Below are 57025 nucleotides of genomic sequence, written 5' to 3'. Positions count from 1 at the left end.
GTCCGCACGCTGTTGGTTGCCACCGCATGCGTCCGGTCGGCCGTCCGCAGGGCCTTCGCCGGGGAGATCGGCGGAATGGTGCGGCGCAGTGTCCCGCCCCAGCGCCTTTTCGAGGCGATCCATCTGGTGCACGAGGGTGAGCGAGCCTTCGACGCCGAGCTCGCTGTCGCGGCCGTGGCCAACGGAGACTGCCCGCTGACCCCCCGGCAGCTTTCCGTGCTCGAGCACCTCGACGGGGGTGACACGGTGGAGGAGATCGCCGCACGGCTGTCGCTGTCCGAAGGGACGGTGCGCAACTACATTTCATCCATCGTGGTGAAACTGGATGCACGCAACCGCATTGACGCGTTGCGCATCGCCCGGAATCTGGAATGGATCTGATCCGAAGAGGGTCGGAGCCCGAACGCCCTTGCGGCACAAACACAAACACCGAACGCCGATGTCCGCACGACAGCACTGGCACTGCAACGCATCGCACAAGGACGGCTCGAATGCCCAACTCCACTCATCCCGGCGGCGGTCGGCTGCCCCGTCAGGTGGCCGACGCCCATGTCGACGCCCTCGTCGAACTCGACCCGATCGCCGGTACCTTCCTCGGCGTCGCCGAGAGTTCCGGCCGGCTCCCCGACTTCTCGCCGGAGGGCCAGGAAGCGGTGACCCAGCTGGCCCGTACGACCCTGCGGCAGCTCGCGGCCGCAGAGGCCGTTCCCGGTGCGGACGACATCGCCGAGCGTCGCTGCGCCCGGCTGCTGCGTGAGCGGCTCACCGCCGAACTCGCCGTGCACGAGGCGGGCGAGGGACTGCGTACGGTCAGCAACCTCGACTCACCACTGCACCAGGTCCGCGACGTCCTCACGCTCACGCCCACGGACACGGACGAGGACTGGGCGGCGATCGCGCGACGGCTACGCGCCGTCCCGGACGCCCTGGCGGGCTACCGTGCGTCTCTGAACGCCGGCCTCGCGCGCGGGCTGCCCGCGGGGCCACGGCAGGTATCGGCCGTCATCGGACAGCTGACCGAGTGGATCGGTACGGAACGGAGCTGGTTCGCGGAATTCACCGAGCCCGGCCCCGAGCGGCTGCGCAACGAACTCACCACGGCCGCCACCGCGGCCACCGGCGGCCTGGCGGAACTGCGCGACTGGTTCCGTGACACCTACGCCCCGGCCGTGGAAAGCGCACCCGATGTCGTCGGCCGAGAGCGCTACGTCCGTCTCGCCCGTCACCACAACGGCGCCCATCTCGACCTGGACGAGGCCTACGCGTACGGCTGGAGCGAGTTCCACCGGCTGCTCGCCGAGATGCGCGCCGAGGCCGAAAGGGTCTTGCCGGGCGCCGGTACCCCCTGGGAGGCGCTGGCTTGGTGCGACCGGCACGGCGAGGCCGTCGAGGGGGTCGAGGAGACCCGGCAGTGGCTTCAGTCGCTGATGGACGAAACGATCGACACGCTGGACGGCACCCACTTCGAACTGGCCGCGCGGGTACGCCGGGTCGAGTCGTGCATAGCCCCGCGAGGCAGTGCCGCAGCCCCCTACTACACCGAGCCGTCGCTGGACTTCTCCCGGCCCGGACGCACCTGGCTGCCGACGATGGGGGAGACCCGCTTCCCGGTCTACGACCTCGTCACCACCTGGTACCACGAGGGCGTACCCGGTCATCATCTCCAGCTGGCCCAGTGGGCGCACGTCGCCGGAGACCTCTCCCGCTACCAGACCACCGTGGGCCTGGTCAATGCGAACGCCGAGGGCTGGGCGCTGTACGCCGAGCGCCTGATGGACGAGCTCGGCTTCCTGTCCAACGCCGAGCGGCGGCTGGGCTATCTGGACGCGCAGATGATGCGGGCCATTCGCGTGATCGTCGACATCGGGATGCACCTGGAGCTGGAGATCCCGAAGGACTCCCCCTTCCACCCGGGCGAGCGCTGGACGCCCGGGCTGGCTCAGGACTTCCTCGCCCGCCACACCAGCCGCCCGGCCGACTACGTCGAGAGCGAGGTCGTCCGCTATCTGGGCATGGCGGGTCAGGCCATCGGCTACAAGCTCGGCGAGCGTGTCTGGCTCATGGGCCGCGAGGCGGCCCGAGCCCGACACGGAGCGGACTTCGACCTCAAGGCCTGGCACATGGCCGCGCTGTCGCAGGGCTCCCTGGGCTTGGATGACCTGCTGAGCGAGATTTCAGCGCTCTGAGGGCTGAGCGTGCACGTTGCACTGGCCGGCCGCTCAGAGCCGGACGATGACGAGGGCGGTGTCGTCGGTGGCGCCCATAGCGGGGAGCAGGTCGAGGAGAAGCGCGTCGGCGAGCGGCTCGGGGTCGGTTCCGCGGTGGTGGGTGAGGGCGTCGGCGAGGCGGGCGAGGCCGATGTCGATGTCCTCGCGGCGGCGTTCGATCAGGCCGTCGGTGTAGAGGACGAGGGTGTCGCCTTCGGCGAAGGCGGTGGTGGCCTGGGGACGGGGGACGTGGTCGGGGCGGGCGCCGAGCGGGGGATCGGTGGCCTGGTCGAGGAATTCGACGGTGCCGTCGCTGCGGAGCAGGGCGGGCGGGGGATGGCCGGCGCTGCTGTACGTGATGGTGTGGGTGTCCCAGTCGATGCAGGTCTCGACGGCGGTGGTGTTCTCGGCGCCTTCGACGGAGCGCGCGTAGAGACCGAGGACTTCCAGGGCTTGGGCCGGACCGTCGGCGACACGGGAAGCGGCGCTGAGGGCGCTGCGGAGCAGGCCCATGACGCAGGCGGCGTGGAGGCCGTGGCCTACGACATCGCCCACGGCGACCCCGATACGGTCACCGGGCAGGTCGACGAGGTCGTACCAGTCGCCGCAGACGTTGAGCGTTCCCGTGGCGGGCTGGTAGCGCACGGCGGCTCGGTGGTGGCCGAAGGGGCCGGGGGCGGGCAGCATCGCGTCCTGCAGGGCGAGGGCGATCTCGCGCTCGCGGGCGTGGGCCTCGCGGAGCCGTTCGTTGAGCTCCTGCAGCTCCCGGGCCCGGGTGTACAGCTCGGCCTCCAGCACCCCGGTGCCGCTGCCCCGCCCGCCGCGGGCCGTGATGAGCTCGGTGACCTCCTCGACGCGGTGAACCAGCACCATGACCCGGCCGTCCGGTCCGAGCACCGGAGCGTTGACCGGGCTCCAGTACCGTTCCTCCCACTCACCCGGCCGCTCCACGGACTCCACGTCGTAGCGCTGGAGGGCCATCGCGTCCCGCTCGCCGGTGGTGAGCACCCGCTCGAGTGAGGCGCGCAGGTTCCGCGCGCCGTTGGCGGCGGGGTCGCCGGGGTTGTCGGGGAAGACGTCGAACAGGTAACGGCCCACCAGCTGCTCGCGCGTCCGGCCCGACATCCGCAGGAACTCCTCGTTCACGTCTGCGTACACCAGTTCGGGAGTCAGCAGCGCGACCATGCCGGGCAGTGCCTGGAACACCGCCGCGTAGTCGATTCCCGCCTCCGCCATGGTCGGCCCGCCTCAGCGCTCGATGCCGTCTGTGATGCCCACGATAGAAGCCGGGTGAGGAGAGGGCGGGAATCCGTTGGGCAGGACGTGGGCGGCCCGCCTGAGCGCCGGGCTCGCCTCTCGCCCGTGGTGCCCGGCAGCGTCGGCCCTTCACGTGCGGCCCGGTGCCGGCACCGGCTCGGACGAAGCCGCTGCCGCGCGGCGGGGGAGCAGCAGCGGGGTCGCCAGGAGGAGTACGCCGGCCAGGCCGATGGCCGTACGCGGGCCGAGCAGGGCGCCCAGCACGCCCCACACGGCCGTCAGGAGCGCGGTCGTGGCCTTGGTCGTCACCGCCCAGGCGGCCAGCGTGCGGGTGACCCGGTCGGTCGCGGTGCGCTCGAGGCGGTATGTGGCGTAGACGGGGTTGAAGACCCCGCAGCAGAAGATGAGCCCGAGTTCGACACCCATCACCAGCAGCAGTCCGCCGGTGCCCGGCCCCAGGAAGGCCAGGCCGATGGGCCAGAGCGCGCGCAGGGTCCCGGCCACGGCCAGGACCTGGTGCTGTCCGAACCGGGTGACGAGTGGCCGGGCCAGCTGTGAACCGAGCAGCCCGCCGATCGAGGGCGCAGCGAAGGCGAGGCCGTACTGCCACGGTGTGAACCCGAGCCGGCCGAGCATCAGGACGGCCAGCAGCGGCTGGGCGGCCATGACCAGGCCGTTGAACAAGGCGGTGTTGAAGAACAACGGGCGCAGCGCCGCGTCGGCGAGGACGTACCGCCAGCCGTCGAGCAGGTCCCGGGCCCGGATGCGCGCGGCCGCCGCGCGCTCGGGGTGCGGCTCGTGCCCGCCCGTCGCGCGGATGCCCAGGGCCGAGAGCAGGTAGCTGACCGCGTCCGCCACCACTGTCGCCATCGGGCCGAGGAGTCCGATCGCTGCGCCGCCCAGCGGCGGTCCGATGATCGTCGTCGTCCAGGCCGTCGACTCGAACCGGGCGTTGGCGACGAGCAGGTCCTCGGCCGGCAGCAGCGATTTCAGGTACGCGCCGGAGGCGGCGCGGAAGGTGATGTCGGCCGCCGCGACGACGACCGCCACCAGCAGAAGCTGGACGAAGGTGAGCACGCCGAGCGCGAACGCGATGGGAAGCGTCAGCAGCGCCGCGCACCGCACCAGGTCCGTCGCGATCAGCACCGGCCGCTTGCGGCGGAACTCCACCCAAGGACCGAGCGGCACCGCCACGGCCGCGCCCACCGCAGCTCCCGCGGAGGAGAGCGCTGCGACCTCGGCCGGTCCGGCGTGCAGCACCTGGACGGCGATCAGTGGGAACGCGCCGAAGGCGAGCCACGTGCCGAGCGCGCTGGTCCCGTACGCCCCCCAAAGCCACCCGAACGACCGTCCCAGCCGCTGTCCGCTCCTCATGGTCCGATGCCCCTCGCCCGCACAACCGATCCGCGACCGGAAACATCAAAGCGAGAACCGTCCCCTGGGATCAAACAACCACAGAGGCCCTCAGCCACAACCGATGGTTGTGCTCGTAGGGTACGGGCATGGACCTCGACACCGTCCGGACCTTCGTCGCCGCCGCCGACGCGGGGCAGTTCCAGGAGGCAGCCGCCGAGCTGGCGATCACCCAGCAGGCCGTCTCCAAACGCATCGCCACGCTGGAGCGCAACCTCGGCGTGCGCCTGTTCACCCGCACCCCGCGCGGCGCCGAGCTCACCATCGACGGGCAGGCATTCCTGCCCCACGCCCGCGAACTGATTCGTGTCGCCGAGCGCGCGGCCGCGTCCGTACGGACCGGGCACCGTCCACTGCGCGTCGACGTGATCGCCTCGCGCGTCGCACCGTCGGGCCTGATGCGCGGCTTCCACCGAGCGCATCCCGAGATCGACCTCGACGTGCTCATGCTGTCCGACATCCAGACGGCCGTCGCCGCCATCCGGTCCGGTGAGATCGACGCCTCCTTCCGCGCCGTCGCCGCGCCCGGCCGGCCCCTTCCCGAGGACATCGAATCCGTCCGGGTCCTCGACGAGCCGCTCCAGCTCCTCACCGGCCCCGCCCACGCGCTGGCGGGTGCCCGGTCGGTGCCCCTCGCTCAGCTCGCCGGGCACCGGATCTGGATGCCCGGCATCGTCCCCGGTACCGAGTGGGCCGCCTACTACGACGACCTCGTCGCCGAGTTCGGCCTCGCCATCGAGGCGACCGGCCCCAACTTCGGCTCCGACGCGCTCCTCGACACCGTCGCCGACACCCCGGCCCTGGCCACGTTCATGGGCGAACACACCCGCCTCGTCTGGCCCGCCGACCACGGCCTGCGCCGCATCCCGGTGACCGATCCGACACCCGTCTACCCGCACTCGCTCCTGTGGCACCGCGACAACCCCCACCCGGCGCTGGCCACCCTGCGCGCCCACCTCGCCGCCACGGCAACCGGCGACCACGCCGCGGCCGGCACCTGGGCCCCGAGGTGGGTGATGCCGCGCTGAACGGCCCAGGCCACCGTGGCCCTGCGGGGCGTGGTTGACCGCATCCTCCAGCGTCTGAAAGGCGCCCTGCCCGAGGTGGGGAGCCATCGCGTGCGCCGCGTCGCCGAGCAGTGCGATGCGGTCGACCGCGTACGAGGGGAGCGGTGTAGTCGGTACGGACCGGTCTTCGACGGGCTGGCGAACGGCGGCGAAGTGCCTCGCGGGGCCCTCGAAGGCCTGGTCGCCGCCGCCCTGCGGTGGGACCCGGCCGTCCGTGGTTCCGGAAGATCTTCGGTTCCACCGGCTGTACTGCCGGAACCGAGATCGGCCTCGTATCGTTGGCTGATGCGCGCACACCGTATCGACCGTCCAGCCGATCTCGACGTGGTCCGGGATTCCTATGACCGGGTGGCCGACAACTACGCCCACATGGTGGTGACGACCGGAATCGGCGACATCCGTCGCCATCCATGGCTCAAGGCCTCGATCGATGCCTTCGCCGACACCGTGAGCGAGCTCGGGCCCGTCCTGGACGTCGGCTGTGGACCCGGAACGGTGACCGCCTACCTCGCCGAACGCGGACTCGACGTGTCCGGGGTCGATCTCTCGCCCCGCATGATCGAAAACGCCCGCCGGCTGCATCCGCACTGCCGCTTCAGCGTTGCCTCCGCCACCGACCTCGACCTCGGAGAAGCCTCCCTCGGCGGCGTACTCGGGTGGTGGTCACTGTTCAACCTTCCGCGCGACGTACTTCCTCAGGTCCTCGCCATGTTCGCGCGCGCCCTCAGGCCAGGCGGCCACTTCATCACCGCGACACACGTCGGCGACGAAGACCTGATGCGCACCGAGGCGTACGGAGGTGTATCCGTTCGTTGGACGACGCACAAGTGGCGGCCGGAACAGCTCGTGGACCTGATAGAGCAGGCGGGGCTGAGCCCGGTCGCCGAACTCCGGCTCCCCGCAGATGAGCAGACCGGGCCGGGTGTGGTCGTGATGGCCAAGCGCCCCGCCTGAGGAGCCCTGCGAGCTGGAGCGGCTGCCGATCGAAGGACTTCGGCCAAGGGTGATCGGGCGGCGGCGCACCGTGCTGTCGGTGGCATGCCGGTGGCTGTCGGGCCGGTGTCGGCCGCGTATCGGGGACTGTCGGGCCGATGTCGGTGGGGCCCGGCACCTTTCCAGAAGTACGGCCGGATGGCCGTCCGGCCGTAGGTCTGGGAGGGGATTTCTCGTGCATGACGTAGTGATCGTGGGCGCCGGCCCGGTCGGTTTGTTCCTCGCCTGCGAGCTTGGCCTCGCGGGCTGTACGGTCCTGGTGCTCGAGCGGGAGCCGGAGCCCGGCTCCCCGTTGAAGGCGGAACCGCTGGGGATGCGCGGCCTGTCCGCCGCGTCGATCCAGGCGTTCTACCGCCGGGGCATGCTTCACCCACTGCTGACGGCTTCGGGCGTCTCCGTGGACCCCGATGAGGACGAGGCGTCGCCCCCTCGTTTCGCCGGTCACTTCGCCGGCATGGTGCTCGATCCGGCCAAAGTCGACGTCGCTGCCCTGCCGTTCCGACTTCCCAGCCCGGCACCGGACGTCCTGATGACGTATCTCGAAGCGGTCGAGGCGGTACTGGCCGAGCAGGCTGCCAAGCTGGGCGTGGACGTCAGGCGCGGCGTCACGGTATCGGCCATCGCCCAGAACGACGAGGGCGTGGTCGCGCAAGCCGGCGCGGACGCGTACGCGGCGCGCTGGCTCGTCGGCTGCGACGGCGGACGCAGTACGGTCCGCAGGCTCGCGGGCTTCGACTTCGTCGGCACCGAGCCGCAGTTCACCGGCTACACCATGCATGCGACCATCACCGAGACCGAGCAGCTGCGGCCCGGGTTCAACCTGACGCCGACGGGCATGTACATCCGAATGCCCTCCGAAGGGCACATCGGCATGATGGACTTCGACGGCGGTGCGTTCGATCGCTCGCAGCAGCCGACTCACGACCATCTCCAGGGGGTTCTGCGCCGCGTGTCCGGCACCGACGTGACGGTGGGCGACGTCCGGCTCGCCTCGAGCTTCACCGACCGGGCGATGCAGACGACGACGTACCGGCAGGGACGCGTCCTGCTCGCCGGCGACGCCGCCCACATCCACTCGCCCCTGGGCGGGCAGGGACTCAACACCGGCATCGGCGACGCCGTGAACCTGGGCTGGAAGCTCGCGGCGACCGTGCACGGGTACGCGCCGGAGGGGCTCCTCGACACGTACACCGGCGAGCGCCATCCGATCGGCGCAGCGGTCCTCGACTGGTCGCGCGCCCAGGTGGCGGCCATGCGGCCGGACGCGCATGGCCAGGCGATCCAAGGGGTGGTCCGCGACCTGATCGGGACCCGTGACGGAACGACCTACGCGTTCGAGAGGCTGTCGGGATCGTGGGTCCGCTACGACCTCGGCAGCGAGCACCCGCTGGTCGGCCGCAACGCCCCGGACCTCCGTCTCGAGGACGGCACGCGTCTCGGAGACCTGATGCAGGACGGACGGGGCGTCGCGCTCGATCTGACCGTCGACGGACGCCTGCGCGGTTCGGCGATGCGCTGGGAGAGCCGCATACGGTACGTGGCCGGTCCGGCGAGGAACGACCTCGGGCTGGGTGCCGTGCTCGTACGGCCTGACGGCACGGTCGCCTGGGCAGGGGATCGCACCCCGGACCGTGAAGCGTTCGAGCGGGCCGCCGGCCGTTGGTTCGGTGGTCCGGAAATCTTCTGAGCGCCGGAACACGAACGTTCCCATCCGCCTTCCCCCTCTTCAACCTTGGTCCAAGGAGCGCACATGACGATCACTGTCCGGCCGGGAAGCACCGTGATGTTCACCGGCGATTCGATCACCGACTGCCAACGCCTGGAGAGCGAGGACGGTCTCGGGTTCGGCTATCCGCTGCGCGTCGCGGGCGAATGGGGACTCCGGTACCCGGATCGGCCCGTGACCTGGCTGAACACCGCGAACGCGGGCAACAAGGTGATGGACCTCGAAGCCCGCTGGCAGACGGACGTACTCGACGCGCGTCCGGACGTGGTGTCGATCCTCGTCGGAGTCAACGACATGGGCTGGCACACGCTGGACCCGAAGGGGTACGTGATCCCCGCGGAGGAGTTCGAAGCGGGATACGACCGCCTGCTCGCGCCCCTCGCCGAGGCGGGAACGAAGCTGGTACTCATCGAGCCGTTCCTCCTGCCGATCCGCGGGGTCGTCGAGGCCGGTGGCGGTGGCGTGCGCATCGGCGAGAAGGAGCGGGAGGAATGGCGCACCGACCTGGACCCGAAGATCCAGGTCGTCCGCAAGCTCGCCCGCAAGTACGGCGCCCATCTGCTCGCCGCCGACGGCATGTTCGCCGAGCTCGCCGCGACGGCCGGGCCGGAGTACTGCGCCGCGGACGGCGTACACCCGACACCGGCCGGCCACGCAGCGCTCGCGGCGGCCTGGCTGCGTCTGGTCGCGTGACCGTCGGGCCGTACTCGTCGCCCCAGAAGCACCGGGCGTGCGCCGTCAGGGTGGTGTGCATGAGGCGAACGCCACGCGAGGTGCCTGTTTCGGGTGCCCGGCATCAAGGCCTGATCCGGGGGACCGGATCGCGGCGAGTACGGCCGAGTCGCCTCGCCCCGGCGGGCGGACCGTGAGGGTTCCCTCCGGGGCGCGGATGATGTGGGCGCCGAAGGTCTGACCTGGCGGCCCCGGTGTGCCCATGTGCTCACGGCAATACGCCGATCTCAGTGCCCCTCCGTCGACTCGGCGATGCGCTTGATGTGCGCCAGGCGCGTCTCCCAGTCGGCGGCGAGCGCGGCCATCCACCGGGCAGGCCTATCGGGGAATCGAACGCGAAGGGCTCGTGGAGGGCCGCCGCGGCCTGGGCTGGGCCGGGCCGTCCGTCCGGCCATCGACGAGTCCGCCAGGATCCCGATCCGGCCTTCCGCGGGTCGGAGGGCGGTGCTGCACGGCGGTCGAGCGCCGCCCGCCGGGCCGGGTGCCCGCGGCGGATCCATACTGGTGAACGTGAGGCGTTCTCGAACGGCGTGCGTCTGCGCTGCCGCTCTGGTCGCCGCGGTCCTGCCGCTCGGCGTGGGGACCGCTCCGGCCGCAGCCGGCGCCGCACCCGCGCGGAAGTGTGTGAGCTCCCCGGCCCCCCAGGCGGCCTCGGGGCAGGCGGCCAGCGTCCTCGACATCGCCCGCGCGGCGCAACGGGAGTTCGGGCTCAACTCGGTCGTCCTCCGTGTCACCACGGGGCAGCGGAACATCGTCACCGGGGCGCTCGGCACATCGATGACCGGAGTTCCGGCCGACCCCGCCATGCACTTCCGTACCGGCTCGGTCGGCATCGTCTACATGGCCACCGCACTGCTCGCCCTCGTCGACGAGGGCCAGGTCGGCCTCGACGACCCCCTCTCGAAGTGGCTGCCCGACGTCCCCCACGCCGACGAGATCACCCTGCGCATGCTGGGCAGTTCCACCTCCGGCATTCACGACTACGTCACCGACCCCGTGTTCCTCAAGGAGATCGAGGCCAAGCCCTTCCGCCAGTGGACCCCGGCGGACACCCTGGCCATCACCAGCAGGCACCCGCTCTGGTACAAGCCGGGCACGAGCTTCAGCTACTCCCACGAAAACTTCCAGCTGCTCGGCGCCGCCCTCGAGAAGATCACCGGCCAGCCCCTCGACCAGGTGCTCCAGGAACTCGTACTGGACCCGCTCGGCCTGCACGAGACGAGGAACTCCGCGACCCCCGAGCTCCCGGCCCCGGCCCTGCACGCCTTCACCTCGGAACGCGGTACGTACGAGGAGTCGAGCTACTGGAACCCCTCGTGGACCACCGCGCCGGGCGCGGTCCTCACCGGGGACATCTGCGATCTGGCCACCTCCGCCCGCGGCATCGGCACCGGAGCCCTGCTGTCGAAGGAGGCCTTCCGGACCCAGCTGAACCCCGGCACGGTCGGCCTGGGCACCCCGACCAAGGAGTGCCCGGCCCCGTACTGCCGGAAGAACACCGAGGCCCTCCACTTCGGGTTCGGCGTCCTGGTCCTCCGCGATTGGATCGCGACGAATCCGTCCTTCTCCGGTTACGCGGCCGTCTCGGCCTACCTTCCGACGCAGGAGCTGTCCATCGCGGTCTCCGTGACCAAGGGCCCCTCGTCCCCCGAGGGTAACTCCGCCTCCACGGTGGCCGAACGGATCGCCAGGGCGCTCGCTCCAGACCACCCGCTCACCCTCGGCTGAGGCGGCCGGGGACGCCGCGAGCGGGTCCCAGGACAACCCGGAGCGCGCCCTGGCTGTAGGCGTGAAGGCCAGCCCGTGGGGCTCGCAGTTCTGTGCGGGCAGCGGGTAGCGCGTCAGCTCTCCGGCCACGGTCAGCCGGCCGATGTGCGCAGTGGCCCACTCCGTGAACCACAGGGCGCCGTCCGGGCCCGCGGTGATCGCGTGGGGCCGGCACCGCGGATCGGGCAGCGGGCAACCGGTGATCTCCCTGACGTCGTGATCCGGCCGATCCGGCCGTCGGCGTGCTGTCCCGCTTCTGGGAGGGCCGCTATGCCCGCTGCGCACCCGTTGTCGCCCGAGCGGTTTGGACCGCGGCGAGGTCCCGCCCGGAGCCGGACGCGCGGGACCTGCTGGTGGCGGCCACGGCCCCGCTCTACAAGGAGCTGCTCCTGCTGCGGGCTGCCCCCGACCCCGGCCTGCCGCGGGGGTCTTCACGCGGCCCCGGGCGGGCCTTCCGCGGCTTGGCACGGCGAAGGCCCCCGCTCCGGGACGGTCGATGTGATGCGGACCACTGTCCGGGCGCTCCGGGTCGGGCATGCGTGATCATGACCGGATGGACGCTCGTTTCCTTGGCATCGCCGAGCTGGTCGAAGTCCCCTCCGTGGCGGTCGTGGTCGACGTCATGCGCGCATTCACGGTGGCCCCCTGGGCCTTTGCCCAGGGGGCGGAAAAGATCGTTCTTGCCGAGTCGCTGGATGAAGCGCTGGCGCTCAAGACGCGCCACCCGGATTGGGTGGCGCTCAAGGACGGTCCGCCCGCGCCCGGGTTCGACACCGTCAACTCACCCGGCCTGCTGCGGTCCATCGACCTGGGCGGACGGACCGTCGTGCAGAAAACCACGGCAGGGACGGTCGGCGCCCTTGCGGTCAAGGAAGCGTCGCTGGTGCTGTGCGCCGGCTTCGTGGTGGCGGAGGCAACGGCTCGGCTCCTGCGGACACGCGGGTGCGACAGTGTCACGTTCGTCGTCACCGGCGAAGACGGGCGCGCCGACGAAGACCTGGCGTGCGCTCAGTACATCGCCCGGAGGGCCGGCGACGCCGGAGCGGATGCAGCTGAGTTCCTCCGCCGCGCCGGCGAGTCGCGCGCCGCCGCCGAGCTGACGGAGGGCGTGCGTCAAGGAGCCCATCCTGACGACGTCGCACTCTGTCTTGAGCTCGACCGGTTCCCTTTTGCCGTGGTGGCGACCTTGGAAGACTCGCTCATGGTCCTCCGTCCGTGCGCCGTGCCTTCACTGACCGGCGAGGCTTCGATCTGACAACCGGCGGGCCCGCGCACAGACTTGCAGTCCAGGGCGGTCGGCGGCCCGCGTTCCCGCTTGTTTTCAGTATGTCGTGATCGTGTCACGATCAGGTGGGCCCGTCCGTATGGGTGCGACCGGGGCGACATAAAGACGGTATTAAGGTGGCGTGCGCCTGCCAAGGTGCCCTACTCGCTCATCACTCTTTGCAACGGGATTGAATGTGAAGCTTCGTCATGTCCGAGCAATAGCCGTCTTCGGTATCGCCGTCGTCGCGCTCACGGGAGCCCGCGGCTCCCACGGCGCCAGCTGCGGTGGCGGCCACGGCTCCAGCTCCTCGCACTCCGGCAGCTCGGGCGGCTCCAGCAGCGGTACCTCCGGCACCACCGGCGGCAGCGGCACCACCGGCGGCAGCGACAGCAGCAGCGGCACCTCGTCCGGCACCACCTCCGTGACGGGCGGATCGAGCAGCGCCAACAAGGCCGAGCGGGACATCAAGATCGACAAGTGCCGCCTGGACGACTCGGGCAAGAACCTCGTCGCCCGGCTCACCGTCACCAACAGCGGCTCGCTGAGCTACACCTACAACATCACCATGAAGTTCGAAGGCGCGCCCGGGTCGAACGCCGTCCCCGCCACGGCCAGGGTCACCAGCCTGACGGTCAAGGCCGGCGGAACCCAGCAGGCCGAGGCCACGACGCCGTACACCGGCAAGGGCAACGGAAGCGAATACAAGGAGTGCGTCGTCTCCAGCGCGACCAAGACCGCCTCCTGACACACCGTTCCTCTGGCCGGGCAGGTCCCCGTCCCGGCCCGCTCCTCTGAGGGGGTTCCGACGGCAGATCTCGTGGCTACTCACGCACGGATGAGTACCTGCGCTCTGCCCGCCTCCGGAGCCGGCCGGGACGATGGGGTCATGCATCGAAGGCCACTGAGTCCCGCCCCTGTTCTGCTCCTGTTCCTCGTCTCGGTCGCCGCATGGGCCGCCTGGCTGGGCTGGGACCAGCACCGCGACGTGCACCCCGACGGTTCGGTGACGGGCCCGTACGAGGCATGGCAGGTGGTCGGGCTGGTGCTGAGCCTGGCGGCCCCGGTGGCGTGGGCGGACGTCCGGGGCCACGCGGCGAGCGCCGTCCTCGGCACCACGGCCGGTCTGACCGTCGCCTCGTACTACGACTGGTCGGACGACTCCAGCGGCCTCTTCGCCGTCGGCGTGGTCCTGGTCATGGCGAGCACCCTCGCGGCGACCTCTGCCCTCTCCGTCCTGATCACCCGCATGACGCGCGGCGGCCGAGGCAGAGCGGAATGACGGCGGACCAGCCGGCAGCCGCGGGCACGGTGGCCCGCTGCGGCGGCACTGTTCCCGCACCAAGCTGAAGAGGATCTTCCTCTCCCTGTCCGGGGACGCGGGGTCGGCCCGTTCGAGCCTGACCCGGACGCTGGCGCCGAGCCCGAGGTCGACGTCCGCCGAGGTGACTCTGCCCGCCACGGCGGGGTCCGCGATCTGAACCTGTCCCTCGCGCCGGTTCGGCGGGTTCTCTTCCTCGTCGGTGTCGATCACCGTGGCGTCGAAGGTGCTGCCCACCCGGTCCATGAGGACCGCCGCCTCCACCAGGTCCACGGACCGCCGGTCCGGCGCACTCCCCTTCGCCTTCGTCATCGTGTTCGGCAGGTCGTCCAGGGCCGCGAGGACCCAGTCCGGCGGGGCCTGGCCGTCGCAGGCAGCCACGCACAGCTCGCCGGCGTACCGGTCGACCAGGCGCCGCAGCGGGGCGGTGCAGTGCGTGTACGGGGCCGCGATCGCCGCGTGGCTGGTCTGATCGGGGATGTGGTCGTGGTCGCGGAAGGACTTGTAGTCCGATTTCGGCAGCAGGGCGCCGGCCGCCTCGTGGAGGAAGGCCGCGTGCCTCTGGTCGTGAGGATCGAGCGAGCGGATCAGCTTGGCGTACGAGAGGCGCGGCGGCCGGTGGATGCCCAGGCGCTGGGCGATGCGGCGCAGTCGTGCGACCTCCTGGGGCGGGGCCGTGTCCTGGGTCCGCAGGATGCCCGGACCGCCGTTCAGCATCATCCGGGCCGCGGCCATCCCGGTCATGAGGGAGACCTGCTCGTTCCAGCCGTCCACGGCCAACGGCGCCCGGTAGCCGAGCCGGAACGATCCGTCCTCGAACGTGACCTCCTGCTCCGAGAGGGTGAGCGAAATGCCTCCCCGCGCGGCCTCAACGGCCTCGCAGAGCGTGCCGATGTCGCGTCGCGCAGCAGGGCCACGGGTTCCTCTGCGGTGCCGGAGTCGATGGCGTGCTGGACGCCCGCGTAGTCGAGTTTGGCCCGACTGCGGACCAGGCCACGGCCCACGTGCGAGGTGGTCACCTCGCCGTGGGCGTCGAGGTCGTGCTGCCACAGCAGGGCGGGGACGGTCTGGTCCGGCAGCAGGCTGGCCGCGCCCTCGGAGAGCGCGGGCGGGTGCAGGGGCACTTTGCCGTCGGGGAAGTACAGCGTCACGATCCGCTTGTGGGCCTCGGTGTCCAGGGCGCCGTCGGCCGCGACGAAGGCCGCCACGTCGGCGATGGCGTAGTACACGCGGAAGCCGCCGCCGGACCGCCGCTCCAGGGACATCGCCTGGTCGAGGTCCTTCGACGTCGGCAGGTCGATCGTGAAGAGCGGTAGATGGGTGGCGTCCTTGTCGGGCAGATGGGGCGCGTGGGCGGCGGCCTCGGCCGCTTCGAGCACGGGTGCGGGGAAGGCCTTGGGCGCGTGCGGGTCGGTCCGCAGCTTCTGCAGGGCAGTGCGCAGAGCATCCAACTCCCCTCCCCGGACCGGCTCTGCTGGCGCAGGTCTGGCGACGCTGCTATGTGGCACGGCGTTACCTCCAGTAAGTTACCGCTAGGTAAAGCCACTGTGCTCGACATACGGGGGAGTAATGAACCGGGGACCTTCTGCTCTGCTGTCCGCCGCCATCGTGACGGGCATCGTCGTCGGGTCGGCGCCGACGGCGACGGCCGCACCCCGTGCGGTTACCCGGGGGACGACCGCGGCGCCCGACGCGTTCTACCGTCACGACGGCAGCAAGCCGCTTTCCGCGTACCGGCCGGGCGATGTTCTGAAGAAGCGCACGCTGAACTACCACGTCTTCGGCATCCCGACGCCGTTGAGGGCAATCCAGCTGCTCTACCGCACGACCGATGCCCAGGGCAGGCCCTCGGCCAACGTGACCACCGTGGTCCGCAGCCAGTACGGTGACGGCAGCAAGGCGGTGTCGTACCAGTCGTTCTACGACTCCCTCAGCCCGGAGGACGGCCCCTCCCGGGCCGTCGCCGGGAACGTCTCCCTCGGCGGCGCCATCGCCAACGCCGAATCCCTCGTCCTGGCACCGCTGTTGCTCAAAGGCTACGACGTGGTCATCCCTGACACCGAGGGCCAGAACGCCGACTTCGCGGCCGGCCCGGAGTACGGAACGAACACCCTGGACTCGATCCGCGCCGCCGTCCGGACCGAGGAGACGGGTCTGCATGCCGGTACGAAGTTCGGCTTGTTCGGCTACTCCGGCGGGGCCGTCGCCACCAACTGGACGTCGGTCCTGGCCCCCGCGTACGCGCCCGAGGTGAACGAGCAGCTGGTCGGCTTCGCCGAGGGAGGGCTGCTCGTCGCCCCTGCGCACAACCTCAGGTACGTCGACGGCGCACTGGCCTGGAACGGGGTGATCCCGATGGCCCTCATGGGAGTCTCACGCTCGTACGGCATCGACCTCACCCCTTACCTGAGTGCGAAGGGCCTCGCGGTCGTCAAGGAGCTCGAAGACGGCTCGATCCTCGCTGCGCTGGCCCGCCACCCGGGGATGACGTGGAAGGACATGGTGAAACCGGAGTACAAGGACCCGAACTCCATTCCGGCCTTCGTCGCAGCGGTCAACAAGATCAATCTGGGCCAGGCCGCCACCCCGACCGTCCCGGGGTTCATCGGGCAGGGGAACGCGGGCTGGCCCGAGGGAACGTTCAACAGGCCGCCGGGCATCGGCACGGGTGACGGCGTCATGGTCGCCGGGGACGTGCGGACGCTGGCCCGGCAGTACTGCGCCACCGGCAACAGCTCGATCAAGTACGAGCAGTACGACCTGCTCAGCCACGTCGGCGCCATGCCGTACTGGGCGCCGCGCGCGATGGCCTGGCTGGACGACCGCTTCGCGGGCAGGACCGCCCCCACCAGCTGCGGCAGGATCCCTGCGGGCAACTCGCTCGAGCCGGAGAAGCCGACCGTCACGCCGTGACCGCTCCGGACCGCAGTGCCCGGCCCGCCGCAGGTGACGGGCCGGGCGTGGGACAGGGGCCGGACGCCGGTTCAGAGGCGCGTCGCGGTGATCAGCCATGTGGCCGAGGGGAAGAACACGCCATCCGGTGTCCCGTGCGCGCGGAGGGTCGTGAGCAGGTCGGCAAGCGCACGCTCGCGGCCGGCGTCGTCGAGGTCGGTCAGCATCCAGCCGAGCATGCCGCTGACGAAGCGGTACGCGTCATCGGCGTCGGCTCCGAAGTACATGGGCTCGCTGAGCGGTTCGAAGGCGGCTTCGCCGAACCCGGCGCCGGTGAGCAGGCTGCGCACCCGGTCGGGGTCGGACAGGGAGAACGGTCCGGGGGCGGCCGGCGGCGGCGCGGGCAGGTCCCGGCCTGCCGCCATGGCGGCGGTCAGGGCCAGGAACCATTCGTTGCGCGGCGGCGGCTGCCAGACGAGCTGCACCGTGCGGCCGCCCGGCCGTACGGCCCGGGCGATGTTGCGGAACGCGGCGACGGGGTCGGCGAAGAACATCGTCCCGGTACGGCTGACCGCGAGGTCGAACTCCTCCGCCGGGAACGGGTGGATCTGGGCGTCGGCCTGCTCGAACCCGGCGTGCGCCAGTCCTTCGGCCAGTGCCCGCCGCCGGGCCACTCGCAGCATCGCCGCCGACAGGTCCACGCCGAGCACGCGGCCCGCCGTGGCTCTGCGGGCGGCTTCGCAGGTGATCTCGCCCGTGCCGCACCCGATGTCGAGCACGTGGTGGGCCGGACCGATCGCCGCTGCTTCGAGGAAGCGTGCGCGGTAGCCGCGAATCGCTCGGTCGAACCGGTCGGCGTGCTCGGCCCAGTAGGCGCCTTCATCACCGTCCCAGGCGCGGGCCTGCTCGGCGTTCGCGGGCGCGACCTGCAGCGTCGGGGTCATCTCGACCACCCGCCTCGTACTCCCGAAGGGGCTCTGCCGGTGTCACTCCGACCGACCCCCGCTCGGCGGGGGCCGGACCGTGCCCGACCGGCTTCTTCGGCTCATCGTAGATCCTTTTTGAGCCAGGCGAGCAAGGTTGCGAACGCCGGGGACATGGAGGCGTCCGACTGCTCGAGGACCGTCACGTGGTCGTCGTCCTCCACCGTGATCGTGTAGGTCATCGCGTCCCTGGCACGGTCGGCCTGGTCCTCCACGGGCATCGCGACGGCCGCCGCCACCAGCTGGGTCATCTCCGCTGCGGCGTTCTCGGGCAGGGCCGCCGTGTCCAGCACCTTGGGCCGGCGGCGCGCTGCCGCCGCCAGCCCGCCGTACGACTCCAGGGTCACCTTCATTGCGCGCGACCGGTGGTCACCTGGCCCCCTTCAGCGTGGCGATTTCCCTGGCCAGCCCGGTCACCTTGGCGTTCAGTTCCCCGATCTGCCTGGACAGGGCCGCCAGGCCGTCCTGCCGGCCCGGGCCGCCGTTCCCGTCGACCGGCTGGCTCCGTGCCCGGGTGAGTCCTGCCGGAACCCCGCTGATCTGGATCTCCACTCCCTGCCACGCCGCCAGCACGGCCGACTGTTCGGGGCTTCCGGGGCCGAACAGTTCCCCGGCCTTCTGGAAGGTGGTGTCCGCGAAATCCTGAAAAGTGGCGTCCCTGCCGGAGGCTTTGAGTGATGCGTACCAGATGGCCCCGGCCGCCTCCCATGCGAATCCGCCGATGCCCACGGCAGCCAGGAAGAACGCCTTGTTCGGAATGCCGGAGTTGTAGTGCACTCCGCCGAAGTCCCCTCTGGGGGTGTCGGGCAGGTGGACGAACTTGCTCATACGGTCGGGCTGGGGGTCTTTTCCGAACTGCGGGTGGTTGTATGCCTGCCCCGGCGCCTTCATCGATCGCAGGGCGTCGCCGCCGGTTCCCGGGGTCCACACGTCAGCTCCGATCAGCCAGTCCGCGTCCTCGGCCGTCTGCTTCAGCGACCACTGCTTGACCAGCGACCCGAAGACGTCCGACATCGACTCGTTCAGGGCCCCGGACTGATTGTGGTACTCGAACTCCGACGTGTTCTCGGTGACCCCGTGCGTCAACTCGTGGGCGATCACGTCCAGCGATCCCGTGAGGTTGCTGAACTCCTTGCCGTCCCCGTCGCCGAAGACCATCTGACGCCCGTCCCAGAACGCGTTGTTGAATTGCACGTCGAAGTGCACGTATCCATCCAGCCGCATTCCCCGGTCATCGATCGAATTGCGCTGGAACACTTCCTTGTAGAAATCGCGCGTCAGGCCGAGTCCGTCGAAAGCCTGGTTGAGGGCCGGGTCCGCGGCCTCCGGACCGTCTTCGGACCTGGCCAGGACGGCGTTGGGGAGGGAAACGCCCTCCTCACAGTCGAAGATGGTGCGCCGGCCGTTACCGGCGGTGGCGGCCGCGCCGGCGAAGGCCGCCCGGACCGCTCGCTCGCCCCTCAGGCGTGCAGTGGTCAGCAGGGTGTCCAAAGCGGCCTGGCGTACCTCACGGTCTTCGCTCTCCAGGAGCTTGTCGAGAATGTACGGGGGAATGATGCAGTTGACTGGGCGGGTCCTGCTCATGGGACACCTCCAGGGCGAGAAGACCAACGGTTGGCAATTCATCAGTTGACGCTTGGACGTTCTCGTTCTCGGATCACTGATTTCGGGTCACTGATCGAGTTCTCGGCCACGGAAGAAGTCGAGGAAACATGAGGGGCCCGCTGATGTGACAGCAGCGGGAGAAGCGTTCGGCGCCAAGCAGCCCGCATTCCAGCGGCGGGGCCACGCTGATATCACCAGTTTCCTGCCGTCCGCAGCGACGGGCAAACGCAACGAAAGCGTGCGGAGATCCACTTCGGGCGTCCGCCGGCCGCCAGGAGTTTCGCGATGCCGGGGTCGGTGTGCCGCACCTTGCTCTGCCTCCGGGTCGGCCACGAGGCCGAGGGCGCGTGGGAGATGGCGCTGCCGTTCGCGCAGCGGGCGGCTTCGCAGTTCGCCGCGCTCATGCATGACGACGACGAGCGGATCACTCGGAGCGCCGGCGCCTGCCCCGCCCTGGTCGGCCGGCCGCGTGCGCAGCGTGCCGCCCGCTCGCCGACGGGAACGCTCCTTCCGGACCCGCGACCGGAGCCGGCCGGATGTCCGTGTTCCTCAGGTGGCGGAGCCTGCCGCCGAACCCGTCGCGAGGTCCGCGCCCCATCGTGCGATCGCGGCCGGCAGGTCGAGCGGGCCCGGGCGCTGGTCGGAGTCTTCGGCGGGCCAGTCCTCGCGGGGGACGCGCCACATCACCTCGAACTCGTTGCCGTCCGGGTCCTTGGCGTAGAAGGACTTGGAGACCAGGTGGTCGCTCGCGCCGACCAGCGCACCGCGTTCGGTGAGCTTGTGTCCCAGTTCAGCCAGCTCGCCGAGGGTGCCGACCTCCCAGGCCAGGTGGTAGAGGCCGACCCGGCCCTGCTCGGGACCGGGCGCGTCGGCGCCGATCGCGAACAGTCCGAGGTCGTGGTCGTTGAGGCTGTCGGGGGCGCTCAGGAAGGCGGCGCGACCGGCGGCCAGGTGGTCGACCTGGAATCCGAAGACGTCGGTGTAGAACGCCACGGAGCGCTCGACGTCGCGGATCCAGAGCACGGCGTGGTTCAGGCGGCGGACGGACATGTGGCAGCGCTCCCGATGGCTCGAACGGTCTGGCTCGATGTGGTCCCTCCAGCATAACGTTCAAATTCGAACTACATGCGGCCGGGCCGTCGCGTCCCGGACGGCAGGGCCGTGATCGAAAGGCCGCCCTCGGTGTCCTGTGTCATCGGACCTTGATCACGGTCATGAACTCGTGACTCGTGAGTACTGCACACCCCATCGGTGACAGGCGTGACTGTCGCCGCATCCGCCCGGCGTGACACGGTCGGTTCTGCCACCGACCGAGGGAGCAGGTGTGAACAAGGGGTACGCCGCCTTCTGCGACGCCGACCGCTGGTTCTACGACGCGCCGTACCGGCGCGCCGGTGAGAGTTATCCGGCCGCGCTCGCCCCCGTCCCGTCGGGGTGGCGCTCGCACCGCAGCGGCGACTGGCTCGCACTGCGCCCCGCCGACACCGAACTGCCCCCGCAGGGCTGGAAGATCCATGTCTCGGCCACGCTCGACAACGCCGAATCGCTGCTGACGACGGTGTACGAGTACTGCACCGCCCGACGCATCGCGTTCAAGTTCGTACCGAGCCGGTACCTGCTGCACCTGCGCAACGCCAAGTACGCCGACCGCGCGGCGAGCGGCAAGTTCATCACCGTGTACCCCGCCGACGAGCAGCAGTGCCGCCGCATCGCGGAGGAACTCGACGCCGCGCTGGCCGGGGCGGCCGGCCCGTACATCCTCAGCGATCTGCGCTGGGGCGCCGGCCCGGTCCACCTGCGCTACGGCAGTTTCACCCTGCGGCACTGCTACGACGAGCACGGCCAACTGGTCCCGGCGATCGAGACCCCCGACGGGCGCCTCGTACCGGACCCGCGCGGGCCGGTGTTCCAGCCGCCCGAGTGGCTCGAACTGCCCGGCTTCCTCGAGCCGCACCTCGCGGCACGCGCCGCGACCACCCTGACCGACCTCCCCTTCACGGTGGAGCGGGCGCTGCACTTCTCCAACGGCGGCGGCGTCTATCTGGGCAAGGACAGCCGCACCGGCGAGTCCGTCGTCCTCAAGGAGGCGCGTCCGCATGCCGGGCTCGCCGCCGACGGCGCCGACGCCGTGACCCGGCTGCACCGTGAACGGGCCGCACTGGAACGGCTGTCGGGCCTGGACTGCGTGCCCGCGGTGCGGGGCACGTTCACGGTCGGTGACCACCACTTCCTGGTACTGCAACACCTCGCCGGGAAACCCCTCAACACCTACTTCGCCCGCCGCCACCCGCTGATCGAGGCGGACCCCGACCCGGCGGAGCTCGCCTCCTACACCGAGTGGGCCCTGACGATCCACCGCCGTGTGACCGAAGCCGTCGAAGCCGTGCACGCCCGCGGCGTGGTCTTCAACGACCTCCACCTCTTCAACATCATGGTGGCGGAGGACGAGAGCGGCGAACCGTCCGTCGCGCTGCTGGACTTCGAAGCCGCCGCGCACGTCGACGAAGGACTGCGGCAGACCGTGGCCAACCCGGCCTTCGTCGCCCCCGCCGAGCGGCGCGGGTTCTCCGTCGACCGCTACGCCCTCGCCTGTCTGCGACTCGCCCTCTTCCTCCCCCTGACCAGCCTGCTCGTCCTGGACCGGGCCAAGGCCGCCCATCTGGCCGCCGTCGCCGCCGCGCAGTTCCCCGTACCGAGGCGGTTCCTCGACGAGGCCGTCGAGGAGATCCTGTCCGGCGCCCCGCAGGGTGCACCGGGCGGCCGCCTGCCCGCACCGCCCGGCCCGTACCTGCCCGTCGAGCCGGGGGACTGGCCGGCCGCCCGAACGTCGATGACCGCGGCGATACGTGCGAGCGCCACCCCGGACCGCGAGGACCGCTTCGTGCCCGGCGACATCGCCCAGTTCGCCGCCGCCGGCGGGGGCATCGGCTTCGGCCACGGGATCGCCGGAGTGCTCCACGCCCTCGCCGAGACCGGCGCCGGACCCTGGCCCGAAGCCGAGGAATGGCTGCTGCAGCGGACCGAGGAACCGGATTCCGGCACCCCGCTCGGCTTCTACGACGGCCTCGCCGGCACGGCCTGGACACTGCACCGCCTCGGACACCCGGGCCGCGCCCTCGCCCTCGCCGAGCGGTTGCTGCACCAGCCCTGGCAGAGCGCGGGCCCCGACCTGCACGGCGGACTCGCCGGTATCGGCCTGGCCCTGGACGCGCTCGGCACCGCGAGCGGCGTGAGCGAGCTGCACGCCGCGGCCCTGCGCTGCGCCGAACTGCTCGCCCGGCCCGAGCAGCGGCCCACCCGCGCCGGCCTGATGTACGGGAACACCGGCCCCGCCCTGCTCTTCCTGCGCCTGTACGAACGCACCGGCGACAAGGAACTGCTGCTCCAGTCCGCCCGGTCGCTCCACCGCGACCTCGACCGCTGCGTCACCAGCGCGTACGGCACCCTCCAGGTGAACGAGGGCTGGCGGACGATGCCCTACCTCGGCGAGGGCAGCGTCGGTATCGGCATGGTCCTCGACGACTGGCTGGAGCACGCTCCCGACGAGCGGTTCGAACAGGCCCGGCGCGAGATCGTACGGGCGGCGCAGGCGACCTTCTACGCCCAGCCCGGGCTGCTGCGCGGCGCCGCCGGGATGATCCTCCACCTGGCCCGGACCACCACGCCCGGCCCGGGCACGGGCCCCGATGACATCGCCCGCCAGATCGACGCACTGGCCCGGCACGCCGTGCCGTACCAGGGACATCTGGCCTTCCCCGGCGAGCAGATGATGCGCCTGTCCATGGACCTCGCCACGGGGACCGCCGGCGCTCTCCTCGCCCTCGGCAGCGCCGCGCCCGGCGGGCGCGCGCACCTGCCGTTCCTCCCGCCGCTGCGACGCACCGCGGCGGCCCCAGAGCCGGCCCCGCCCGGGGCCGTGACCCATCGCACCACTCGACAGAAGAGGAATCTGACATGACGCTTCTCGACCTGCAGTCGATGGAGACCCCCAAGGAAGAGGTCACCGAGGGTGCGCTGTACACCGGTGGTGGCGGCAGCCGTGCCAGCCTGCTGCTCTGCGGCGACAGCAGCCTGAGCATCACGACCTGTAACTGACACAGGTCACCTCGGGGGCCCGGGCGGTTCGCCGCCCGGGCCCGCACCACGTACCACGCGACTGGAGGCATCCGCCGATGAGCCCCCCCGACGCGGAGGCCGGCAAGGAGGCCGGAACGGCGCAGGCGGCGGCCGTGACACGCGCCGCCGACCGGGCTCTCGTGGCAGCGGCCCGGCACAGCGCCGGGCGCACCGCCGCCGTCCTCGGATGCACGCTGGGCGCCGCCGTCGCGGCGCTCGCCGAACCCGCCGTCCTCGGCCACACCCTGGACCTGCTGCTGCGCCGGGCCCCGGCGGGCCCCGCCTGGACACTGCTGTGCGCCGCGGTCATCGCCGCCGAAGTGGCGCTGGACGCGGCCGCCGCCCGGCTGACCGGCGAGGTCGACGGCCGCTCCACCGCCCGCCTGCGCAGGCTCGCGCTCGCCCGGCTGCTGCGGTCGGCCCCGCACCACGCCGCCCGCCACGCACCCGGCGAAACCGCCGCGCTGCTGACCGCACACGCCACCGAGGCCGGGAAGGTCCCGGCCGCCGTCGCGCACGCCGTGGCCGCACTGCTGCCGCCGCTCGGCGCGGTGACCGCGCTCTTCCTCATCGACGTGTGGACGGCACTCGCCTTCCTCCTCGGCGTTCCGTTCCTGCTGCTCCTGCTGCGGGCCTTCGCCCGCGACACCCACACCAGCATCGCCCGCTACCAGCAGGTCCAGCTCGAGACCGCCGGCCGGCTGACCGAGGCGCTGGCCGGGGCCCGTACGATCGCCGCCGCCGGCACCGCGGAGCGCGAACGCGCCCGGATCCTCGCCCGGTTGCCCGAGCTGGGCACCGAGGGCAGGCGGATGTGGCAGGTGTACGGCGGCACCACGGCCCGGTCCGCGGCCCTCATGCCGATGCTCCTGTACGCGGTCCTGGCCGTCGGCGGCATCCGCCTGTCGGCCGGGGCCATCGGGGTCGGCGAACTCCTCGCCGCCGTAAGGTACGCAGGCCTCGCGGCCGGCATCGGCGCCGTGACCGGCGGTCTCGCGGCCGTGGTCCGCGGCCGGTCCGCAGCCCGGCGGACCGCCGCCCTCCTGACCCTGCCCGTACTCGGCCACGGCCGGGCGCAACTGCCGGCGGGCGGCCCCGGCACCCTGGAACTGCAGGGCGTCCGCGTCGTGCGCGGCGGTGCGACGGTCCTGCACGACATCAGCCTGGTCATCCCCGGAGGCACCACGGTGGCCGTGGTGGGCCGCTCCGGCGCGGGCAAGACACTGTTCGCCGCCGTGGCCGGCCGGCTCACCGACCCCGACGCGGGCCGCGTTCTGCTGGACGGGGTGCCCCTGCGGGAGGTGACCGCCGAAGCACTGCGCCGCGAAGTCGGGTACGCCTTCGACCGGCCCGTGCTGCTCGGGGACACGGTCGGCGAGGCGATCGCCTTCGGCGCGGGTCCGGACCCCGGCCCGGAAGCGGTGCGTGCCGCGGCTCGTGCCGCGGGAGCCGACCTGTTCGTACGGCGCCTGCCCGACGCATACGGCACGCGCCTCGCCCACGCCCCGATGTCCGGCGGGGAGGTCCAACGCCTCGGGCTGGCAAGGGCGTTCTACCATGCGGGGCGGCTCCTGGTACTGGACGACGCCACCTCCAGCCTCGACACCGTCACGGCCCGCGAGGTCGAGCGGGCCCTCGCCCGGGAGATCCGGCCCGGCACGCGGATCGTGGTCGCGCACCGCCTCTCGTCCGCCGTCCGCGCCGACCTCGTCGTATGGCTGGAGGACGGGCGGGTACGGGCGACCGGAACCCACGGCGAGCTGTGGCGGCACGACCCCGCCTACCGGGCGGTGTTCGCCGCCGCCACGGAGCAGGACACGGAGGCGGAAGCGGAGCGGGAGGCGGCCCGGTGAGCCGGGGCGGGGCCTGGGGCCGGGTGGCCCCCGAGGGACGGCGGTTCCTGCGCGGTCACCAACGGGCCGTCGGCCGGCTGGCCGGATGGTCGCTCCTGGAGTCCGCGCACACCTTCCTCGGCGGCTACGGAGTGGCCCGCGCCCTCGACGACGGCTTCCTCGCCGGCCGCACCGCCACCGGTCTCGGCTGGCTGGCCGCGGCCGGAGCCGGAGCGCTGCTCGGCGGGTTCGCGCTGCGCGGCGTGTTCGCCGGGCTCGCGGACCTCGTGGAGCCGCTGCGGGACGGCCTGGTCCGGCGGGCGGTGCGGCAGGCGCTGGACCGGGCGGTCGCCGATGCGGCGGGCGCTGCCGACACGGGCTCCGTGGCCCGGCTGACCCAGCAGACGGAAATGGCCCGGGACTCCTTCGCGGGGCTGGTCCTGACGGCACGTTCGTTCGTGTTCACCGCGGTGGGCGCCCTCGTCGGCATGGCCGCCTTGGCGCCCGTACTGCTGCTGGTCGTGCTGCCGCCCCTGCTGCTGGGCATGGCCGCCTTCCTGGCCACGCTGCGCCCGCTGGCCTCCGTACAACGCAGGTCCCTGGACACCGACGAGGCGCTGGCCGACCGTGTGGGGACGCTGGCCGAGGGTCTGCGCGACATCGTCGCCTCTGGCGGACAGGCGGTTGCGGAAACCCGGGTGGAGCCCCTGATCGCCACCCAGGAACGGCTGGCGCGCACCCTCGCGGGCTGGGCGGCCCTGCGCACCCTGGCCCTCGGCACCGCGGGCCGGCTGCCGGTGATCGCACTCCTCGCCGCGACGCCCTGGCTGCTGGGCCACGGTGTCACCGCCGGTACGCTGGCCGGCGGCCTCACGTACCTGGTGCAGGCCCTGCTGCCCGCCCTCAACTCCCTGATGACTGCACTGGGTTCGGCCGGAACCCGGCTGCTCGTGGTCCTCGAACGCTTCAGCGCTCCGGCGCCGCCCGACCCGGCCGGCCACAGCCCCGCGAAGCCGCAGCCGCCCCGGCCGGCCGGCCCGCGGACCGACGCCGCGGCCGAACTCCGGGGCGTCACCTTCGCCTACGGCCCCGGCGCGGTTCCCGTACTCGACGGCCTCGACCTGGCGGTGCGCCCGGGGGAGCACCTCGCGGTGGTCGGACCGAGCGGAATCGGCAAGTCCACGCTCACCGCCCTGCTCGCCGGAATGCTGTCGCCCGACGAGGGATCGGTCCTCGTCGCCGGCGCGGCCGCCCGCCGGGGACCGGGGGCCACCGGCCCGGACCCGCGGCGGACCCTGCTGCCGCAGCAGGCCTACGTGTTCACCGGCACCGTACGGGAGAACCTGACCCACCTCGCCGCTGCCCCGGGCACCCCCGGGCCCGGCGACGCCCGGCTGCAGCGCGCCGTCCGGGCCCTCGGGCTGGACGAGCTCGTGGCACGGCTCGGCGGCCTGGACGCCGAGGTGTCCCCCCGGCTGCTGTCCCGGGGCGAGAGCCAGCAGATCGCACTCGCCGCCGCCTACCTCTCGCCCGCCCCGCTGCTGCTGCTCGACGAGGCCACCTGCCACCTGGACCCGGCTGCCGAGGAGCGTGCCGAACGGGCCCTCGCGGACCGTCCCGGGACCCTCGTCGTCGTGGCCCACCGCGTCTCGTCCGCGGCCCGCGCCGACCGGGTCCTCGTCCTCGACGGCAGCCGCGCCGTCTGCGGCACGCACGAAGAACTCCCCGCCGAGTCACCCCTGTACCGCGATCTGGTGGGGAGGTGGAACCAGGCCGCGGACGAGTGACACGGCCGTCGGGCCCGTCCGTGGCGCCCGAGGGTCAGACCCAGCCGGCCCGCCGGGATATCCGGATCGCGTCGATGAGATTGCGCGCCCCGGTCTTGCGGGTCGCCGCGGCCATGTAGTTGCGTACCGTCCCGCTCGCCAGGTGCAGCGTACGGGCGATCTCGGCGATCGAATCGCCCTCTGCGGCCCGGGTCAGCACGCTCAGCTCCCGCGGGCTCAGCGGCACGGGGTCGGCCTCCATGAACGCGGAAGCCAGCGAGGCGTCGATGAACCGTTCCCCCGCGGCGACCTTCCGGACCGCCCGTACGAGCCGCCCCGGCGAGCCGTCCTTGTCGACGTAGCCGCGGGCCTCGGCGCGGAAGGCGCGGTGCAGCTGGCCCGGTGCGCCGGTCGACGCGAGCACCAGGACGGTGGACGGGGGCGCGAGGACCTGGTGGTGCGCGCACCCACCATCGGCGAGGACGGCCGTCGTCCCCGGACAGTCGAGGTCGACGACCGTCACATCTGGTCGTAAGGACTCGGCTTGGCGTGCCGCGCCCCGCCAGCCCGCCGACGTGACCTCGAAGGACCCCTCGGATCTCAGCAGGGCGGCGAGTGCCGACCTGACCAGGCTGACGCTGTGCAGGACGAGGACCTTCGTCATCGTGTGCGCTCCTCGGTAGACGTACCAACGGCACCACGGGTGCCCCCATACCCGGCTGATGGAACGTCACTGCGGGGGGCGTGCAGGGGCGCACGGACAAGTTGGCCGAGATACCCCCGGATTCGGCTTCCCTTCGGCGGGTAACCCCCTTGAGGTCACCCGGTGGGCCCTGGCGCGCCGCGCTGCGCCGCTGCCGCCCGGCCCTGCAGATCGTGCTGCTCGCCGCACTGCTCAGGGCGCGGGGGGCCCACCGGCAGACCGCGTGGCGGCCGCTGCAGCAGAACGAGGCCGTCGTCGGCCGGGTCCTCTCGCTCGCGCTGATCGGCGCCGGCGCCTGGCTGATCGTGGGCGTGCCTCGGCCGCCGTCGAGTCCGGCTGGGCCTCATACGCGACAAGGTGCACGAGATACTGCACCACTGCCGCAGTGGGACGGACGCGGCTGGGACGTCGCCGTCACGGACACGACTCCCTCCGCCATGGTCGTCCGCGCGATCGTCACGGCCAAGGACGCCGACGACCTGTGGACGGTGCGCCGTGCCGTACGGGAACAGCTGGTCGCCTGGCGCTCGGAGAAGCACCCGGGCGCCCCTGCCCCGTTTCCTCCTCGCGCCGTTGCCGGAGCCCGGGACGGCCCCCGCTCACCCGTAGGCGACCGTCACCTCACGGAAGCCGAGGGAGCGGAGGAGCCCCTCCAGCATCGCCGTGGTGTTCTTCTCGGCGCGCTCCGCGAGGCCGCTGTCGCGGGCCGCTTCGCCGATGTGCTGCGCGGCGAGCTTCTGCACGGCCTGCTCACCGGCCGGGTTGTCGGAGAACAGGTCGCCGATCCGGTCCAGCAGGCCCCGCTGCTTCGACACCGCGTACGAGCGGTTCGGGTCGAGGGCGGCCGTGCCGAGCACCGCGTGCGGCAGCCGGATCGACGCTTTGGTGCGGTCGCCGTTCACGGAGACGTTCCGCTCGCCCAGCCCGCCCAGGTCGACGTAACCGCTGACCGTGCCGGCCCCCACGTACAGGGTGCGCGTTCCGCGGATGGCGTCCGGCAGGAACGCCGCGTCCTTCTCCAGGTCCACGACCACCTGGAAGTTGCCGACGGCAGCCTCGTAACGGTCCATGTCCTGGATCGACTTGAGCAGGGCCGGGCCGGAGCGGTCCCGGGTCTCCTCGCCGAAGAGGCTGCCGAATCCCGGAACCAGGCCGAAGCGCGCCACGAGCACGATCAGCACCACGACCACCACGAGAACGGCCGTGATCCGCCCCCACCACGGGCGCCGCGAGCCGCCCGGACGATCCGAAGAGGTTTCCATACTCCGCGAGTACCCCGTGGACGCCGCGCCAGCCCGCGAAGCCGGCCACGCTCCTGGAAGCCCGTCCGTACGAAGTCGTCGCCCGCGACCGCGTTGAGGAGCCAGTTCGTCAGCACCCTCGTCCTGGCCACATGGGTGCGCAGCGCCGCCCAGTGGTACCCCCGCGCCACCGCCTGCGCGGGCATTCCGCGCAGCTCGATGCCGAGCGGCCTGGAGACTCCGTCGCGTCCGCGGCGGGCAGACCGCCCCGTCCCGGCCCGCGGCGAGATCGGGCACCGCGGCCGCGTCGCCGAGCGCGAGGACTCCTGGAAGGCCGGGCACCGTCAGGTCGGGGGAGACCACGAGCCGCCCGCGATCGGTGTCGGCCTCCAAGGTGGCGATGAGCGGGCTGGCGGCCACCCCGGCTGTCCAGATCAGGGTGCGGGTGCGCAGGGCACGCCCGTCGGTGAGCGTCACCTCGTCCGGCCCGGCCTTGGCGACGGACACGCCGAGCGACACCTCGATGCCGCGCCTCCTCAGCACGTCCAGCGCCGATGCGCCGAGGGCTTCGCCGAGTTCGGGCATCAGCGTCGGCGCGATGTCCACGAGGTGCCAGCGGATCTGCCGCGCGTCCAGGCGCGGGTAGCGCCGGACCGCGTGGTGGGTGAGCCGCTGCAGGCAGGCCGCCGTCTCGGTGCCGGCGTAGCCGCCGCCCACGACGACGAAACGGAGCCGCGACGCCCGCTCCGCCTCGTCCTCGCAGGCATCGGCCAGATCGAGCTGCGCGATGACGTGATCGCGCAGGTGGGCGGCCTCGGCGAGGGTCTTCATACCGCGGGCGTGCTCGGCGAGCCCGGGGATGTCGAAGGAGCGGGTGATGCTGCCCGGGGCCAGGACCAGGTGGTCGTAGGGCAGCGGGGTCAGCTCGCCGGAGATCTTCCGTACGACGCACACCTTCGCCCGGGTGTCCATGCCGACGGCGCCGCCGGGAACGATGCGGGTACGGTGCCGACGGCTCCGGCGCAGGGACACGGCGATCGACTGCGGTGTCAGCACCCCGGCGGCCACCTGCGGCAGTAGCGGCAGGTACAGCTGGAAGGAGGAGGGGGTGACGAGGGTGATCTCCGCTTCGGCGGGGGAGAGGCGCCGCTCGAGGCGGCGTACGCACTCCACGCCGGCGAATCCGGCACCCACCACCAGGATCTTCGGACGTGCCACGGCTGCCACGGATGTCATGGTGTTGTTCCCTTCCCGGGCCTGCTGGGTCCACTGACTCCCTGCGCGTCTGCCCCGGAGGAGTGAGTGCTACCGGTGGCGGGCCAGGGTGCGGACGAGGACCAGGAGGGCGAAGGCGATGACGATCAGGTGGACCCAGGCGGGGCCGGGCGCCGGGGTCAGGGCCAGGGAAGTGAGCGCATTCGGTGTCATACTGCGCGGCTGCCCCGGTCTTCCGGAATGACACTCGCGTAGGGAACACAGGGCCGGCGGCCCGGTGGGTCACCGGCCCGTGGGCCTGCCCGAGGTCAGCCGCGATGCCTCGATCTCGGCCCAGACGGCCTTGCCGTTCTCATGGACGTGTGTGCCCCAGCGATCGGAGAGGCGCTCCACTATGGAGAGGCCGTGGCCGCCCGGGAGTCCGCGCTGCGGGGAAGGGTGGCGGCGGGGCAGTGTCGTCGTACCGTCGAAGACCTCGATCCGCAGCACCTCACCGGCGGAGACCACGAGTTCGATGCAACCACCCGCGTGCAGTGACGCGTTGGTCAGCAGCTCGGAGACGAGGAGCAGGGCGTCCTCGGCGGTCGCGTTCCCGTCCCAGCCCCAGTCCTGCAACGCCCGGCGCGTGAAGTCGCGGCCCTTGGCCACGTGGCCGCGCACGCCCGAGAGGGCGAGCCGACGGCGCTGCGCCACGGCGGAAGGCCCTGGGTGCAGTGGATCGCCGGTTCCCGGTCCGATGGTTTCCACTGTGGTACCTCACCCCCACCGTTGACACTGGTCTCTCTGCTCGTCGGGACCCTCGTGGTTCCGATCGGCCCCCCGCCTCCCGTCACGGTCCCGCTGTCGCGGACCTCGCTCATGTCCCCCCGTGGATGGGGACACTCGAGCATGGTCGTGACAGTTTAGGGGAATCGCCGGTCTCAGGAGCATGTCATGTGCATCCTCAGAGTGAGGCCGGTGTCCGAGGCGCGGATCTCGACCAGGCCGCACAGCCGAGGGTCATCCACACGTCGTACGGGCACAGCACGGTTGCCCGTCCTCCCGCGAAGGCGGTGTTGATGAGGGCCTCGGTCGCAGCTGCCGTGCAACAGGGCGCCGGGACGATCACGCAGCGGCTGGGCGGCGAGCGGCCGCGGCGCACCGGTCCCGTCGTTGCCGGCACCCGCGCACCGTACGACGGCGTCCGCCCCCATCACATCGTCGTGGAGCGCCTGTCCGCCGATGGGCGGGAGGGGGCCGTCGTGTCGGTGGGCCGGTGGCACGTCCGTTGCCTATGCCGAGAGCATTCCGGCGCGCAGCCGGGTCAGGGTCCGGGACAGCAGGCGGGAGACCTGCATCTGGGAGATGCCGAGTTCGGCGCCGATCTCGGCCTGGGTCTTTTCCTGGCCGAAGCGCAGCTGGAGGATCAACCGGTCGCGTTCGTCCAGCTGCTCCAGCAGGGGGGCGAGGGTGTGGAACTCCTCGAAGAGTTCCATCGCGGGGTCGACGTCGCCGAGCCGTTCCGCCAGCGGCCGTGTCGTCCGGCTCGACGAGGTCGCGGGCTCGTCACTGTCGGCGCCGGCGGTGTCCAGGGAGCCACTCGTGTAGCCGTTGGCGGCGACCAGCCCGTCGATGACCTGCTCCTCGGTCAGTTCGAGGTGCTGGGCGACCTCCTTGACCGTCGGGGCCCGGCCCAGGACTTCGGTCAGGGTCTCCTGGGCTTTGGCGAGCTCGGAACGCAGTTCCTGCAGGCGGCGCGGGACGTGCACGGCCCAGGTGGTGTCGCGGAAGTAGCGTTTGATCTCACCGGTGATGTAGGGGAGGGCGAGCGTGGAGAACTCGACCTCGCGGTCGGGTTCGTAGCGGTCGATGGCCTTGATGAGACCGATGATGCCGACCTGGATGATGTCGTCGATGTCCAGGCCTCCGCCGCGGGCGCGGGCGCGGAAGCGCCGTGCGGCGAACTGCACGAGGGAGAGGTTCATCTCGATCAGGGTGTTGCGGGCGTACTGGTATTCGCGGGTGCCCTCTTCGAGGCTGCGGAGCCTGGCGAAGAACAGCTTCGAGAGCTCACGCGCGTCGCCAGGCGACGTCTCCCGCGGGTTCTTCACCTCGGGCAGTGGCACGTCCTGCGGTGGGCCTCCCACGCTGCCCGGTACAGAGGGCGTGATCTGCACGTCTGTTGCACGAATGGGGCTTACGGCGGTGGCCGAGCGAGACATGGTGGCCGTTCCCTCCCGATTGACTGACGGCTGCCGGAACGCTCATGCCCCGGATCCTCGTTCCCACACGGCCCGCGCGAGATCGTTTTGCCGGACGCCCGCCGGGTACGGAGTGAGCGGTCCCGGCGCTTCCGCACGGCCGAGGGGAAGGCATACTCCCTTGCGGAGGCCGTACAAGTGACGATCCGGGAGGCGGACATGGCCGGAGCAGGGGACACGCACCACGAAGGCGTGGTCGGGGCCGGCTACCCGGCCGGGGCGGGGTGGGTGGTGGCGGCGCACGGGGAGCTCGACCAGGACACGCTGGCCCCTCTGGAGCAGGCCCTCGCCGCCGCCGCGGACCGGCACCGGGTGGTGGTGCTGGACGCCGGCTCCGTCACCTTCGGCGACTCGTCGTTCCTGAACCTGCTGCTGCGGGTGCACCATCTGACCGCCCTGCGGATCGCCGCTCCCGGGGAGCAGCTCCGCCGGCTCTTCGCCCTGACGGGCGCCGATACGGTCCTGTCCCTGTACCCGAGCGTCGAAGACGCGGTCGGCGGGTCATGACCCGAGCGGGCCTTCCCGGTCGGCCGGCGGGCCGGTGTGGGGGTCGGCCCCGCAGTGGGGGCGGAAGCAGGCCGTGATCGCCTTGCCGCCGTGGCACGCGTGGATGTCCCACGAGTCCGCCAGGGTGGTGACGATCCCCAGCCCCCGGCCGGAGGTGGCGCCGGCACCGGCTTCTGCGTCGGCCGGCCGCGCGCAGGGCAGCCGCGGATCGGAGTCGGCGACGCTGACATGCAGGCACCGGCCGTCCCACGTCAGTACGAGATGGGCGGTGCCGGCAGCGTGCAGGTGGGCGTTGGTGACGAGTTCGGAAACGCTGAGGAGTACGGAGTGCACCGTGTCCGCGGCCGAGTCGTCCCAGGACAGCGACGCCAGGTGCCGGGCGGTCCACTGCCGCGCCGCCCATACTCCCCTCGATACCGGAAACGAGCGTGCCCAGCCCACGGCCTTGACCGACAACGCCCTCACCCCTTTTCATCGTTTGTGTCCTTCGTCACCGATTCGTCTACCCTCTGCCCGCCCCGGCATCCGCGGCTTCCGCGTCAGTGTGCGGAAGCGCTGCTTCAAGTGCAGCTGCTGGCCTGGCTCAAGACGGTCACCCAACATTTGGCGAAGCACGTGACGGCCACCGCCGTCCGCGGGCTCTTCGAGCCTCGTACCCGGGTGATGCGGTGGGCGCGCGCCGGGTACACAGGTCGGCTGACACCGCCGCCCGGCCCCGGCGGGCATCACCGCTGCGTCATGCCTGCCGGGGGCTCGGGATCGGCCGTCACGATCTCGGGCTCCAAGCCCTGGGCGGGCGTGGTGCGGGGCCGGCCGATGTCGCTGCGCCACGCCTCGAAGGCGAATGAGGTGGCGGTGACCACCGCGAGGCCGAGCAGCCAGCCTCCGACCACGTCGCTCACCCAGTGCACGCCGAGCGCGACCCGCGTGCAGCCGACGCCGAACACCGAGGCCGCAGCGAGGACCCACGGCAGCGGCCGCCAGGCCCGGGGGACCAGCGGTATCAGCACCAGCAGCAGCACGGCGCAGGACGTGGTGGCCGTCATGGCGTGCCCGGAGGGAAAGGAGAACCCGGGCGCGTGGGCGACGGGATCGGGCAAGTGCGGGCGGGCGCGCTCGACCGCGTTCTTCGCCAGCAAGCCCACGAGCCCCCCGACCGTCGCCGTGCACGCCGCCCACGCGGCCAGCCGCAGCGCCCGTCGCCACAGCAGCCACACGACCACCGCGGCCACCAGCAGACGCATGGTCAACGGACCCCAGACGACCTGCGTGAGGAACTCCAGCACCCGCACCCAGGCGGGATGGCCGAGCACGGAACGGTGCAGCCGCTCGGCGGCGCCCTGGTCGAGCCGGTGCAGCGGAGCCCATTGGGACTCCACCAGAACCAGTGCGAGGGAGAACGGCACGGCCGCCAGGGCGGTGGCGGCCGACGTGACCGCCAGCCGCGCCCCGAACCGGGCGTCGGGCCCGCCACGGCGGTTCATACCCCAGGATCCTTCGTGACCGGGCCGGCCACCCCCGCCCGTACGGCCTCGAGCTGAGCGGCGAAGGACAGGCCGAGGAAGAGGGCGAGCGAGGTCAGGTACGACCACAGCAACAGCGACATGAACGCGCTGAGCGGCCCGTACACGGTGGTGAAGGAACTGCTCGCCCCGACGTACAGGCTCAGCCCCCACGTCGCGCCGAGCCACAGCACCAGGTAGACGCCGGCGCCGAAGGCCAGCCAGGTGTACCCCGGCTGCGTACGCCGGGGCGAGCGGCGGAAGACGGCGCTGGTGGCGACCACGGCCAGCAGGATCCCGACGGGCCAGCGCAGGACGTCCCACACCTGGTGCGCGGCCGAGCCGAGGTGGTACGTCTCCGTCATGGCGAGGCCGAGGTCGGAGCCGAGGACCGTGACCGAGAAGGCGAGCCCCAGGGGCAGCCCGGCCACCAGCGCCATGACCAGCCCGCGGGTGTACTTGTGGAGGAACGGGCGGTCGCGCTCCACGCCGTAGATGCGGTTCGCGCCTCGCTCCACCTGGCACATGCCGGTGGTGACGTTGGCGATGGAGAACAGCAGGCCGAGCCACAGGGCCGCCTCGCCGCCGTCCCCGGCCTGGCGGCGGCTCTCGCGCAGGGCGTCGTCCACGACGTCCTGGCTGGGGCCGCTGACGATCCGGCTGATCGTCAGCTCGGCCATGCGCCCGATGTCCTCGGTGTGCAGCACTCCGGACAGGCCGATGAGCGCGATGGCGAGCGGCAGGATCGACAGGACCGTCTGCAGGGCCAGGGCCCGGGAGTGGCTGAACCCGTCGGCGTAGCGGAACCGGATGAAGGAGTCCCGTACCAGGTTCCAGCCGCCGTGGCGCCGCAGCGCGGCCCATGCCTCCTCACCGGAGAGGCCCTCGCCCTCCCCGTGCGACTCGGCTTCGGCCGCCTCGACTTCGCTGAGCGGCGGTACCCGTGTGGCGGTGCCCATGACCGTTCCTCCCGTCCCTCTGAATTCCGCGCGAGCGCGCGGGGTTCAGTCCCCGGCGGAGAGGGCCGCCGCCCCCTGCGCCCCGTCCGCCACCCGCTCGTCCGGCGTGCCGCTGCGCGCGGGCACGGGCAGGCATACGCGGAGCGCCCCCGGCTCGACCTCTGCGGTCATCCGCGTACCGGCCGGGAACGCGTCACCGTCGAGCTCCCGCGGCTGAGCTCGGGCGAAGCTGAGCTCGATCCGGGCCGCACTGAAATACTCCAGCGCGCCGCGTGCCGCCCGCCGCCCGGATCCGCCCGGCGCCGGCCGAGCCCGCCCGCCCGTGGTGCCGGAGGCGAGGTGCCCGACCGCCGCGAGCCACCCCCCGGCCCCGCGGGGGTCGAGCAGCACCACCTCCAGCCGGCCGCTGTCGGGCCGCGCGTCGGGGAGGAGCGGCAGGCCGCCTTGCAGCGAGCCGACGTTGCCGATGACGACCATGCGGGCCCGCCGTTCCAACGGGGCAGCCCCGTCGAGCCGGATCGACAGCCGCATCCGGGGATCGCGCAGATGACGCAGGGCCGAGACGACGTACGCGGCCCAGCCCAGGCGCTCCTTGAGCCGCGCCGAGGCGTCCCGCACCATGGCCGCGTCGAAACCGGCACCCGCCATGACCACGAACCGTGTCGGCGTGAAGCCGTCGCCGTTGACCCGGCCCACGTCGAGCCCGACGGCCTCTCCGGACAGGGCCCCGTGCAGGGCGGCCGCCGGATCGGTGGGCAGCCGCAGGTTGCGGGCCAGGAGGTTGCCGGTGCCGCAGGGCACGATCGCCAGGGGGATCCCGGTGCCGGCCACCACGTCGGCGCAGGCCCGCACCGTGCCGTCCCCTCCGCAGACCACGACCAGGGAGGCGTCCGCCTCGGCCGTGCGCACGGCCAGCGCGCCGCACGGCTCTTCGACGGAGGTCTGCTCCCACACCTGGTCCGCGTACCCGTGGCTGCGCAGCACGGCCCGCACCCGCTCGGCCGTCTCCCGGCCGCACGCGTGCGGATGGCGGACCACCACGACCCGGCCCCGCGCCCCGGACGACGTTCCGCCGCCGCCCCCACCGCCCCCGCCGCCCTCGCCGGGTCGCGTCGCGGGCAGGCCGCCACGGGTTGCCGGCCCCGGCGCGGCCCCGGGGGCCGCCAGCAGCAGCGCGTACGCCACGACGAGCAGCGTGCAGGCGCCGTTCAGCAGCCCCGCCACCACGTCCGAGGGGTGATGCATGCCCCGGTAGACCCGGGAGCCGGCCACGGCCAAGGGGAGCAGCAGCAGCACACCCACCACGACGTTCCGCCGGGCACCGCGCAGTCGCCCCGCCGCGAGCACGGCCAGACCCCCGAAGAGCGCCACGGAGGCCCCTACGTGCCCGGAGGGGAAACTGGACGTCGGCGGCGCCCCGTCCATGTGGGGGACATCGGGCCTGGGCCGCTCCACCACGAGCGTGACGAGCACGAACACGGCAGACTGCGCGGCGACGGAGACGGCGAGGAACACCGCCTCCCGCCACCGGGGCACGCGGGGCACGCACAGCAATGCGACGCAGGCCACGAGCGTCAGCGCGATCACGCTGCCGGTCCCGGCCAGCATGGACATCGCGTCCGAGAGAACGGTGGCGGGCGCACCGCGCCGGGCCGCCAGGGCGCGGTTGACCCCGTCCTCGGCGGACAGGGGCCACCGGCCCGCCAGGGGCCCGCACACCAGCAGGCCCAAGCCCGCGACGCAGACCGCCTGCAGGGGCAGCAGCAGGAGAAGACGGCCGGGTCTCGTGTCCGCGTCGTGTGCGTTGCTCATTGACGGCGTGTTACCCGGGAGCGCCCGGTCATGCGTCCACCGGAGCCGGAGCCCCTGAGCCCACCGCACCGGCCATCGTGCGGCGCGACCCGTCAGCCCCCCGACTTGGCGCTCACGGGCAGCTCGTGGACCCTGCTCCCTCTACCACCGTCGGCCGGCCTTCGTCCGCCTCAACCCCGCGATGAACCAGCGGCATTGATCACGACATCGGGGGTCAGGCGGTGCGGATGGCCTTGAGCAGGCGGGCGCAGCGCGTGCTCATCTCCCGGGCGGACTGGTCGGGGTGGGCGATCCACCAGCCCATGAGGGCGCTGACGGTGCCCGTCCACACGTGCTTGAGGGCATCGGCGTCGAGGGGGTCCTCGTTGCCGTGGCCGCTCAGCAGTGCCGCGGTGCCGGTCGCTGCGAGCCCGTCGATGGCCTCGCGGTGCCGCTGGGCGGCGCTGCGCAGTTCGGATCCCGGCGGCAAGGTCCTGTCGTAGAGGACGAACCAGGCGTGACGCCGATCTTCGAGGGCAGTGAAAAGGCCGGTGAGGACGGTGTGGGGGAGCTGCTCACCGGCAGTGGCGGCCGGGCCGCCGGACATCGCCTGGTCGATCGCCCTGACGACGCGGGCGGCGATGTGTTCGAGGCAGGCGAGGTAGAGCCCGTCCTTCGAGTCGAAGTAGGCGTAGAGCATCGGCTTCGTCACGCCCACCCGCCGGGCGATCGCGGCCATCGACGCGGAGGCGTGGCCGTGCCGGCCGAACTCCTCCAGCGCGGCGGCGAGGATCTGCTCCTCGCGCTCGGCGCGCGGTACGCCCTTCGTCCCCGCCGGTCTGCCCCGGCGCCTGCCCGGCGGCGGCGAGGTGGCCGACGGGATGCCCGGTGCTGTGCCGGCGCTTGTGGAGTCCATGAGACGAACTATACGGTGGAGTAAATTACCAAGCGGTAAATTACCGGAAGGTTATATCGCCATGGCTGCCGAGACCGTTCCCGCCGCTCCTCTCGCCCCGCCCCGACGCCGCCGGTCCTGGTGGGGCTGGGGCACCGATGACAAGGCCTTGGCCGACAGCGAGTGCGTCGCCCTCGGCGCGCTGGTCCCCGGTGCGGCCGACACCCCGCTGCCGGTGCCCGACGTCCGCAGCGTCGATCTGCCGAAGGCCGGGGTCGCCCCGCCGTCCTCCCTCGCCCACTTGATGTCCGACACCCCGCCGGACCGGGCCTCCCACACCTACGGCAAGGCCTACCGCGACGTCGTACGGGCGCTGCGCGGCGAACTCGGGGCGGCTCCGGACCAGGTCGCCTTCCCCCGCTGCGAACAGGACGTCGTGGACGTCCTGGACTGGGCCGCCGGCGCGGACGTGGTCGTCGTGCCCTACGGAGCGGGCAGTTCGGTGGTCGGGGGAGTGGAGTACCGCGGGGACCGGCGGCGCGGCGTGGTCTCACTCGACCTCGCCGCCCTGGACCGCGTACTCGACATCGACCCGGTCAGCAGGGCGGCACGGATCCAGGCGGGCGTGCTCGGGCCCGGCCTCGAAGCCCAGCTTCGACCGCACGGGCTGACCCTGCGCCACTTTCCGCAGAGCTTCGAGTTCTCCACCCTCGGCGGCTGGCTGGCCACCCGGGCCGGCGGCCACTACGCCACGCTCCTCACCCACATCGACGACCTGACCGAGTCCTTGCGCGTGGTCACCCCGGTCGGCGTCAACGAGTCGCTGCGCGTGCCCGGTTCGGGCGCGGGCCCGTCCCCCGACCGGCTGTTCCTGGGCTCGGAGGGCACGCTCGGCGTGATCACCGAGGCATGGATTCGGCTGCAGGACAGGCCCCGCCACAAGGCGTCCGCCTCCGTCCTGTTCGACGACTTCAAGGCCGCGGCCGGTGCGGTCCGCGCCGTCGCACAGTCGGGCCTGCACCCGGCCAACTGCCGGCTGCTCGATCCGGGTGAGGCGGCGCTCGCGGGCGTGGCCGGCGGCGGCCGGAGCGTACTCGTCCTCGGGGTGGAGTCCGCGCACTTCCCCGTCGCCGACCGGCTCGCCGAACTGGTCGCCCTGGCGCGGGATCACGGCGGTTCGCCGGCGGGGGCACCGCCCGCGGCCGGTGGTCCCGCCGGTGGACCCCCGGATGACTCCGCGGCCGGTGCGTGGCGCTCCGCGTTCCTGCGCATGCCCTACCTGCGCGACGGACTCGCGCGGATGAGCGTGATCAGCGAGACCTTCGAAACGGCCTGCACGTGGGACCGTGCCGACGCCCTGTACGAGGCCGTGCACCGGGACCTGGGCGCCGTCGTACGCAGGGTCACCGGCACCGAGGGGCTGATCAACTGCCGTTTCACGCACGTCTACCCCGACGGCCCCGCCCCTTACTTCACCGTCATCGCCGCGGCGCGGCGCGGCTCCGAGGTCGCGATGTGGGACGAGATCAAGTCCGCCGCGATGGACGTGCTCGGCTCGCACGGAGCAACCGTCACCCACCACCACGCCGTCGGCCGCGACCACCGTCCCGGATACGACCGGCAGCGCCCGGAGCCGTTCGTCCGGGCGCTGCGGGCCGCGAAGCACGCGCTCGACCCCGCAGGGGTCCTCAACCCCGGAGTGCTCTTCGACGGGGAGCGGAGCTGAGGGCACGGAGCGCACCCGCGGGGGCGCCGTGTGCCCGCCGGCTCAGCGGGCACTCCTGCCGCGGCGCAACAACAGGGAGACGGGGGTCACATCGCATGCCTGTCACAAGCTGCCGGGACGCGGTGTCTCAGTGGTGTAACCGTCAGACAACGGCAATGGAGCCCACCATGGAAGCACGCCTCAACCCCTTCACCAACCCGGTCCTGGGCAAGGTCTTCAAGCACATCATCGCTGCGGGCAAGGTGCTCTCGGACTCGACCCTGCCGGCCTCGACGCAGGAACTGGTCAAGCTCCGCGCCAGCCAGATCAACGGCTGCGGCTTCTGCACCGACATGCACTTCAAGGACGCCGTACACGCCGGGGAGTCCGCGGAGCGCCTCAATCTGGTCGCGGTCTGGCGCGAGGCCACGGTGTTCACCGACGCCGAGCGTGCCGCGCTGGAGCTGGCGGAGGAGGGCACCCGGATCGCCGACGCGGCCGGCGGCGTCCCGGATGCGGTGTGGGCGAACGCCGCCAAGCACTACGACGAGGACCAGCTCGGCGCTCTGGTGGGCGTCATCACCGTCATCAACGCCTTCAACCGGGGCAACGTCCTGCTCCAGACGCCCGCCGGCGACTACCAGCCCGGCCAGTTCGCATAACCAGGAGGGAGCCCGACCCGCGTTCCCGCCTGGATGAGTACCGGCTGGAGGGGCATCAGGGCGGGGAGTGTGCCGCGCGTTCCGGAATTCCGGAACGCGCGGCCCCGGGCGCGGGGCAGGACCGCGACGTGGATCCGCGAGGGTGGGCCCAGGCCGCCTTCACCCCGAGTCCGGCACGGAGCTTGCGCCGCTCGGCGACGCCCGGCCCGGTTCACCCCCGGCCCCACATCCGGGAGTCACGCGCTCGCGTCACGGACGCCGCCGGGCGTTGAGCCGGGCCGCCTGGCGTGTCAGGTGGTCGCGCTCGGCGAGGTTGGGTGCCTTTCGGGCGGCCTCGGCGTACAGCCGTGCCGCCGTCGTCAGGTCGCCGTCGCGCTCGTGGAGGTACGCGGCCACCGCAGCGTGGCGGGGCAGTGAGTCGTCCAGCGCCGCGAGCGCCGCCAGCCCGGCGCGAGGTCCGTCTGCCTCGCCGACGGCGACCGCTCGGTTGAGGCGGACGACCGGACTGTCGGTCAGGCGCGTGAGTTCGTCGTACCACTCGAGGATCTGCACCCAGTCGGTCTCCTCGGCGGTGGGCGCATCGGCGTGGAGTGCCGCGATCGCGGCCTGGGCCTGGAACTCGCCCAGCCGGTCGCGGGCGAGGGCCGTCTGCAGGATCTGGACGCCCTCGGCGATCAACGCGGTGTCCCACCGGCCGCGGTCCTGCTCGGCGAGCGGCACCAGGCTGCCGTCGGGCGCGGTCCGGGTGGCGCGCCGGGCGTGGTGGAGCAGCATGAGGGCGAGCAGGCCCGCCACCTCGGGGTGGTCGATCGCGGCTGCGAGCTGCCGGGTGAGCCGGATGGCCTCGGAGGCGAGGTCGACGTCACCCGAGTAGCCCTCGTTGAAGACCAGGTACAGGACGCGCAGCACGGTGGCGACATCGCCTGGCTGGTCGAACCGCACGCCGGAGACGGTTCGCTTGGCGCGGCTGATGCGCTGTGCCATGGTCGCCTCGGGCACCAGGTAGGCGTGGGCGATCTGGCGGGTGGTCAGCCCGCCGACGGCGCGCAACGTGAGCGCGACCGCGGACGACGGCGTCAGCGAGGGGTGGGCGCAGAGGAAGTAGAGCCGGAGCGTGTCGTCCACCGCGGGCGTGGGCCCGGGCGCCGGCTCCTCCTCGACGCGGTCCTCCCGTCGGCGGCGTGAGGCGTCCGCCCGCCTGGCGTCGAGGAACCGGCGCCAGGCCACCGTGACCAGCCAGCCCTTCGCATCCCGCGGCGGGTCGTCCGGCCAGACGCGGACCGCCTCGACCAGCGCCTCCTGCACGGCGTCCTCGGCCGCCGCGAAGTCGGCTCCGCGGCGGACGAGGACGGTGAGGACGCTCGGTGTGAGGTTCCGGAGCAGGGCCTCGTCCATCGATGACGTCACTCCGTGATGGTGGGGTTCGAGCCCAGGAACGGGCGCAGCTCGAGCCACTCGTGGATCGGCTTCCCGCCCGCCCCCGGGGCGGCCGACAGCTCTCCGGCCAGCTCGACGGCGCGCTCGTAACTGTCGACGTCGATCACCATCCAGCCGGCGATGAGGTCCTTGGTCTCGGCGAACGGGCCGTCGGTGACCGGGGGGCGCCCCTCACCGTCGTACCGGACGAAGGTGCCCTCGGGCGCGAGCGCCTGACCGTCGACGAACTCGCCCGTCCCCTCGAGCCGGGCCGCGAAGTCGTTCATGTACTGCATGTGCGCCGAGATCTCCTCGGGCGTCCACTGGTCCATGGGCACGTCATTGACCGCAGCCGGGGCGCCGCGGTAGTGCTTGAGCAGCAAGTACTTGGCCATGATGGTTCTCCTCGGTGCTGGTGCGACCCATTGTGGTCGCCTTCACTCCGGGGACGGAGCCGGCCACGGGTTCTCGACACAGCCGCCCGATTTTTTTGGCTCTCGTTCATGAGCCCGAAGTACGGGCCCCGGCTTGAGCGCCGTGGCGGATAGCGGAGACCGGGCAGCCCCGGACCGGCTGGAGTCCGGTCCCGGCAGTGAGCCGCACGCACTCCCGTGGGCGGACACCAGCTTCAAGAGCCCCGGGCCCGAACCGCTGCCGCATCATGCAAAGGCCCTGGTTAAGATCATGGCTTTCGTCCAACGAGGGGAAACCATGCGGAAGATCGTCACAGGGGCGGCTCTGGTGCTGGCGGCCGGAGTGCTGACCGGTTGCGGTGGCGGCGGGAGCAAGTCCGAGGAGGCGAAGGGCTCGACGGCCCCGGCCAAGCCCGCCGCCTCCGCGAGCAGCAGCCCGTCGGGATCCGGCAAGCCGGCCTCGGGCGGTGGCGAGGTCAGCCACGAGGTGACCCTGGAAGTGCTCGGCTCCGGACCCGCGCAGATTTACTACAACCTGGCGTCCAACAAGGGCGAACAGGTGACGCTGCCTTGGAAGAAGACGGAGACGATCACCTTCACCACCGAAGCCGAGAAGCGCATCGGCACGACGGTCTCCGTGGTCCCGGGTTCGGTGCAGGCCGCCGACGGCATGCTCAAGCCGGCGTCGTGCGTGATCACCGTCGACGGCAAGAAGGTCGCCGACAACCAGGACGGCAAGACACCCATGTGCACCTACCGCCTGAAGTGACCGTGACACCGGCCCGGCCCGGCGCGCCGCGCAGCCAGTGATGTCCGGGCTGCGCCGGGCCGGTTTGGCGTTGGGGCCGCGGAGCCGGCGTCCTCGCCGAAGGCACTGGGACGGCGTGGGACGGCCTTCCCGACCGGCGCCCGCTGTCACCCTCGACGAACGAGGGCCAGTCGTACCAGCCCGCGGCCAGGTAGACGCGCCGGCTCATCGGGGCGGACGCACCGGCCTCGCCGGCGAATCGGTGAGGTAGAAAGTCCGCGACAGCGTCGCCGTACCGACATCGGCGGCGCTCGACGGCACGAGGCTCACCGGACCGTATCCGCGCATCGAAGACGCGAGTGGTCCTGCCGTGCACAGGGTGAAAACAGCCGGGGTTTCGCACGGCGCAGTCCGACGCGGTTCGGCCCCGTGTGCTGCGGCGGCACCCTGGCCGGACATCGCGATGCCGCTCGCTGTTCCCGCGGCTGTGACCCGGGGCCCGGTCCTTCCCCCCGGAGGACGGGCCCGCCGAGGCCTCCGTGCCCGCCCCTATTGCGGCTTCGGCCCCTTCATGAGCTTGCTGAGCTGCTCCAGCTGTCCTTCCTTCATGCCCCGGACGTAGTCCCAGCCGTTGTGGTCGCCGCCCTGGATCTCGTGGATCGTGACCTTGATCGGGCCCTTGCCGAACTGCTGCTGGAACTTCTCCATCCGGTCGCGGCCGCCCTCCTTGGTGCCGTACTGGAAGAGGACGTTCACCTCGGGGCCCTTGTTGGCGATCAGCTTCGGGGCGAGCTTCTCGGGGTTGTTCGCGTCCATTTCCGCCTGGTGGCCCTTCCAGAGCGGGGAATCGGGGACGATCTCTCCGCCATTGGCTATGACGGCCCGGAAGCGGTCCGGTTTCTGGAGGAGCTGCTTGAGGCCGACGAACGCGCCGGAGGAGTTGCCCATGAAGGCCCAGCCGTCGCGGGACTTGTAGGTACGGAAGTTGGCCTGGGCGAGGTCGGGTACGTCCTCGCCGATCCAGGTGCCCATCTTGGCCTGGCCGGGGATGTCGGAGCCGTCGTAGTAGTACTTGTTGTCCGGGTTCAGGATCGGCATGACCAGGATGAACGGGAGGCTCTTGCCGGCCGCGGCGCCCTCGGCGACGGCCTTCTGGAGGCCCAGCTGCGGCATGGTCGCCCAGTAGTTGTCGGCGTTCCCGTTGCCTCCGGGCAGCGCGATCATGACCGGGAAAGCGCTCTTCGCGTACTCCGGGCGGTCGTACTCCTTGGGCGTCCACACCCAGACGCTGCCCTCGAAACCGGACTTGGGGCCCTTCACCCGGGCCTTGGATATGCGGGTGCCGTCGTCCAGCTTGACCGTCTGCTTGAACTCGGTGAACGGGCCGGTGGGGAGGGACACGTCCGGATCCGCGCTCGGCGCTGAGGGCTGCTTCCCACTGCCGGTCTCGTCGTTCTTGCCCTTGTCCGGCCCGGTGGAGGGCTTCGCGTAGCTGACGGACTCCCCGTTCCCGTCGAACCAGTCCGTCTTCCAGTAGATCAACCCGGCGCCGGCGCCGGCGACCAGGGCCACGGCCACCGCGGAGCCGATCCACACCTTCTTGCGGGATCGCCTGGGCGGCTGTGACTGCGGCTGCGGCTGCGGGTACACGTGCACGAACTTCGCTCCGAACGGTGCGGCTGCCCTCAAGCGGGCAGAACGGGTGGGTCCTCCTCCTCTCTGGATGTGTTTCTCGACCTCAAGGTTGCAAAAACGTGCAATAAATGTCGTTTAGCTTTCAAATGAGTACGTCCTCACTGCTGGAGATGATCCATGTCATTGCAGAGCGCCTCGCCGGGTCAGGCGGACCGAGTGGTTCCGGACAGGTTTTGCGCACCGTGCGTGATGTTCCGGCCGACGATCGGAGTGGCGGGAGGTGCCAGGGCCGGGCGCTGGCGAAATGTGGTCCATCGGGTGCATGGCTGGGAATCGACCTGTCTGCACCCTTCAACTCCTTTTGCGAGGCATACGAGCTGATCCCTACGCTACGGTAACTTCGCTGTCTGTAACGGGGATGTCCCATGGAGAACGCGAAGCATGAAGACCAGCACACTGAATCGCCACAGCCGGTTAGAGGCCCTGGGGGCCTACGTACCCGAGACCGTGGTGACCACCCGGGAGCTGACCGAGGGGATATCCGCCGTCCGTGACGCGGACCTCCAGCGGATCACCGGAATCGCCGAGCGCCGGGTGTACGACCCGGATCCGGCAGCCGCCGAGAACTCCTTCTCGATGGCCCTGTCCGCCGCGCGGGACTGCCTCGCCGGCTCCCGCTACGAGGCCGCCGGCCTCGACGTCGTCATATCGGCCTCGATCACCCGGTTCACTGACGGAGGCCGCTTCACGTTCGAGCCGTCCTTCGCCGCGCTGCTCGCCCGGGAACTGGGCGCACGACCCGCCGTCCAGTTCGACGTGTCCAACGCCTGCGCCGGCATGATGACCGGCGTCTACCTGCTCGACCGCATGATCCGCTCCGGCGCGGTACGCAACGGCCTGGTCGTCAGCGGGGAACAGGCCACCGCCGTCGCCGAGACGGCGGCCCGCGAGGTCACCGACTCCTACGACCCGCAGTTCGCCTCGCTCTCCGTCGGCGACTCGGCGGCCGCCGTCGTCCTGGACGCCTCCACCGACGAGGCCGACCGGATCCACTACATGGAACTGATGACCTGCTCGGAGTACTCCCACCTCTGCATGGGAATGCCGAGCGACCGCAGCCAGGGCGTGGCCCTCTACACGGACAACAAGAAGATGCACGACCGCGACCGGCTCAAACTGTGGCCGCGGTTCCATCGGGACCTCCTGGCCAAGCAGGGCCGGGAATTCGCCGACGAGGCATTCGACTACGTCATCCAGCACCAGGTCGGCACCCGTTTCATCGACTACGTGAACCAGACGGCCGAGGCCGAGTTCAAGACCCCGATGCCCCGTTCCCTCGCGGTCGTCGAGAAGTACGGCAACACCGCCACCACCGCCCACTTCCTGACGCTGCGTGAGCACCTGCGGGCCGGCACCGCCCGCCCCGGATCCCGGTTCCTCATGGTCCCCGCCGCCTCCGGCGTCGTGACCGGCGCCCTGTCGGCCACGATCACGAACATGGGGGTCTGAGCCATGGGAATGGTCATCGCCGCAGCCCACGCCGCCGCGCACCACGGCACCGGACCCGCCTCCTCCGTCGAGCTCGCGAGCCGAGCCGCCCGCGCCTGCCTGTCGCAGGCGCAGGTCTCCCCGTCATCCGTAGGCGTCCTCATCAACGCCGGTGTCTACCGGGAGTCCAACACCTTCGAACCCGCCCTCGCGGCCCTGATCCAGAAGGAGGTCGGCATCAACCTGGACTACATCGCCGACCCGGCCCCCGCCGCCGGCTTCTCCTTCGACCTCATGAACGGTGCCTGCGGTGTCCTCAACGCCGTACAGCTCGCCCAGAGCCTCCTCGACACGGGAAGCGCCGAACGCGTCCTGATCACCGCTGCCGACGTGCACCCCGGCGGCTACGCCCGCCTCGACCCCGGCTACCCGTACGCGGACCTGTCCGGCGCCTTCCTCCTCCAGCGCAGCGCCGACCCCGACGCCGGCTTCGGCCCCGTGTCCGCGTACTCGGGCGACGGACCCAGCGACACCGAGGGGTACCTCGACACCGTGGCCATGGGCAGCGAGGGCCGCTCCCGGATCACGGTCCGCCGTACGGAGGGACACGGCGCGCGGCGCAGCGCACTCGCCGCCGTGTGCACCGCCGGGTACGCCCGCGAGCACGGCATCGACCTGGACCGTACCCTCGTGGTCGACCCGCACGCCGCGCAGGACACGGCCGTCGACGGAGACGGCAAGGAGAGCGGCGACGGCGAGCCGCACACCGCGGCGCCGATCCTCGGCTACCTCCAGGCCATGGCCGCCCCGCGCCCCAAGGACTGCGACCGGCTCCTCATGGTCGCCGTCGGCGCAGGCCCCAGCGCCGCCTGCGTCGCCTACCGGCCCGAAGGCTGGTGACGGGACGCCATGAGCACCGTTCCCCATTCCGCAACCGCCGCCGGCCTGGCCGACTGCCTGGAGCGCAACGCCGCCGCCTTCCCGCACAAGCCGGCCGTCATCCACCCCGACGGCCGCGAACCCGGCGGCGGCCTGCGCTACCGCGAAGTCACGTACGGGGAGTTGCAGGACACGGTCGAGGAAATCGCCCACGGACTCGCCCGCGCCGGGATCACCCGCGGGACCAAGACCGTACTGATGGCACCGCCCGGCCCGGAGCTCTTCGCCCTCGCCTTCGCGCTCTTCCGGCTCGGCGCCGTCCCCGTCGTCGTCGACCCGGGCATGGGCGTGCGCCGGATGCTCCACTGCTACCGCGCCGTCGGTGCCGAGGCGTTCATCGGGCCGCCGCTCGCCCACCTCGTACGGGTCCTCGGCCGCCGCACCTTCGGCCGCGTACGCATCCCCGTCACGCTGGGCCGCCGCCGGCTGTGGGGCGGCCACACCCTCCACGCGCTGCGCACCACCGGTGGACGAAGGACCCCCGCCGCCGACGTCGGCGGCGACGACCTCCTGATGATCGGCTTCACCACCGGAAGCACCGGCCCCGCCAAGGGAGTCGAGTACACCCACCGCATGGCGCTCTCCATCGCCCGCCAGATCGAGGCCGCCCACGGGCGCACCCGCGACGACACGTCACTGGTGACCCTGCCCTTCTACGGCATGCTCGACCTCGTCTACGGCTCCACCACCGTCCTCGCCCCCCTCGCACCGGCCAAGGTCGCCCATGCCGACCCCGCCCTGCTCGTGGATGCGCTGGAACGATTCGGTGCGACCACCATGTTCGCCTCGCCCGCCCTGCTGCGGAACCTCACCGACCACCTCACGGCCCTGGGCCGCCCGCTGCCCGACCTGCGCTGCATCGTCTCCGGCGGCGCGCCCGTCCCCGACTCGGTCGTAGCCGGCCTGCGCACCGTGCTCGGCGAGAAGGCGTCCGTCCACGTCACGTACGGGGCCACCGAGGTCCTGCCGATCACCTCGATCGAATCCGAGGAGATCCTCGGCGAGACCTCCGCCGGCAGCGCCCGCGGAGCCGGCACCTGCATCGGCCGCCCCGTCCCCGGCACCCGCGTCCGCATCCTCCCCGTCACCGACGGCCCGCGCGCCCGCCTGGACCCGGGGACCGCCCTGCCCGCAGGCAGCGTCGGCGAGATACTCGTCGAGGGCGAGTCCGTCAGCCCCCGCTACCACGACGCGCCCCGCTCCGACGCCCTGCACAAGGTGCACGAGACCCAGCCTGACGGCACCTCGCTCACCTGGCACCGCACCGGCGATCTCGGCTACGTCGACGACCGCGGCCGGCTCTGGTTCTGCGGCCGCACCTCCCAACGGGTGCGCGCCGCCGGCCGGGACCTGTACACCGTGCGCTGTGAGGGCGTCTTCAACGCCCATCCACTGGTGCGCCGCAGCGCCCTGGTCGGTATCGGCCCGGCAGGCGCCCAGCGCCCCGCCGTCTGCGTGGAGAGTGACGTCCCGGCCGGCAGCGCCGCCTGGCGGGACCTGGTGGCCGAACTGCGCGGCCTCGCCGCCGACCACGTTGCGACCAGGGGGCTGGAGGAGTTCCTGCACCATCCCGCCTTCCCGGTGGACATCCGCCACAACGCCAAGATCGGCCGCGAGCAGCTGGCCCGCTGGACCGAACGGAGCCTCGCCCCGCCCCCGCCCCTGTTCTCGCGGACCCGTGCGGCCCGCCTCGTACCCCTCGCGGGCTGGGCGTACCTCCTCGGCGGCGCGATCTGGGCGGCCGTCGCGGACGTCCCCGACGTACCCCTGCTGCGCCGGCTCTGGTGGGCCGACGCCTTCCTCAGCATCCCGGTGCACGCCGCGCAGATCCCCCTCGCGCTGCCACGGGGCAGGGCGGCGGGACACGGACGCGCGGCCACCGCCGCACTGACCATGCTCTACGGTGCGACCTGGTGGCGGGCCCTGTGAACATCCTGATCACCGGAGCCACCGGCTTCCTCGGCGGCCACCTCGCCGACGCCTGCCTGCGCGACGGCCACCGGGTCCGTGCCCTGGTCCGGCCCGGCAGCGACACCGCCCGCCTGAGCGCCCTCGGACCGGGACTGGACCTCGTACCCGGCGACCTCGCCGACACCGCCTCGCTGGCCCGCGCGGCCATCGGCTGCGACACCGTGCTGCACAGCGCCGCCCGCGTCGTCGACCACGGCAGCCGCGCCCAGTTCGAGGAGGCCAACGTCACCGGAACGCAGCGGCTGCTGACGGCGGCCCGCGCCGCGGGCGCCACCCGCTTCGTCTTCGTCAGCAGCCCGAGCGCGCTGATGCACCTGCGCGAGGGCGACCGGCTCCGGATCGACGAGAGCACCCCCTACCCCACCCGGTTCTTCAACCACTACTGCGCGACCAAGGCCGTCGCCGAGCAGTACGTACTGTCCGCGAACACACCGGACTTCACCACCTGCGCCCTGCGACCGCGCGGCATCTGGGGCCCACGCGACCACGCGGGTTTCCTGCCCCGCGTGATCGCCTCGATGCGGGCGGGCCGACTGCCCGACCTGTCCGGCGGCAAACGGGTACGGGTCTCGCTCTGCCACGTCGACAACGCCGTCGACGCCTGCCTGCGCGCGAGCGCCGTCCCCGCCGAAAGCATCGGCGGCAAGGCGTACTTCGTGGCCGACCGCGAGGAGACCGACCTGTGGGCCTTCCTCACCCGCGTCGGCGCCCTCCTCGGCTGCCCACCGCCGCACCCCCGCGTCCCCGTCGCGGCCACCCGCATCCTCGCCGAGGCCGTCGAGGCGGTGTGGAGCCTGCGCCCCTCGGCCGGTACGGGCCCACCGCTGAGCCGCTACATGACCGCCCTCCTCACCCGCTCCACCACGTACGACACGGGCGCCGCCCGCCGCGACCTCGGCTACGACCCGCCGCGCACCCAGGAGGACGGCGTGAGCGGGCTGCTCCGCTGGATCCACGGCATCGGCGGCGTCGAGGCCTGGGCGCGACCGGAGAAGCCCCAGGGCCGGAAGCCGCCCGCGTCCACTCGTACCGACCAAGGAAGCACCGCGCGATGACACCCCCTCACCCCATGTACCGGCGGCCGGTGTCGGCCACCGAGCACCTCTACCTTTCCGCGGGGCATGCGCGCGGGACCATGGCCCTGCGCATCGTCGTCGAAGGGCACACCGTCCCCGAACCGGCAGCCCTCCGGGCGGCGGTCGCCCGGGCCGCCGAGACCTGTCCCGGCTCCCGCCTGGTACGACGCGGGCCCGTCTGGACCGCCGAGGGCCCGCTGCCCACGATCCGGTACGCCACGCCGGCCCCCGGTGGCATCGACGTGTCGCAACCGGCCACGGCGGCGTTCCTCACCGGCCGCTCACGCCGGAACGACCCGCCGGAGTGCGGGATCCTGGTCGTCCCCGACACCTCCGCGGACACGGACACCGCCACGCTCGTGTTCAGCGCCTCGCACGCCCTGATGGACGGACACGGCGCCCTGACCTGGGTACGGGAGGTCTTCCGCGCCCTGCGCGGGGAGCCCGGCCGCCCCGCACTCGCCCCCGACACCGACCGCGGCCTGCTGCGCCGGCTCGGCGCCTCAGCCCGGCGCCCGGGACTCGTCCCCGACCGCCCGTCGCCCCTGGGCCGCCCGGTCCCGGGCCGCGAGCAGACCCTGTGGCTCCGCCGAACCCTCCCCGGCCACCACCGGGCCCTCACGGCCAGGCTGGCCCAGGCCCTGACGGACAGCGCGGCGACGGCCGGTGCCCGCTCCGGCGGTGCCCTCAGCGTCAGTACCCGCTCCGGCAGCGCGGCCCGCGGCGGCACCCGGGTCATGATCCCGGTCGACCTGCGGCGCCACCGCCCCGGCATCGTCTCGACCGGCAACCTCACGCTGCCGCTGTTCCTGGACCTGAGCCCCGGACAGGAGTGGCCGAGGGCACAGGTCACCCTGCTCCGGGCGCTCGCCGAGAACCAGGAGCTCGCCGAGGGCTTCGAGTCGGCCCTCCTCCCCCTGCCGACGGCGGCCGGTCGCCTCCTGCTGCGGGCCGCCCAGGCCGGCGCCGTACGGGCCGACCGGCACCTCGCCTCAGCCGTCGTCTCCCACCTGGGTCGTCTGGACCCGGCCGAGTTCTCCGGCGGGGGCTTCACCGCGACGACCCTGTACGCACTGCCCGTCCACGCCCCCCTGGTCCCCGTCTCGATGGCCGCCACGGAGACGAACACCGCCACGGAGCTCACGATGGGCGTCCGCGGTGGCCCCGGTCTGGCCGAACGCGCCACCCGTCTCCTGGACGGAGTCCTGGCCCACCTGCCGACTTCCGCCGCACCGGCAGCAACGGCGGCGCCCGCATCCGCTGCGGTGCCCCGTCCCGCACGGCGGCCCCGGCCCGAGCCCGCGCCTGCGGCGCCGGCCGGGTCCGCGGTGCCGCCCGCAGTGCCGCCCGCGGTTCTGCCCGCGGCTCCGCCGTCTTCCGCACCTGCGACGCTGCCCGCGTCCGGGCCCGTACCGCCCCCCGCCGTGGAACCGGAGCCCCCGCGCCCCGCCACCGTCGTGGAGCTGTTCCGCACACAGGCCGCCCGTACGCCCGGAGCGCCCGCGCTCGACGGCCCCGGCGGGGTGGTCACGTACGCCGAACTGGACCGCCGTTCCGACGCCGTGGCCGCCGAGCTGCTGCGCCGGGGGATCGGTCGCGAAGACCTCGTCGGTCTGGTCGTCGACCGCACCCCGGCCGGGGTCTGCGCCCTGTGGGGGATCCTGAAGGCGGGTGCCGCCTACGTGCCGCTGGACCCCGCCCACCCCGCCGCGCGGACCGCGGAGATCCTCCGCGCCTGCGGCGCCCGGTTCTGCCTGACCCAGCGTCACCTCACCGAAAGCCTCGGCGCGCTCGCGCCCTGCTCCCTGCTTGCGGCCGAGGACCTCGTCACCGGCCCGCCGGCCAGCCCGGTCCCGCCGGCCCCGGCGCTCGAGGACCTCGCGTACGTCATCCACACCTCCGGTTCCACCGGCCGCCCCAAGGGCGTGCAGATCGAACACCGCGCCCTCGCGGGCTTCGTCCGCTGGATGACGCAGGTCTGCCGCGTGGACGCCCGGACCCGCTTCGGCTTCGCGTCTTCCTACGGCTTCGACATCTCCTGCTTCCCCCTCTTCCTGCCCCTCCTGGCCGGCGGAACGGTGGTCCTCGCGCCCGACGCGCCCTCGCCCGCCACCCTGCGCCGGCTCGTCACCGACCACCGGGCCGACACCCTCGCCCTCACCCCCTCCCACCTGCCCCTGCTGCCCGACCGGGGTGACGTGCGCACCCTGCTGCTCGGCGGTGAACCGCTGACCCCGGCCGCCGTACGCACCGCCCGGACCGCCTTCGGTCCCGACTGCCGCATCATCAACGGCTACGGCCCCACCGAGGCGGCCGTCGTCTGCCTCGCCCACGTCGTGGACGATGCGCGGCCGACGACCGCCGCCACCCTCCCCATCGGCACCCCCGGCCCCTACGCCCGGGTCGACCTCGTCACCGAGGACGGCGAGCGCATCGGCACCGGGACCGAGGACACCGGCCGTACGGGGGAGATCGTCGTCAGCGGCGCCCAGGTGGCCCGGGGCTACCTCGGTGCGCCGGACGGCCGCCCCTCCCCGTTCACCGAGCGCGAGGACGGCACCCGCAGCTACCGCACGGGGGACCTCGGGCGGCGACTGCCGGGCGGGGCGGTCGAGTTCGCCGGGCGCATCGACGACCAGCTCAAGATCGCCGGGCACCGCATCGAGCCCGCCGAGATCGTCGCCGTGCTCGAAGCCCGGCCCGAGGTGAGTCGCGCCGTCGTGGCTGCCCGGCGCCGCCCGCACACCACCGCGCCGGTCCTGTGCGCGTACGTCGTCCCGCGCGCCGACGGCTCGTACGGCGGCGCGGGCGACGCCCCGAAGAGCCCGAGCGGTACCGGCGCCCAAGGCGCTCCGCACGGCGGCCCCGACCTCCCCGACCTCCCCGCCACCCTGCGTTCCGCGCTCACCGCCCTGCTGCCCGCCGCGATGGTCCCGGCGCACGTCATCACCGTGGACGCCATCCCCAGCACGGTCGGCGGCAAGGCCGACCTCGACGCCCTCCCCGACCCCTTCACCTCCGCGCCCGTCGTCGCCCACGACACGGCGGAGCCCGCCGCCCTCCAGGCGCGGGTGGCCGCCCACTGGGCCGCGATCCTCGCCGTGGACACCGCCCGGCTGTCCGCGGAATCCGACTTCCAGACCCTGGGCGGAGACTCCCTCGCCCTGGTGGAAATGCTCACTGCCGTCGCCGACGACCTGCTGGAACCCGCCGAGGCCCGGCGCTTCATGGCCGGCCTCGACTGCCTGGTCCGGAACTTGACGCTCGCACAGGTCTGCGCCCACCTCGCCGCCGCCCGACAGGAGCTCCCGGCATGATCTTCGTCGGAGACGGCGCACTGCTGCGCCGAGCCGTCGCACACGCCGCCGCGCAGGGCCACCCCGTAGACCTGGTCTGCTGCGAGGATCCGCAGGACGCGGCAGGCGCCCGGCACCTGCACGTTCCCGCCTCCGACGACGTCAACGCGCACGCCGATGCCCTCGCGCAGGTCTGCACCGACGGCGTCGTCTGGTCCCTCAACAACCGCCGGATCTTCCGGGCCCCACTCCTCTCCGGGGGCCTGCGCATCCTCAACATCCACAACGGCCTCCTGCCCCGCCACCGCGGACTGCCCTCCGTGGCCGTCCTCTTCGCCCTGCTGAACGGCGAGCGCGAGTACGGTGCGACCCTGCACGAGGTCGACGCGGGCATCGACACCGGCCGCGTCCTGGCCGTACGCCGCTTCCCGGTCGCCCCCGATGCCCGCCACTTCCAGGTCATGCTCCGCGGCGTGCGCGCCTGCCAGGCCCTGTTCGAGGAAACCCTGCCGGCGGTCGCCGCTGCCGCGGCCCTCCCGCCCCCACCCGCCCCCGCGGGGCCGTCGGCGTACTACGGGACCCGCGCCCTCGCCCGGCTGGCGGACCACCGCGGCCACCCGGCCTACGCCGCCGCCACGGACCTCGGCCCCTTCGCCGCGCACGCCCCCGAACTGGCCGCGGCGATCGGGACGGCGGCGCCCCCTCATATGAGATGACTTTTCCGGCCGTGTCACCCGGAATGGTCAGGCACCCGATCTTTCCGTGCGTAGGGGACGTGACCTGTGGTTTCCTGAGCCCGCCTCGCCTGTAGTGAGGCGACTACGTGGAGTGAAGGGGATGTTGTCGTGAGCGTTCTGGACATCAAGCTGGACCGGTCGTTCGATGTCTTCGACTCGGACCGCGACGGGCGGCTCGAGAAGTCGGACGTCATCGGCCTCTCGGACCAGCTCGCCGAGTCGCTCGGTGTCGCTCCGGCGGCAGTGGCCGGACTGCGGGACTCGTTGGGGGACCTCTGGGACGCCGTCTTCCAGAAGATGGACAAGAACGACGACGGGGCGGTCGACCGGCACGAGTTCCGGGCGGCGTTCCGGGCGCGGATCGTCACGGATCAGAACAGGATCTGGGAACGGATCAGGAACATGAGCAACGCCTGGACGGAGCTCGGTGACCGCGACGGCGACGGCATGCTGAGCCGGGAGGAGTACACCTCGCTGCTCCACGGCATGTTCCGCTTGCCCCGCGAGACCTTCGACGAGGCGTTCAATCAGCTGGACGTCGACGGCGACGGGCAGTTGAGCCGTGACGAGATCAGCTCCGCAATGAAGGAGTACTACACGAGCGACAACCACTCGGCGCGCGGGAACCAGTTCTTCGGGCGCCTCTGAGGGCTGTCCGAGGCGGGCCCGGAAGACAGGGGGGTGCGCAGTACCCGCCCCCTGCTGCCCGCCCTCCTGTAGTGGCTTCTCCAGACCGGTTCGTATGGCGTCCCCGCTCGTTGACCGGGGAGGAAGCCGATCATTCACAACCTGCTGGAGGACCTCTGATGGCCGATGCCGCACTGCCGGTGATTGTTCTCTCCGACTCCGACCCGCTCCGCCGGCATGAAACCGCTGAGCTGGTGCAAAGCTGGTACCGGACGTCCTTCCGCGTGCTGCAGGTCGGAGGGCAGGCGGAGGTGGTCCGCGCGCTGCGCGCGCTGGCCGACCGGAAGGTACCGGTGGCAGCCGTGCTCGCCGATGAAGCACCCGACCCGGGTGCCGCGCAGCACCCGGGTGTGCGCTGGCTGTCGCTGGCCGAGCGCGGCAGTGCGGAGTCCGACGGCACCCCCGTCGGGGCGGCCCGGGACGAGGGCGACCCGGCCGAGCACCTTCGTGGCGCGCTCGACGATTCCCTGTGCACGTGGAACGCCGACTGCGACGGTGGTGTGCCGACCGCCGAGGTGCGCGGGAGCCGCTTCTCACCCGCCGCCTATGCGGTGCGTGACTTCCTCGGCCGCAGCGGCGTGATCTTCCGCTGGCTCCCCGAGGAGGACGTACGGGACGCCCCGGTGACCGTCCGCCTCGGGGACGGCACCGAGATCGTGGATCCTTCGATCAGTGACCTGGCCGAGCGGCTCGGTCTCATCCGGCCGGCCGAACAGGACCACTACGACGTCGCGGTGATCGGTGGTGGCCCCGGAGGTCTGTCCGCGGCCGTGTACGCGGCTGCCGAGGGCATGAGCGTGGTCGTGATCGAGGACGACGCGCCCGGCGGGCAGGCCGGATCGACCTCGCGGATCGAGAACTACCTCGGTTTCCCCGTAGGTCTCACGGGTGGCGATCTCGCCCAGCGCGCCTTGCAACAGGCCCGCCGCGCCCGCGTCGAGTGGCAGCCCACCCGGGTGGCCAGTCGGGTGACCCCGACGGACACCGGGGACCACACCGTCGAGTTCGTCAAGGCGGGTACCGATGAGACGGCCTCGGTGACAGCGGCAGCGGTGGTGGTCGCCACGGGCGTGGACTGGCGCCGCCTGACGGCTCCCGGCGTCGACCGCCTGCTCAACTCCGGTGTGTACTACGGCGCATGCTTGTCCGACGCCCCCTCGGCCGCCGGGGAGGACGTGTACATGGTGGGCGCGGGCAACTCCGCCGGACAGGCCGCCCTCTACTTCGCGCGCTACGCCCGCACCGTCACCTTGCTGGTGAGGGGCGCCGACCTCGCCGCTTCCATGTCGAGCTACCTGGTGCAGCGCATCGAGCGGACGCCGGGCCTGCAGGTCCTCCTGGGGACCGAGGTGGCCGAGTGCCACGGCGGGACGACTCTCACCGGTCTGCGTCTGCGCGATCGCGACGGCGGCGAGCGCACGGTCCCCGCGCACTGCCTCTACGTGCTGATCGGCGGCCACCCGTCGACCGACTGGCTCGGCGGCAAGCTGAAGCTCGACGGCCGCGGATACGTCCTGACCGGAAGCGGCGGAGCCGGCCCGGACGCACTGCCGATGGAGACCAGCGTGCCCGGCGTGTTCGCCGTGGGCGACGTGCGCTCCGGATCCGTCAAGAGGGTCGGCGCCGCCGTCGGTGAAGGAGCAGCAGTCGCCCAGTCCCTGGTCGAGTACCGACGGCGTCATCCCGAGCGCTTCCGGGGTGCGGGAGCGCCCTGCGGCTTCTGACGCACACCCCGGTCGCTCTGGCGCGCAATCAGCCGCCGCCTCTGTGGAGGAAGAGGAGAAGGCTGCTCGCCTGGGCGGGAGTCAGGTCCACCGGAACGTCCCGGGGAGCCGGTCCCCCCTCGGCAATGGCCAGGAGGTGGGCCTCGGCCTGTTCGGGTGGGACGCTGTCGAGGATCTCATTGATCAGTTTCATCATCTCCTCGTCCGAGAGCGCTTCCGGATCGCTGAAGATCTTCGGCTTCTTCTCGTCCATTTCCTTCCTCATCCCGTAGTCATGGGACACGAAACGAAGGGGCCGGGACCACCACCGTCCCGGCTCCGTCACTTCATCCGGAGGAGGTCCGCCCGGTACCGCTCCGTCCAAGGCTGCCACGAACGGCGGCGGGATGACGTCACGTTCGGGCCGTAAGGCATGCGCGTCAAGTGATGGCGCCGACTTCGGCCCTGCGGAAGGACAAGTCTCAGGGCCGCCGGCGCCCTCCTCTTCAGCATGGGCGATGCGCGGGAGGCCCGCCAGGCGAGCTTTGCGCACCG

47 protein-coding genes and 3 pseudogenes (1 of these 50 running past the window's edge) are annotated in these 57025 nt (G+C 72.2%); 27 read left to right on the top strand and 23 right to left on the bottom strand.

The window, feature by feature from the left end; all coding sequences use genetic code 11:
• A protein-coding gene (locus IF09_RS0126365; RefSeq protein WP_063607436.1) for a response regulator transcription factor crosses the window boundary here: on the top strand, positions 1 to 381 show its 3' portion. 225 nt of this gene lie to the left of the window's left edge; 381 of the gene's 606 nt are visible here — the last part of the coding sequence; the start codon falls outside the window, past its left edge; it ends in the stop codon at positions 379 to 381.
• A 110-nt stretch (positions 382 to 491) separates the two neighbouring features.
• Positions 492 to 2186: a DUF885 domain-containing protein gene (locus tag IF09_RS0126360; protein WP_030299730.1), complete on the top strand. Its 1695-nt coding sequence runs from the start codon at positions 492 to 494 to the stop codon at positions 2184 to 2186.
• A 33-nt stretch (positions 2187 to 2219) separates the two neighbouring features.
• Here IF09_RS0126360 and IF09_RS0126355 read toward each other — a convergent pair whose 3' ends face one another.
• Positions 2220 to 3443: a PP2C family protein-serine/threonine phosphatase gene (locus IF09_RS0126355; RefSeq protein WP_030299728.1), complete on the bottom strand. Its 1224-nt coding sequence runs from the start codon at positions 3441 to 3443 to the stop codon at positions 2220 to 2222.
• A gap of 150 nt (positions 3444 to 3593) precedes the next feature.
• Entirely contained in the window at positions 3594 to 4838 is a 1245-nt protein-coding gene (locus tag IF09_RS0126350) for an MFS transporter (protein WP_030299727.1), read from the bottom strand.
• A gap of 128 nt (positions 4839 to 4966) precedes the next feature.
• Here IF09_RS0126350 and IF09_RS0126345 point away from each other — a divergent pair, with 128 nt between their 5' ends.
• The 5 genes from IF09_RS0126345 to IF09_RS0126325 all read left to right on the top strand — a co-directional run bounded on the left by IF09_RS0126345 (position 4967) and on the right by IF09_RS0126325 (position 11123).
• The gene (locus IF09_RS0126345) at positions 4967 to 5905 is read left to right on the top strand and encodes a LysR family transcriptional regulator (RefSeq protein WP_030299726.1); all 939 of its coding nucleotides are present in this window, start codon (positions 4967 to 4969) and stop codon (positions 5903 to 5905) included.
• Positions 5906 to 6229: 324 nt separating this feature from the next.
• Positions 6230 to 6898 carry a class I SAM-dependent methyltransferase gene (locus tag IF09_RS0126340; RefSeq protein ID WP_030299725.1) on the top strand — a complete coding sequence of 223 codons (669 nt, stop codon included), beginning with the start codon at positions 6230 to 6232 and terminating at the stop codon, positions 6896 to 6898.
• Between the two features lie 214 nt (positions 6899 to 7112).
• A complete protein-coding gene (locus IF09_RS0126335; protein WP_030299723.1) occupies positions 7113 to 8624 on the top strand; it encodes an FAD-dependent monooxygenase in 1512 nt (503 codons plus the stop codon).
• A gap of 63 nt (positions 8625 to 8687) precedes the next feature.
• Positions 8688 to 9356 (top strand): GDSL-type esterase/lipase family protein, encoded by a 669-nt coding sequence (locus IF09_RS0126330; protein ID WP_030299722.1) that lies wholly within the window; start codon positions 8688 to 8690, stop codon positions 9354 to 9356.
• 549 nt (positions 9357 to 9905) lie between these two features.
• Complete coding sequence (locus IF09_RS0126325) at positions 9906 to 11123, top strand: serine hydrolase domain-containing protein (protein WP_030299721.1); 1218 nt, start codon at positions 9906 to 9908, stop codon at positions 11121 to 11123.
• 114 nt (positions 11124 to 11237) lie between these two features.
• Here IF09_RS0126325 and IF09_RS48570 read toward each other — a convergent pair.
• Positions 11238 to 11699 (bottom strand): annotated as a pseudogene (locus IF09_RS48570) (hypothetical protein); the annotation flags it as partial.
• Positions 11700 to 11715: 16 nt separating this feature from the next.
• On the opposite strand from IF09_RS48570, the gene IF09_RS0126320 reads away from it, so the two are divergent.
• From IF09_RS0126320 to IF09_RS0126310, 3 genes are all read left to right on the top strand, one after another.
• Positions 11716 to 12417 carry a 2-phosphosulfolactate phosphatase gene (locus tag IF09_RS0126320; protein ID WP_030299720.1) on the top strand — a complete coding sequence of 234 codons (702 nt, stop codon included), beginning with the start codon at positions 11716 to 11718 and terminating at the stop codon, positions 12415 to 12417.
• 205 nt (positions 12418 to 12622) lie between these two features.
• On the top strand, positions 12623 to 13174 hold the full coding sequence (locus IF09_RS0126315; RefSeq protein WP_030299719.1) for a hypothetical protein: 552 nt from the start codon (positions 12623 to 12625) through the stop codon (positions 13172 to 13174).
• A gap of 141 nt (positions 13175 to 13315) precedes the next feature.
• Positions 13316 to 13708, top strand: a complete 393-nt coding sequence (locus IF09_RS0126310) for a hypothetical protein (RefSeq protein ID WP_030299717.1) — start codon at positions 13316 to 13318, stop codon at positions 13706 to 13708.
• Positions 13709 to 13801: 93 nt separating this feature from the next.
• Here IF09_RS0126310 and IF09_RS48565 read toward each other — a convergent pair.
• Positions 13802 to 15189: pseudogene (locus IF09_RS48565) on the bottom strand (RNB domain-containing ribonuclease); the annotation flags it as partial.
• 127 nt (positions 15190 to 15316) lie between these two features.
• Here IF09_RS48565 and IF09_RS0126300 point away from each other — a divergent pair.
• Complete coding sequence (locus IF09_RS0126300) at positions 15317 to 16660, top strand: lipase family protein (protein ID WP_030299716.1); 1344 nt, start codon at positions 15317 to 15319, stop codon at positions 16658 to 16660.
• 71 nt (positions 16661 to 16731) lie between these two features.
• Here IF09_RS0126300 and IF09_RS0126295 read toward each other — a convergent pair whose 3' ends face one another.
• The 4 genes from IF09_RS0126295 to IF09_RS0126280 all read right to left on the bottom strand — a co-directional run bounded on the left by IF09_RS0126295 (position 16732) and on the right by IF09_RS0126280 (position 20277).
• Complete coding sequence (locus tag IF09_RS0126295) at positions 16732 to 17583, bottom strand: class I SAM-dependent methyltransferase (protein ID WP_030299714.1); 852 nt, start codon at positions 17581 to 17583, stop codon at positions 16732 to 16734.
• Between the two features lie 101 nt (positions 17584 to 17684).
• The gene (locus IF09_RS0126290; protein WP_030299713.1) at positions 17685 to 17975 is read right to left on the bottom strand and encodes a protealysin inhibitor emfourin; all 291 of its coding nucleotides are present in this window, start codon (positions 17973 to 17975) and stop codon (positions 17685 to 17687) included.
• 16 nt (positions 17976 to 17991) lie between these two features.
• The gene (locus IF09_RS0126285; protein ID WP_030299712.1) at positions 17992 to 19206 is read right to left on the bottom strand and encodes a M4 family metallopeptidase; all 1215 of its coding nucleotides are present in this window, start codon (positions 19204 to 19206) and stop codon (positions 17992 to 17994) included.
• A 570-nt stretch (positions 19207 to 19776) separates the two neighbouring features.
• Positions 19777 to 20277 (bottom strand): VOC family protein, encoded by a 501-nt coding sequence (locus IF09_RS0126280; RefSeq protein WP_030299711.1) that lies wholly within the window; start codon positions 20275 to 20277, stop codon positions 19777 to 19779.
• A gap of 274 nt (positions 20278 to 20551) precedes the next feature.
• Here IF09_RS0126280 and lanKC point away from each other — a divergent pair, with 274 nt between their 5' ends.
• The 4 genes from lanKC to IF09_RS0126260 all read left to right on the top strand — a co-directional run bounded on the left by lanKC (position 20552) and on the right by IF09_RS0126260 (position 26962).
• A complete protein-coding gene (gene lanKC, locus IF09_RS0126275) occupies positions 20552 to 23185 on the top strand; it encodes a class III lanthionine synthetase LanKC (RefSeq protein ID WP_037636033.1) in 2634 nt (877 codons plus the stop codon).
• Positions 23182 to 23322: a SapB/AmfS family lanthipeptide gene (locus tag IF09_RS0126270; protein WP_030299708.1), complete on the top strand. Its 141-nt coding sequence runs from the start codon at positions 23182 to 23184 to the stop codon at positions 23320 to 23322. Before lanKC ends, IF09_RS0126270 begins: the two co-directional genes overlap by 4 nt.
• A 77-nt stretch (positions 23323 to 23399) precedes the next feature.
• Positions 23400 to 25196: an ATP-binding cassette domain-containing protein gene (locus IF09_RS0126265; RefSeq protein WP_078613467.1), complete on the top strand. Its 1797-nt coding sequence runs from the start codon at positions 23400 to 23402 to the stop codon at positions 25194 to 25196.
• A complete protein-coding gene (locus IF09_RS0126260; RefSeq protein WP_037636031.1) occupies positions 25193 to 26962 on the top strand; it encodes an ABC transporter ATP-binding protein in 1770 nt (589 codons plus the stop codon). Before IF09_RS0126265 ends, IF09_RS0126260 begins: the two co-directional genes overlap by 4 nt.
• A 34-nt stretch (positions 26963 to 26996) precedes the next feature.
• On the opposite strand, the gene IF09_RS0126255 is transcribed toward IF09_RS0126260, so the two are convergent.
• From IF09_RS0126255 to IF09_RS0126230, 6 genes and pseudogenes are all read right to left on the bottom strand, one after another.
• Positions 26997 to 27605, bottom strand: coding sequence for a response regulator transcription factor (locus tag IF09_RS0126255; protein ID WP_030299705.1), 609 nt, complete (start codon positions 27603 to 27605; stop codon positions 26997 to 26999).
• Positions 27606 to 28243: 638 nt separating this feature from the next.
• The gene (locus tag IF09_RS0126250) at positions 28244 to 28906 is read right to left on the bottom strand and encodes a DUF4230 domain-containing protein (RefSeq protein ID WP_078613465.1); all 663 of its coding nucleotides are present in this window, start codon (positions 28904 to 28906) and stop codon (positions 28244 to 28246) included.
• A pseudogene (locus IF09_RS40655) lies at positions 28819 to 30103 on the bottom strand (NAD(P)/FAD-dependent oxidoreductase). Before IF09_RS40655 ends, IF09_RS0126250 begins: the two are co-directional and overlap by 88 nt.
• Positions 30104 to 30190: 87 nt before the next feature.
• The gene (locus tag IF09_RS48045; protein WP_267882179.1) at positions 30191 to 30313 is read right to left on the bottom strand and encodes a hypothetical protein; all 123 of its coding nucleotides are present in this window, start codon (positions 30311 to 30313) and stop codon (positions 30191 to 30193) included.
• 69 nt (positions 30314 to 30382) lie between these two features.
• On the bottom strand, positions 30383 to 30793 hold the full coding sequence (locus IF09_RS0126235; RefSeq protein ID WP_234321154.1) for an ATP-binding protein: 411 nt from the start codon (positions 30791 to 30793) through the stop codon (positions 30383 to 30385).
• A gap of 578 nt (positions 30794 to 31371) precedes the next feature.
• Positions 31372 to 32301 (bottom strand): SigB/SigF/SigG family RNA polymerase sigma factor, encoded by a 930-nt coding sequence (locus IF09_RS0126230; protein WP_030299701.1) that lies wholly within the window; start codon positions 32299 to 32301, stop codon positions 31372 to 31374.
• 198 nt (positions 32302 to 32499) lie between these two features.
• Between IF09_RS0126230 and IF09_RS0126225 the strand changes: the two genes are divergently transcribed.
• Positions 32500 to 32847, top strand: a complete 348-nt coding sequence (locus tag IF09_RS0126225; RefSeq protein ID WP_030299700.1) for an STAS domain-containing protein — start codon at positions 32500 to 32502, stop codon at positions 32845 to 32847.
• Here the strand turns inward: IF09_RS0126225 and IF09_RS0126220 are convergent.
• From IF09_RS0126220 to IF09_RS0126200, 5 genes are all read right to left on the bottom strand, one after another.
• The gene (locus IF09_RS0126220; RefSeq protein WP_063607433.1) at positions 32842 to 33303 is read right to left on the bottom strand and encodes an ATP-binding protein; all 462 of its coding nucleotides are present in this window, start codon (positions 33301 to 33303) and stop codon (positions 32842 to 32844) included. The two genes, IF09_RS0126225 and IF09_RS0126220, sit on opposite strands and share 6 nt — an antisense overlap.
• Positions 33304 to 33572: 269 nt before the next feature.
• On the bottom strand, positions 33573 to 34331 hold the full coding sequence (locus IF09_RS0126215) for a phosphatase PAP2 family protein (protein ID WP_030299697.1): 759 nt from the start codon (positions 34329 to 34331) through the stop codon (positions 33573 to 33575).
• Positions 34328 to 35308 carry a YihY/virulence factor BrkB family protein gene (locus tag IF09_RS0126210; RefSeq protein ID WP_030299696.1) on the bottom strand — a complete coding sequence of 327 codons (981 nt, stop codon included), beginning with the start codon at positions 35306 to 35308 and terminating at the stop codon, positions 34328 to 34330. The genes IF09_RS0126215 and IF09_RS0126210 overlap by 4 nt, the downstream gene beginning before the upstream one ends.
• Positions 35309 to 35353: 45 nt before the next feature.
• Positions 35354 to 37120 carry a diacylglycerol kinase family protein gene (locus IF09_RS0126205; protein WP_051832908.1) on the bottom strand — a complete coding sequence of 589 codons (1767 nt, stop codon included), beginning with the start codon at positions 37118 to 37120 and terminating at the stop codon, positions 35354 to 35356.
• Between the two features lie 214 nt (positions 37121 to 37334).
• Entirely contained in the window at positions 37335 to 38015 is a 681-nt protein-coding gene (locus IF09_RS0126200; RefSeq protein ID WP_030299694.1) for a TetR/AcrR family transcriptional regulator, read from the bottom strand.
• Positions 38016 to 38076: 61 nt separating this feature from the next.
• Here IF09_RS0126200 and IF09_RS0126195 point away from each other — a divergent pair, with 61 nt between their 5' ends.
• Together IF09_RS0126195 and IF09_RS0126190 are read left to right on the top strand one after the other, a co-directional pair.
• Positions 38077 to 39720: an FAD-binding oxidoreductase gene (locus IF09_RS0126195; protein ID WP_030299693.1), complete on the top strand. Its 1644-nt coding sequence runs from the start codon at positions 38077 to 38079 to the stop codon at positions 39718 to 39720.
• A gap of 167 nt (positions 39721 to 39887) precedes the next feature.
• A complete protein-coding gene (locus IF09_RS0126190; protein ID WP_030299691.1) occupies positions 39888 to 40361 on the top strand; it encodes a carboxymuconolactone decarboxylase family protein in 474 nt (157 codons plus the stop codon).
• Between the two features lie 249 nt (positions 40362 to 40610).
• On the opposite strand, the gene IF09_RS0126185 is transcribed toward IF09_RS0126190, so the two are convergent.
• Both IF09_RS0126185 and IF09_RS0126180 read right to left on the bottom strand, forming a co-directional pair.
• The gene (locus IF09_RS0126185) at positions 40611 to 41756 is read right to left on the bottom strand and encodes an RNA polymerase sigma factor (protein WP_030299690.1); all 1146 of its coding nucleotides are present in this window, start codon (positions 41754 to 41756) and stop codon (positions 40611 to 40613) included.
• Positions 41757 to 41764: 8 nt separating this feature from the next.
• Positions 41765 to 42172, bottom strand: a complete 408-nt coding sequence (locus IF09_RS0126180) for a YciI family protein (protein ID WP_030299688.1) — start codon at positions 42170 to 42172, stop codon at positions 41765 to 41767.
• A gap of 316 nt (positions 42173 to 42488) precedes the next feature.
• Here IF09_RS0126180 and IF09_RS0126175 point away from each other — a divergent pair, with 316 nt between their 5' ends.
• Entirely contained in the window at positions 42489 to 42959 is a 471-nt protein-coding gene (locus IF09_RS0126175; protein ID WP_030299687.1) for a hypothetical protein, read from the top strand.
• A 528-nt stretch (positions 42960 to 43487) separates the two neighbouring features.
• On the opposite strand, the gene IF09_RS0126170 is transcribed toward IF09_RS0126175, so the two are convergent.
• A complete protein-coding gene (locus tag IF09_RS0126170) occupies positions 43488 to 44594 on the bottom strand; it encodes an alpha/beta hydrolase (protein ID WP_030299685.1) in 1107 nt (368 codons plus the stop codon).
• Between the two features lie 420 nt (positions 44595 to 45014).
• Between IF09_RS0126170 and IF09_RS0126165 the strand changes: the two genes are divergently transcribed.
• The 8 genes from IF09_RS0126165 (at position 45015) to IF09_RS0126130 (ending at position 56491) form a co-directional block, all read left to right on the top strand.
• The gene (locus IF09_RS0126165; protein WP_030299684.1) at positions 45015 to 46082 is read left to right on the top strand and encodes a 3-oxoacyl-ACP synthase III family protein; all 1068 of its coding nucleotides are present in this window, start codon (positions 45015 to 45017) and stop codon (positions 46080 to 46082) included.
• 3 nt (positions 46083 to 46085) lie between these two features.
• Complete coding sequence (locus IF09_RS0126160) at positions 46086 to 46961, top strand: hypothetical protein (protein WP_030299683.1); 876 nt, start codon at positions 46086 to 46088, stop codon at positions 46959 to 46961.
• A 9-nt stretch (positions 46962 to 46970) separates the two neighbouring features.
• The gene (locus tag IF09_RS0126155; RefSeq protein ID WP_030299681.1) at positions 46971 to 48929 is read left to right on the top strand and encodes a fatty acid CoA ligase family protein; all 1959 of its coding nucleotides are present in this window, start codon (positions 46971 to 46973) and stop codon (positions 48927 to 48929) included.
• Complete coding sequence (locus IF09_RS0126150; protein ID WP_063607432.1) at positions 48914 to 50026, top strand: NAD-dependent epimerase/dehydratase family protein; 1113 nt, start codon at positions 48914 to 48916, stop codon at positions 50024 to 50026. The genes IF09_RS0126155 and IF09_RS0126150 overlap by 16 nt, the downstream gene beginning before the upstream one ends.
• Positions 50023 to 53364, top strand: coding sequence for a non-ribosomal peptide synthetase (locus tag IF09_RS40650; RefSeq protein ID WP_063607431.1), 3342 nt, complete (start codon positions 50023 to 50025; stop codon positions 53362 to 53364). The genes IF09_RS0126150 and IF09_RS40650 overlap by 4 nt, the downstream gene beginning before the upstream one ends.
• Positions 53361 to 54059: a formyltransferase family protein gene (locus IF09_RS0126140; protein WP_030299677.1), complete on the top strand. Its 699-nt coding sequence runs from the start codon at positions 53361 to 53363 to the stop codon at positions 54057 to 54059. Before IF09_RS40650 ends, IF09_RS0126140 begins: the two co-directional genes overlap by 4 nt.
• 129 nt (positions 54060 to 54188) lie before the next feature.
• Positions 54189 to 54728, top strand: coding sequence for an EF-hand domain-containing protein (locus tag IF09_RS0126135; protein ID WP_030299676.1), 540 nt, complete (start codon positions 54189 to 54191; stop codon positions 54726 to 54728).
• Between the two features lie 158 nt (positions 54729 to 54886).
• Positions 54887 to 56491 carry an NAD(P)/FAD-dependent oxidoreductase gene (locus IF09_RS0126130; RefSeq protein ID WP_051832904.1) on the top strand — a complete coding sequence of 535 codons (1605 nt, stop codon included), beginning with the start codon at positions 54887 to 54889 and terminating at the stop codon, positions 56489 to 56491.
• A gap of 28 nt (positions 56492 to 56519) precedes the next feature.
• On the opposite strand, the gene IF09_RS0126125 is transcribed toward IF09_RS0126130, so the two are convergent.
• Positions 56520 to 56756 carry a hypothetical protein gene (locus tag IF09_RS0126125; protein ID WP_158710057.1) on the bottom strand — a complete coding sequence of 79 codons (237 nt, stop codon included), beginning with the start codon at positions 56754 to 56756 and terminating at the stop codon, positions 56520 to 56522.
• Positions 56757 to 57025: the final 269 nt, after the last annotated feature.

It is taken from the genome of Streptomyces katrae (genome assembly GCF_000717655.1).
In the GTDB taxonomy this organism is placed as follows: domain Bacteria; phylum Actinomycetota; class Actinomycetes; order Streptomycetales; family Streptomycetaceae; genus Streptomyces; species Streptomyces katrae_B.
Note: the sequence above shows the minus strand (reverse complement) of the source record. Positions and strands in the feature narration are given on the sequence as shown.

Coding starts and splice junctions, on each gene's coding strand:
- IF09_RS0126360 (WP_030299730.1), top strand. CDS start 492: ATGCCCAACTCCACTCATCCCGGCGGCGGTCGGCTGCCCCGTCAGGTG.
- IF09_RS0126355 (WP_030299728.1), bottom strand. CDS start 3,443: ATGGCGGAGGCGGGAATCGACTACGCGGCGGTGTTCCAGGCACTGCCC.
- IF09_RS0126350 (WP_030299727.1), bottom strand. CDS start 4,838: ATGAGGAGCGGACAGCGGCTGGGACGGTCGTTCGGGTGGCTTTGGGGG.
- IF09_RS0126345 (WP_030299726.1), top strand. CDS start 4,967: ATGGACCTCGACACCGTCCGGACCTTCGTCGCCGCCGCCGACGCGGGG.
- IF09_RS0126340 (WP_030299725.1), top strand. CDS start 6,230: ATGCGCGCACACCGTATCGACCGTCCAGCCGATCTCGACGTGGTCCGG.
- IF09_RS0126330 (WP_030299722.1), top strand. CDS start 8,688: ATGACGATCACTGTCCGGCCGGGAAGCACCGTGATGTTCACCGGCGAT.
- IF09_RS0126320 (WP_030299720.1), top strand. CDS start 11,716: ATGGACGCTCGTTTCCTTGGCATCGCCGAGCTGGTCGAAGTCCCCTCC.
- IF09_RS0126310 (WP_030299717.1), top strand. CDS start 13,316: ATGCATCGAAGGCCACTGAGTCCCGCCCCTGTTCTGCTCCTGTTCCTC.
- IF09_RS0126300 (WP_030299716.1), top strand. CDS start 15,317: ATGAACCGGGGACCTTCTGCTCTGCTGTCCGCCGCCATCGTGACGGGC.
- IF09_RS0126295 (WP_030299714.1), bottom strand. CDS start 17,583: ATGACCCCGACGCTGCAGGTCGCGCCCGCGAACGCCGAGCAGGCCCGC.
- IF09_RS0126290 (WP_030299713.1), bottom strand. CDS start 17,975: ATGAAGGTGACCCTGGAGTCGTACGGCGGGCTGGCGGCGGCAGCGCGC.
- IF09_RS0126285 (WP_030299712.1), bottom strand. CDS start 19,206: ATGAGCAGGACCCGCCCAGTCAACTGCATCATTCCCCCGTACATTCTC.
- IF09_RS0126280 (WP_030299711.1), bottom strand. CDS start 20,277: ATGTCCGTCCGCCGCCTGAACCACGCCGTGCTCTGGATCCGCGACGTC.
- IF09_RS0126270 (WP_030299708.1), top strand. CDS start 23,182: ATGACGCTTCTCGACCTGCAGTCGATGGAGACCCCCAAGGAAGAGGTC.
- IF09_RS0126265 (WP_078613467.1), top strand. CDS start 23,400: ATGAGCCCCCCCGACGCGGAGGCCGGCAAGGAGGCCGGAACGGCGCAG.
- IF09_RS0126255 (WP_030299705.1), bottom strand. CDS start 27,605: ATGACGAAGGTCCTCGTCCTGCACAGCGTCAGCCTGGTCAGGTCGGCA.
- IF09_RS0126250 (WP_078613465.1), bottom strand. CDS start 28,906: ATGGAAACCTCTTCGGATCGTCCGGGCGGCTCGCGGCGCCCGTGGTGG.
- IF09_RS48045 (WP_267882179.1), bottom strand. CDS start 30,313: ATGACACCGAATGCGCTCACTTCCCTGGCCCTGACCCCGGCGCCCGGC.
- IF09_RS0126230 (WP_030299701.1), bottom strand. CDS start 32,301: ATGTCTCGCTCGGCCACCGCCGTAAGCCCCATTCGTGCAACAGACGTG.
- IF09_RS0126225 (WP_030299700.1), top strand. CDS start 32,500: ATGGCCGGAGCAGGGGACACGCACCACGAAGGCGTGGTCGGGGCCGGC.
- IF09_RS0126215 (WP_030299697.1), bottom strand. CDS start 34,331: ATGAACCGCCGTGGCGGGCCCGACGCCCGGTTCGGGGCGCGGCTGGCG.
- IF09_RS0126210 (WP_030299696.1), bottom strand. CDS start 35,308: ATGGGCACCGCCACACGGGTACCGCCGCTCAGCGAAGTCGAGGCGGCC.
- IF09_RS0126205 (WP_051832908.1), bottom strand. CDS start 37,120: ATGAGCAACGCACACGACGCGGACACGAGACCCGGCCGTCTTCTCCTG.
- IF09_RS0126200 (WP_030299694.1), bottom strand. CDS start 38,015: ATGGACTCCACAAGCGCCGGCACAGCACCGGGCATCCCGTCGGCCACC.
- IF09_RS0126195 (WP_030299693.1), top strand. CDS start 38,077: ATGGCTGCCGAGACCGTTCCCGCCGCTCCTCTCGCCCCGCCCCGACGC.
- IF09_RS0126190 (WP_030299691.1), top strand. CDS start 39,888: ATGGAAGCACGCCTCAACCCCTTCACCAACCCGGTCCTGGGCAAGGTC.
- IF09_RS0126185 (WP_030299690.1), bottom strand. CDS start 41,756: ATGGACGAGGCCCTGCTCCGGAACCTCACACCGAGCGTCCTCACCGTC.
- IF09_RS0126180 (WP_030299688.1), bottom strand. CDS start 42,172: ATGGCCAAGTACTTGCTGCTCAAGCACTACCGCGGCGCCCCGGCTGCG.
- IF09_RS0126175 (WP_030299687.1), top strand. CDS start 42,489: ATGCGGAAGATCGTCACAGGGGCGGCTCTGGTGCTGGCGGCCGGAGTG.
- IF09_RS0126165 (WP_030299684.1), top strand. CDS start 45,015: ATGAAGACCAGCACACTGAATCGCCACAGCCGGTTAGAGGCCCTGGGG.
- IF09_RS0126160 (WP_030299683.1), top strand. CDS start 46,086: ATGGGAATGGTCATCGCCGCAGCCCACGCCGCCGCGCACCACGGCACC.
- IF09_RS0126155 (WP_030299681.1), top strand. CDS start 46,971: ATGAGCACCGTTCCCCATTCCGCAACCGCCGCCGGCCTGGCCGACTGC.
- IF09_RS40650 (WP_063607431.1), top strand. CDS start 50,023: ATGACACCCCCTCACCCCATGTACCGGCGGCCGGTGTCGGCCACCGAG.
- IF09_RS0126140 (WP_030299677.1), top strand. CDS start 53,361: ATGATCTTCGTCGGAGACGGCGCACTGCTGCGCCGAGCCGTCGCACAC.
- IF09_RS0126130 (WP_051832904.1), top strand. CDS start 54,887: ATGGCCGATGCCGCACTGCCGGTGATTGTTCTCTCCGACTCCGACCCG.
- IF09_RS0126125 (WP_158710057.1), bottom strand. CDS start 56,756: ATGAGGAAGGAAATGGACGAGAAGAAGCCGAAGATCTTCAGCGATCCG.